This is a genomic window from Coprothermobacter sp. (assembly GCA_013824685.1).
Lineage (GTDB): Bacteria > Caldisericota > Caldisericia > Cryosericales > Cryosericaceae > Cryosericum.
This window is the reverse complement of sequence record PNOG01000006.1, coordinates 1-57,671: the sequence shown is the minus strand read 5'-3', so window position 1 is coordinate 57,671 and position 57,671 is coordinate 1. Positions and strand designations below refer to the sequence as shown.

The window sequence follows — 57,671 nt, the reverse complement described above, 5'->3', positions numbered from 1 at the left end:
TGGGGCGAAAGGTTAAGGTTCTGCTGCAAGATGTGGACCTGGTGCGCTGGAAGCAGGACCTGGTGGAGGACCGGAACCGGCTGAAGACGCTGTATGCAGCCGCTCGACAGGTGAGACCGGATCGTGATGCGAAGCTGGCAGCTCTGCGGGATAGCATTGCCCTCAAGTGTCAGGAACCGATCAACAGCGGCAACCGAAAGGTCATCGTCTTCACGGCGTTTGCCGACACGGCCGAGTATCTCTACGCGCAGCTCGCTCCGTGGGCAAAGCGCGAGCTCGGGATCGAGTCCGCCGTCGTGACAGGAGCAGGACGCAACCAAGCGACCCTGCCCCACCTGCGCAGGGAGTTCTCGTCGATCCTTTCGGCATTTGCCCCTCTCGCCAAGGAACGACCCGAGGACCTTGCAAGCGAGGGGAACCTGGACCTGCTGATTACCACCGACTGCCTCTCAGAAGGTCAGAACCTGCAGGACTGTGATTGGGTGGTGAACTACGACATTCACTGGAATCCGGTACGTATCATCCAGCGGTTCGGACGCATCGACCGTATCGGTTCCCCCAACGACCGCATCCAGCTGGTCAATTTCTGGCCGAACATGGAGCTGGATGAGTACATCAAGCTTGAGCAGCGCGTAAGTGGCCGCATGGTCCTACTGGACGTCTCTGCGACGGGGGAGGAGAACCTCATCGAGCAGCAATCGGGCAACCAGATGAACGATCTGGAGTATCGCCGCAAGCAGCTTCTCAAGCTACAGGATGCTGTCATCGACCTCGAGGACTTGTCCACGGGGGTCTCTATCACGGACCTTACGCTCACCGATTTCCGCATTGACCTGTCCGACTACACCAAGGACCATGGCGGCGCGGTCCCGGAGCTGCCGGTTGGAGCGTATGCTGTGACCGAGGCCGATGGTGAGGTTGAGCCTGGCATCGTCTTCTGCCTGCGTGCCGAGGGAGAGGCAGCTGGAAGCGCCGTCGATGCCGGATACCCTCTAGCGCCATACTACCTGGTGCATGTGAGTGATCAGGGCGCGGTGCTCCTGCAATGCACACAAGCGCGGCAGATCCTGGACCGACTCAAACGGACGTGTCTCGGACGTGACCTGCCGGATGCGCGCGCCTGCAATCGTTTCGAGAAGGCGACACACGGCGGCGAGGATATGCATGTGCCTCAAGGCCTGCTGGCGACTGCTGTAGCGTCGGTGGTCGGCAAAGGACAGGAACGGGCCGTCGCCAGCCTGTTCTCTCCTGGTGGTACCCATGCACTTAAGGGAGAGTACGCAGGAATCAACGACTTCGAGGTTGTCGCGTTTCTCGTGATACTGCCGAGGGCGACGTCTTGACACGATCTGACCTGATTGCTGCTCTTGGCTTACCGACCGGGGCAGACGTAAACCAGCGGGTCCCCAAGAAGATACTCACGGAGTCGGGTGCTCCGACTCCGGGTGACCGGCGTCTCATCGAGAATGGCGTTGAGGAGCTCGAGTGGCTGGCCGCGCTGAAACCTACGACCATCGGTGTTGCTCCATATCGTGACGCCGCGCGCGAGTATCTCGAGATAGCAGTGCTCGCTCTGAAACTGCGAGCTAAGGCAAAACCAGACCGAGTCGAGGAGCTAGTGCACCGAGCGGTTCCGTATCCCGTCGTTCTGATAACCGAGCAGCCTCCGCTCGTGTCCATGTCTCTTGCCCACAAACGGTGGTCGCAAAGCGAGACCGGGGCTACCGTACTTGACGGTGACGTTGTTCAGGTGCGTCTCGATGACGTGGAGAGTCAGGAACTCGCCGTCACGTTCATGCGTGGGTTGCTGCTGGCTCGTCAGCCGCAGAGTACGTTGTACGCGCTGTATCAGGGATGGATGGACGCTATACTGGCACTGGAGGCGGCGCAGGTGACCGGACGGTACGTCATATTGACATCGCCCGAGCGCGCTGTACGGCGTCGTGAGGCTTTGCAGACATGTATTCGCCTGCAGGACAGGATGACGAAGCTGCGATCAGCTGCGAGGAAGGAGAAGCAACTGCCTCGCCTGGCAGCGTTGAATATCGAATTGAAGCGCTTGCAGGAAGAATATGCTGCTGCGCGCGACCAACTGTAGGAACGGAGGAGAAATGGACAGGATTGGAGCTAACGATGCACGAGCTGTATCTGCCGACGTGATTGCAGAGAACATCAGGCAACTCAAGACACTGTTCCCAGAGCTGGTGACAGAAGGCGCTGATGGTGCTGCTGTCAACGAGGACGTGCTGAAGCAGCTGGTGGGCCAGACCGTGGTGGACGAGGAAGAGAAGTACGGACTCAACTGGCATGGCAAGCGTGCTGCTCGCCGGCTGGCACTCACCCCCTCGACAGGTACCCTGCGTCCATGCCCCCAGGAATCAGTTGACTGGGATACCACGCAGAACCTGATGATCGAGGGCGACAATCTTGAAGTCCTCAAGCTCCTGCAGAAGAGCTACGCTGGCAAGGTGAAGCTCATCTACATGGATCCGCCCTACAACACGGGCAACGACTTCGTGTACCCGGATGACTACCGAGACAGCATTCAGAACTACATGGAACTCACCGGGCAATTGGAAAGTGGCAGGAGGCTGAGCAGTAACACTGAGTCCAGTGGACGCTTCCATACTGACTGGCTCAACATGATGTACCCCCGGCTGAAGCTGGCCAGAACGCTTCTCAGGGACGATGGCGTGTTACTTGTGTCGCTCAACGACATTGAGGCTCCCGCTCTTCGCTTCATGTTGAGCGATGTCTTTGGCGAGGAGAACTTCCTCTGCCAGTTTGTCTGGAACAACGAAGGAAACGTAGACCAGCAGAGTAAGATTAAGGGCGTGCACGAGTACATCATCGGCTATGTTCGGCGCTTGGAGGCACTTGCTTCTCCGAATGTGATCGATCCGAACATTGAGGAAACAAGCAAGCTCTACAACGATGAGATCGAGAACTCGATTACGAAGAATGGCCCCGCCAATCCACCGTCGACAGTCGTGCTCCCAGCCGGATTTCCTGCAGCATTTCAGGAGGGCGTGATCAATGTCCGCGCAGATCAATGGCCCCACATCTTGGACCGCATCGTCGTGTCTGGGGGGACGCTGTCGCAGCAGGCTCGTGTGACGAGTGGATGGAGTTCGCGGAATCTCCTAGAGCTGTTCATCAACAACGGGTGCGTCCCAATCCGCGATAGTAGTGGCAAAGAGACTTGGTTCGCTGTGACTGCGACCGGCGCAATCTACGGCTACAAGAAGCGTTCCGAAGCCCAAGGACACGTGCTCTCAGTGATCCGCAATGTGGGCACAACTAAGCAGAATAGCAGCATGCTCGCTGCATGGGGGCTGGAGTTCTCCTATCCGAAGCCCGTGTTCCTCCTTCAGTATCTGGTGGACATATTCACGCGAGCCGACCAGCGGGATGTAGTTCTAGACCTATTCGCCGGTTCCGGTACGACCGGGCACGCTGTCTATGCCCTTAACGCAACTGACAACGGGAACCGGAGGGCTGTATTGATTCAACTTCCGGAGCCAGTCGAAGACGAAGATCCTGGGACAATGCACACCATCGCCGATCTGTGCAAAGAACGCCTCCGCCGAGCTGCGAAGAAGATCAAAGAAGAGAACCCGTTGTTCGCGGGAGATCTCGGTTTCCGTGTCTTCAAGCTGGCTTCCACCAACATTCGTGAGTGGGATCCCAATCCCGACAACGTGACCGATTCATTACTGGATTCGGTGGAACACCTCAAGACTGATCGTACTGAGAATGACATCCTGTATGAGCTGCTTCTCAAGCGCGGCCTGGACCTGTGCGTTCCGATGGAGACCCGGGTCATTGCCGGCAAGACAGTACACTCCGTGGGTGCAGGGACGCTGATCGTGTGTCTAGCTCCTGGCATATCGCGTGATGAGGCAGAGCCCCTTGCCCAGGGTATCGTTGCATGGCACAAGGAGCTTGCGCCTGCTGGCGACACAACGTGTGTGTTCCGTGACAGCGGCTTCGTGGACGATGTGGCCAAGACCAACCTCGCTGCCATCCTGCAGCAGGCAGGGCTTGAGCACGTCGAGAGTCTGTGATGAGCGACAAGATCGTGCCTTCTGGGCAAAGCAGCCGTGTCATCCTCTACACGACCGCCGATGGCAAGGTGACCGTGGATGTGTTCTTTGAGGCCGACAATTTCTGGCTCACACAGCGTTCCATCGCCGACCTTTTTGGCGTGCGGATACCGGCAATCAACAAGCACCTGAAGAATATCTATGCCAGTGGGGAATTGGTGCGTGAGGCAACTGTTTCCAAAATGGAAATAGTTCAAGCTGAAGGAGATCGCCAAATTACCCGCGAGGTTGAGTTCTACAACCTGGATGCGGTCATCGCCGCTGGCTATCGTGTCAATTCCGTCAAGGCGACGCATTTCCGCATCTGGGCTACGCAAACGTTGCGGGAATTCATGGTCAAGGGCTTCGTTCTCAACGATGACATGCTGAAAAACGGACGTAACTTCGGCAAGGACTACTTTGACGAGTTGCTGGAGCGGATCCGCGAGATTCGCGCCAGTGAGCGGCGAGCCTACCAGAAGATCGCGGATGTGTTCGAGCAATGCAGCAGCGACTACCAGAGGAACAGCGAGGAAACACAGCTGTTCTTCCAGATTGTGCAGAACCAGTTGCACTTTGCAACGAGCGGCCAGACTGCCGCGGAGATCATCTACACGCGGGTCGACGCAGATAAGCCGTTCATGGGGCTGACGACCTGGAAGAACGGACCGCAAGGCAAGATTCTGAGTAGCGATGTCGCTGTCGCCAAGAACTACCTGAGTGAGAACGAGGTGTCCAAGCTCAATCGGCTGGTCAGCATGTTCATCGACTTCGCAGAACTGCGTGCCCTGAATCAGCAGGTGATGACGATGAAGGACTGGCTGAAGCACGTGGAGAAGTTCTTGAACTTCACGGACCAGCAAATCCTTCGTCATGCAGGGAAAATCTCTCACGACATGGCGGTGGCCAAGGCCCATAAAGAGTTCACACAGTTTCGGGTGAAGCAGGATCTGGCCTTCACCTCGGATTTCGATCTGACGTTGGCGAAGTACCTCAAGGGCGAGGACAAGGCATGAAGTTCCGTTTCGAGCCGAACCTGGATTATCAGCTTCAGGCCATTGATGCCGTCTGCGACCTTTTCCGTGGTGAAGAGATCTGTCGGACCGAATTCACTGTCACCAAGAGTGCTTTGAACGGAGAGTACCTGCCAGGCCTCGAGAGTGATCTAGGCATCGGCAACAGGATGACGCTCCTCGATGATGAGATACTCAAGAACCTGAAGGATGTTCAACTCCGCAACGGACTGGCCCCATCGGAGCAACTTGGCTCATATAACTTCACGGTCGAGATGGAGACCGGGACGGGCAAGACGTATGTCTATCTGCGCACTGCCTTCGAGCTTCACCAGCGATTCGGCTTCAGCAAATTCGTCATCGTGGTCCCCTCTATTGCCATCAAGGAGGGCGTCTACAAAACGCTCCAGATGACCGAGCAGCACTTCCGGCAGCTATACGCCGGTGTCCCGTTCGAGTACTTCATCTACGATTCGTCCAAATTGGGGCAGGTCCGCAATTTCGCTACGAGCCCCAACATCCAGTTCATGGTGATGACGGTGGGCGCAATCAACAAGAAAGACGTCAACAACCTTTACAAGGACAGCGAGAAGACGGGCGGCGAGAAACCAATTGACCTCGTCCGGGCGACGAATGCCATTGTCATTGTCGATGAACCACAGAGTGTCGACGGAGGCTTGGAAGGGCAAGGCAAGAAAGCTCTGGACGATATGCAGGCATTGTGCACTCTGCGCTACTCGGCCACGCACGTTAATAAATACAACATGGTCTATCGTCTCGATGCTGTCGATGCCTACGAGCGCAAGCTGGTCAAGCAGATTGAGGTTGCATCTGCAACGGTCGTAGGCGCTCACAATAGACCCTATGTCCGTCTGCTTACTGCCAGCAACAAGCGGGGCATGATCAGTGCCATCGTCGAGTTGGATGTGAAGGCAGGGGCGGGCGTGCAGCGAAGTCATGCCGTCGTTCAAGATGGAGATGATCTCGAGATGACGACGGGACGCGCGGTCTATAGGGACTGCCGCGTGGGCGAGATCCGCGTCGGACGGGGAAAGGAATCGCTTGAATTACACGTGCCCGGAGATGACATCACGCTGCAGGTTGACGAGTCCTACGGCGACGTCGACGCGTTGGCTGTCCAGCGGGAGATGATCCGGCGGACGATCAAGGAACACTTGGACAAGGAGAAACGACTGAGGCCGCAGGGGATCAAGGTGCTCAGCCTGTTCTTCGTCGATACGGTAAGCAAGTACCGGCAGTATGACCAGGATGGCAACCCGGTGAAGGGCGACTACGCTCGCATCTTCGAGGAGGAGTACCGGCGCTTCGCCAGTGACCCCGAGTATGCAACGCTGTTTGGCGAGGCCGATCTGGCTCACGAAGCCGAGGAAGTCCACGGCGGGTATTTCTCCATCGATAGGCACAAAGTTGGTGGCAAGACAGTCGAGGAGCTCGCCGATACCGGGGGTGACACGAAAGCTGATGACGACACCTATAGCCTTATTATGAGGGACAAGGAGCGCCTGCTGAGCCTGGGTACGCCTCTCAAGTTCATCTTTTCTCACTCGGCTCTGCGAGAGGGGTGGGACAACCCGAACATCTTCCAGATCTGTGCTCTGCGCGACATCCAGACTGAACGGGAACGTCGTCAGACCATCGGCAGGGGACTGCGTCTATGTGTCAATCAGAACGGTGATCGACAACGCGGGTTTGATGTGAACACGCTGACCGTCGTCGCGATGGAGAGCTACGAGCAGTTTGCAGCGAACCTGCAGCGGGAAATCGAGACTGACACTGGAATTCGCTTTGGGATCCTCGAGTCCCACCAATTTGCACAAGTAGGTGTGCAAGAGTCCGACGGGACGTCGCATCCGTTGGGTTTGGACCAGTCCAAGGAGTTGTTCGCATATCTGCAGGGACAAGGCTACATCGGCGCCAATGGCAAGGTCGAGGATGCACTGAAACAAGCACTGAAGGACAAGACGTTCGCTGTTCCACCGCAGTTTGCGGCCCAGATGGGGCAGATCACGGAGATTCTCCGCAAGGTTTCCGGCCGGCTCGAAATAAAGAATGCCGACGAAGGAACGCCAATCCGTGTCCACGAAACGACACTGCACAGTGCAGAATTCAAGGCGCTGTGGGATCGCATTAAGTACAAGACCACATATCGAGTGCATTTCGACAATGAGCAGCTCATCGAGAGCTGCACCCGTGGGTTGCAGGAAGCTCCTCCAATCGCGCGGGCGCGACTCCTGTGGCACAAGGCTGACATCGCGATCGGCGAGGCCGGCGTCGAGGCGACAGAGAAGGACGGTGCTGCAGTCACGACGCTGGATGAACGCAATATCGAGTTGCCTGATCTCCTCACGTATCTGCAGAATCAGACGGAGCTCACGCGTCGGAGCCTTGTGCGAATTCTCATTGACAGCAGACGTCTGAACGATTTCAAACGAAATCCTCAGCAATTTGCCGAGATTGCGGCTGAGGTCATCAACCGGGCGAAACGGCTCCTGCTCGTTGATGGCATCAAGTACCAGCGTATCGGTGATCAGGACTACTACGCGCAAGAGTTGTTCGAGACAGAGGAATTGAGAGGGTACCTCAGGAATTCGCTCGCTACGAGCAACAAATCGGTCTATGAACGAGTTGTATACGGTTCGGACACGGAGGCCGAGTTCGTGGACCAGCTGGAGAAGAACAGCTCCGTCAAGGTCTATGCCAAACTGCCCGGCTGGTTCACTGTGCCCACGCCACTGGGCAGCTACAACCCCGACTGGGCTGTCGTTGCCAACACCGATGACAGCGAGCGACTCTATCTGGTCGTTGAGACCAAGAGCAGTCTGCTCTTCGACGAACTTCGAGATCGGGAACGGGCCAAGATCACGTGCGGCAAAGCCCACTTCAAGGATCTCGCAATAGGCGAGAACCCAGCGCGGTTCGTGACCGCTGTCACTCTCGAGGATGCGTTGGCGAGCAGCGACGATACGCCGGTGGTCCGGTAGCCTGACGCGTAGCAGATTGTCAGGGAGCAACATCACACGGAAGCTGGGAGGAGACTATGAGAGTCGCGCGCGTTGATTCGTGGAAGGTTGCGGACGTTGTCGTGAAGAACGGAGTCTGGGGTTCGAACCGCTCACGGTTTAGCAAGTGGGATCAGGGTGAGACCATGGTCCTGCTGGTCGGCAAGGAGGGAGTCCTCGTTGCGACGGTAAGCGGTAAGGCGTTCACGTCTGACCAGATGATCTGGGAAGACGACCTGTACGAGTATCGCATTCCCGTTCATATCGAGAAGATTCTTCGCAACGATGCTGGTGCAGCTGCCAACCAGTCAGTTCGCAAGGCTCTTGCTACAGGTCTGAGTGGCATCTACGGCGCCTACATCATGAGCCAGAGCAAACTACCCAAGGAAGTGCAGGAGTTGGTGAAGACGGCACTTTAGCAGATGTCTGGTTATAGAGCAACGTTGATGCAGCTTCTTGGAAACTGGATGGGCGTGGCGCGATTTGTCTGTCGAGAAACGGAAGAGGGAGGAGGGAATGAAAGCGACTGAAGCATCTCTACTGAAGCTGATGGCCAGCACGGACCAGCAGTTTGTTGTTTCCATCTATCAGTGCGAATACAGCTGGAAGAAGGAACAGTGCTTGTGGCTGTGGCATCGCCTAGGGCTCAGTTCTCCTAACAGGTCGGGCTGCCGAAGGCAGTGATACCACTGGTTCGTGACTAGCTCGGGGCTCTCCAACCGGGCAAGACTGCGACAGGTATGACACACGACAAGACTCAAGTACAGGAAGAACTGCTGGTGTTCAACAGATTTGTGCCAGTATCGAGATTGAGTATCCTGCCCCATACCACCTGCCATGGCGACGAGAAGACGGACGAACCCGACATCATTTGTCAGGATGCCGGGGGTGCGATCTTTATGTTTGAACTGTCAGAATTGGCTAGCGAACAGATGAAGCGCAACTGGTCCCACATTCAACACAGTTATGACGACTCCGGGGTTCTCTCGCCAACAGAAGTCGAGACTTTCAGGTGCAGGTTTTCTGGATTGCACTTCCTTGTCGAGTTGCCACATGATCGAACACGGCAGGCATTGAGGGAAATATGCAGGTATCTCATCTCGCAGAAGCCAGAAGAGCTGCTGCCAAACAGACATGCCTCACGAGTACTTCGGTATGACTGCGTCTCCGAACTCAGGGGGCTCAAGGGTCAGATCACTATCAGTCGCTTATCTACAGGCCTTACTGGGCCACTATGGAAGGTTTCCAATGTCACATCTTTTGGGGATGGTATCAAGGAAGCTCTGCAGCGGAAAGCCAACAACCGATATCGATATCGGTGCGGCGCTGTAAGTCCCCAATTGCTACTCTACTACGAATGGGATCCGAGCTATAAACCTGGATTCGGCTGGGAATGTCAGCCTGAGCGTTGGCGTAGCCTCTGGGAATCGCACTTCACAGATGTCTGGATATTCGACGACCCCTCAGAACACATCCTCAGCCACTACGTTTCAAAGTCTATGCAGCGATCCAGCGAAACATGAATGAGGGGGGGATTTGGAACAGATTGCAGGAAGCTGACGTATTGCTCGAAGAGCTTCAACGTCTACGTGACTCCTACGATTCTCTAGGAGGGATAGCCCACATCTATGATGTCGGTCACGAAAAGGACTTGGCGAGGGTCAGGAGCTATGTCGATGGTTTTCTCTTTGTTCTAGTAAGCACAAAGGACATGCTGCTCCAGGAAGTCAACAGACAGTATCACCTTGGACTATTGGCACATGAAGTATGCGAGAAGCGTCTTGTTCGGGCAATCGGACAGCAAAACAGTAGTTTGGTCGCGCCCCTTAACAACCTACAGATGTTACAGGATAGGAACGCTTCCACCAGTGATCCCAAGTTTGGATGGTACGTCCGGCTGACGCGGTATCGCAATGCCGCGACCCACCGGGGTGTGCTCTATCAATGGCCGGCGTACAGCTACGCCTCTGGAGCTGCACCTCAGTCTGCCGTCTACTTGATGGAGGACCCGGATGATCTGGCAAAAGGGCCGTACCAGGATTACGATCTCATAGGCTTTTTCGTCAGCGTTAGGGCAAATATGGAAACGGCGCTGGCACGCTGGGCGGTCGACCTTGGTTTGAAAACTGCATTAGCACCATAGGAGGCGGGCACGATGAATAGTGGCAGAGTAGCAAGGACGTTTCTGGAACAACAGATAGGCGACTTGCAGGATTCAATGGGCCGAGTGAACCGGGCACGCTGGATATCGCTGCTTGGAGGTATCGTGGTCGTGCTTCTTCTGTTCATTTCGCTGCCCGTGCTGCTACCACTCTTGGCTTCAAGCCAACGGGTCATGCGTGCCGTCATCGGGGTCGATCTCGCATTCTTCGTCTCGCTTGCCTTCTTGCTGCTAGCTTTCGTCCCCCTAACGCTTCGTAAGGTCGTGCTCGACTTTAACAGAAAAGTTGCCGAGGACAGGAGAGCTCAGAAGGCCGAGCAGGAGGTCCGAAACGTCTTGGCGAACCTCGACGAGCGACAGTATGTTGTCTTTCATGGACTCTACCGAGGATATGGAGACATCGATCACGTAGTTATCGGTCTGACCGGAGCATTTGTTATTGAGACCAAGTCAAACCATGGCGATGTCTCGATTGACGAATTGGGTCGACTGGCGATAAATCACGGCGATCAGCCTCGCAAGAACTACCAGCGACAGGCAATGCAGGAGGCATATCAAGTCAAGGACTATCTAGCCGAGCACGGCATTCAGGAACAGCTTTTCGTGCAGTCAATCCTGGCTTTCCCGTTTGCCAACGTACCCGATGATTTGCATTTGGGGAACACAAATACTGGTAGCTACATTCCAATTCTGGGCACCAAGGCCATTCTGCAGTACATCTACCAGCACAAGCCCAGTGCTTCGTTCACCCCTGATCTTGTTGAGCGCTGCCGCATGGCACTCCAGCGGTGGGCAGACGGCACTGACCAGGGCACTGAGGAGGGGACGGAAGATGGATAAACAACTCGGGCAAGCTACTCAAATCGTCTGAAGAAGCAACATGCAAGGAGAACAGCATCGAGTTCTGGTTAGCACAGGATCTGCAGGTCCCGCTCGGGTACGAGGAATGGCGCAACTCGCGTCAGGGTTATCGGGCAGGCGCAGACGACCTGATCACCGACTCGCTGAGCGGAGTTCGACCATCTTGTTGACGCCAACAAAATGGTTGGTCTTCTACGATGATAACTGATAGAGCGTTTCAAGATGCAGTTCTGAGATTCGATGCAGAGGAGGAGCAATGAATACTGAATCATCAGTAAGGCACACTGTGTCTGCGAGCGACTGGGACGATTTTGTGGCCGTGTGCTACTTCGGGCGCAAGGGCGATTGGCTTGACCGGTGCATGTGGCGTGCCTACTTGGACATGAACCGCACAATGCATGGCATGGGCAGGTTTGGAGAGGGTCACGCGGACTGGAAGAGTACAATGCTACGGTCTCTGAGGGATCGTCTGGCGATGCTCTCTGGCGAGCACCCTTGGACTCAGGCGTCGTTTGATGCGTGGCACCACGAGTCGGTAGACGCTCTGAGAGGAGTCTCCTCAGAGCGCGGCTTCCCGTTGTCGGTCGGGCAATCACAGAAGTGGGTCAACATGAGTATCAAATATGCGATCGCCCTTGGCGAGCGTCGTCTTCCTGGATTCCACTGCGTGTACGACGTGGCGCATGTGGCGCTGGACAGCATTGTGCTGAAACGCCTGGAGGAGCAGGAGATGCCAGCTCTTGGCTGCGCCTGGAGCAGGCTCGACGATTACAGTCAGTACATGGAGTGCCAGCAGTGGGTGCGTGACAACCGTGGGGGCATTCCCCTCGAGGTCGAGTACCGGTTGTGGCAGGAAGCCCCGCCGAATGCTGGAGAGAACGGAAAGCAGGAGGAGGTCAACGATGGGTAATGCTCAGGTGGTGGGCAATGCAGGATTGTACTACTGCTGTTACAAGCTTTCTCTCCTAGGTTGGAATGTCATGCCAACAGCGCGCAATGCACGTGGCATAGACATCATCGCCTATAGTCCTGATGCAAAGAGCTTCTGCGGCATACAGGTCAAGACGGTGAGCAAGCGCGACGCCATTCCGCTCGGTGACTCACTGGAGAGGATGATGGGCGACTACTGGGTTGTAGTCAACCAGATGGCCTCTGGCTCACCCTCTGCCTATGTTCTCATGCCGGACGAGGTCAAGGAGCTGGCTCACCGTAATGAGCGCGATGGCAGAGTCTCCTACTGGCTTGAGCGGGGTGGATACGAAAATGCCACGTTCCTCGAGGCGTGGGGCCGCATGGGGAAGGGTGACAGGGCAGTGTAACAAGGGACAGACGTAATTCTTGTAACACGCGATGCACTACCTTTCACACGAATTGTTACGCGCGATGTGTACAACAGGAACAGGACTGGATACTCTCCTGCCCAGGCATAACGAGCCGGAGTGTTGCTCTCGGAAACAGCAGTCGCAAAGCAGCTAGCAGGACTTCTCCTTCATGTTATTCACGATGTGAATAGATGCTATTCATGTCATGAATAAACTGAGACCTCGGCCCGTACCATGAGGGAGGCAGCCAGGTTCCGGTATTTGGCCGCAAGGGACTGACTGGATGCCCGCCTGCGCGGGCATGACGGACCAGGGACAGTCTCTCATGACAGGCAGGCCATTGATGTTGCGTACAAGACAGGCAGCAATGAGGAGGAACAACGATGACGCTCTACACAATCGGATTCACGGGTAAGTCCGCAGAACAGTTCTTCACGCTACTTACCGAGAATGCAGTCAAACGCGTGCTCGACGTGCGTCTGAACAACACGAATCAGCTGGCAGGCTTCACCAAACGCGATGACCTTCGATTCTTCCTGTCGAGGGTTGCTGGAATCGACTACTTGCATCTGCCACAGTTCGCACCCTCAGAGGAGCTCTTGAAAGGCTACAGAGGCCATTCCCTCGACTGGGGGAAGTATGAGCGTGGTTACCTCACACTCCTTTCAGACAGGAATGCGCTGGCCTTTGTTGACCCGTCTATCTTCGACGGTGGCTGTCTGCTCTGCAGCGAGGCCACCCCTGAGCACTGTCACCGCCGGCTGCTTGCGGAATTCGTGGCGAACTGCGTTCCTGACGTGCATATCATGCACCTTCAATGAGGATGCAGCAGTGTACGTCGACCTGCTGTGTCTGGCGAATCCCAGGAAGCTCAAAGCAAAATGCACAGCGGGCAAGGAGTGGTCCACTGGTATGGGGTCAGCTGGAAAGTAGTGGCCAACGTGGTAAGGAAGGACTGGACCCCCTGCGCGGGGATGACGAATCAGTGTCGGTCAGCCGAGGGCGTCGTCCAGGAGCTGGACAAGCGTGTCGCGGCGTGCCAGGAAGGTCCCCTCGGGGACAAAGTGCACAGCGGTTGTGCCGACGGTACGCTGTGCGACGAAGTCACGCGTCACGACGACTGCGTGACGAGGATGGGTGTCTTCGACCAGCCGCGCGAGGCCGCCCGGGAGGCTGGGCTCGCTGAAATGAGTGTCCTTGACCTCGATGGGCAGGATGCGGTCACCGCGCGTCACAACGAAGTCGACCTCGTCCGCGGTCCCCTTGGTACGCCAGTAATGCAGTTCATCCGTCACAGACAGGACCTTGAGGAGCTCCTGGAAGACGACCTGCTCAACGACCTGACCGCGGTCGGTTCGGCTATCGAGGGCGGCAAGGCTGGGCACCGCGCTGTTCCTCATGCCGCAGTCCACGAAGTACGCCTTGGGCGTCTTGCGTAGTCCGGTCAGCTTGTTGCTTGAGAACGGCATGGCCAGCTCGCAGACATACGTCCCCTGCAGCATAGCGACGTAGTGACGAACAGTCTCAGACGACGACCGCACCTCGTTGGCCAGTCCCTCCCAGGTCATTTGACTCCCGACCTGCAGTGCAAGTGTCCTGACGAGCCGGTTGTACACATCGGGACGACCGACGCGCAGGAACTGGGACACGTCGCGGGTGACGTACGTGTCGTAGATCTGGCGCAGTTGTTCGGCGCGCTCGGCTGCGGATGGAGCTGTGACAACAGCAGGGTAGCCACCCCAGACAGCAAAGTCGACAAACAGGGGCACAAGTGACTCGCCGTACAGTCGGTGAAATGCATCAAAATCGCCGTCATTTCTGCTGGCTGCCGGAATGTTCTGCCGGACGATGTCGCTGAACGACAGCGGATACAGGATAAGCTCGCGTGACCGCCCAACCAGGTGCTCGCGCGTGGTGCTGCGGATCTCCAGCGACGATGAACCGGACACGACGATCTTGATGCCGGCGCCCAGATCATACAGAACCTTCAGGGCCAGACCGGGGTTCGGGAGGCGCTGGACTTCGTCGATGAGGATGTAGGCGCGCGGACCACTTTTGGCATCCCGCAGGAATCGCAGGAGGTCTCCCGGATTGCTGAAGAGCTCGGCCGCCCCAAGGTCGTCCACACTGAAGTAGAAGATGTCGGCTGGAGGCACGCCAGTCGCAAGCAGCCGCTGGACGAGCATGGACAGCAGGGTCGTCTTGCCGGCCTGCCGCGCCCCGGTGACGACGACAACGTACGGGTTGTCCATCCAGCCGGCAAGCGTTTCCAGCTCACGGCGTGGAAGCCAGGAATGCTCAAATGGACGGCCGGTACGCCACGGATTGCGCATGTTGAAGATCTCAATGTCTATCGCGGATACCTCCTCTATCTGGTGCAAGCATACCATGGTCGGCCCAAATGACAAGGGACCTCGTCATTTGGTCAACTGAGCGCCGATGAGCACTTTGGAAGCGGGTGTTGGCATTCGCTGATATGGGGTCAGCTGGTAAAGAGCCCCCGAGCATGTTCTTCCAATGCGAGGGGTGCACCTAGCCAACGTGGTAAGTACGCCGGATCAAGACTGGATTCCCGCATGCGCGGGAATGACGTCGCAAGATGAATTCCGCCTGCGCGAGGATGACGCTACACGAGGTGGTCTTCCCTCCGTTGTTCGCACGAGGGCGGGAACCTCTCGGTGCGTTCTGGACGTGTCCACAAGCATGACTACCACTACGTACTTGACACTGCTGTGAGTAATTGGTATATTAAGTACCAGTAACCAACATAGATGTCAAGTAAGAGGTCGAGATGCGAGTTCGAGAGTTCATTGATACCCACAAAGTGTTCACGTACCGTGAGTTTGCGGTAGCTCATGATGGCGACGTGCCATCAGCAACACTGACACGTGACACATTGCTGAAGCAGTACGTTCAGGCTGGTCGCCTCGTCAGAGTTCGTCGTGAGCTCTTCGTTACGGTGCCGGCGGGGGTTGGCCCTGCTGGAGCAGTCACCGACCCCATGGCCGTCGCTGCCAAGATGGCCACTGATGCTGTTCTGGCCTACCATACGGCACTGGAGTACCATGGAGTTGCATACAGCGTCCACAGTCGGATGACATATCTGACTGGTGTTGGCCAGCGCCCGTTGGTATTCTGGGGCATCACGTATGCTCCAGTGCCATTCCCCCGCGTGCTGGTGAACGGCCATCGAGAGAACATGATGGCCGATGAGGGGTTCAGGGGTACCACGTTGGTCCATGTCACGTCGCGCGAGCGGACGCTCGTCGATGTCCTCGATCGGGTCGGCCTGTCCGGCGGCTGGGAGGAAGTATGGCGATCTCTGGAAGTGATGTCCTCCCTGGACCTGGAGTCTGTGGTCACATACGCGCTGGCATTGGGGAATGCGACGACAATCGCCAAGGTTGGGTTCTTTCTGGAACAGCACGCAGAGCAGTTTGCGGTGGACAGCGGCGTTCTGGAGCGCTTGCGGACGGGCGTTCCGCGCGGTCTCCACTATGTTGATCGAGGCCGGGCCTCCGCTGGACGTCTGGTGGAACAATGGCATCTGATCATGCCGGTCACCGTTCTCGACCGAGCTTGGGAGGAAGACAGGTGAGACTGAGCCACGACATTCTGATGGCAGATGCCGGCGCGAGCGGCTTCCGCCCTGAGATCCTGGAGAAGTGTGAGCTGCTGCTTAGCCTCCTGCAGGGCCTGACGGATCACCCCTTTCTCGGTCCTCGACTGGCGCTGAAAGGCGGCACCGCGCTCAACCTGTTCGTGTTCGACGTTCCTCGGCTTTCGCTGGACGCTGACATGAACTACATCGGAGCTGCTGATGTTGGGACAATGGAGACCGAACGACCGCTGGTTGAAGCTGCCATCCGCAGCGTCTGTCAGCGCGAGGGCTTCAGGATAGGCCGGACTCCAGACAAGCACGCGGGAGGAAAGTGGCACCTGGCCTACGCATCTGCATTGGGTGGCAATGCAGAGCTCCAACTGGATGTCAATTTCATGCTGAGGGTTCCGCTATGGCCCGTCGTTGCTCGGGATTCCAGGGAGCTTGGACACGCAGGCGCTCACCACGTGTCCGTCCTCGATGTCAATGAGTTGGCTGCAGGTAAGCTGGCAGCTCTGCTGAGCCGTCACGCCGGTCGCGATCTTTTCGACGCGCATCAGCTGCTCGCGAGTGGCCTGCTGGATCCAGAACGGCTGCGTATCGCCTTCGTCGTGTACGGGGCAGCGAACCGACTGGACTGGCGCTCTGTGGCCATACGTGACGTCTTCTTCGAGGGGCGCGAACTACGTGACCAGCTCATTCCCGTCCTCCAGCGGTCTGGGGGAATCGAGCACGTCAGCGACTCATTCGCGGAGCGCCTCCTGGATGAGACGAGGGCGATGCTCGCGGCCGTCCTGCCGCTGCGCGAACGCGAGCTGGCATTTCTGGAGTCACTCCTGGGTGACGGAATCGTGGACGCTTCGCTCCTGACGGACGAGCCGGTCCTCAGAGAACGCATCCAAGCACAGCCAGCGCTGCACTGGAAAGCGCTCAACGTGCGCAAAATGCTGGGACTCTGATATGGGGTCAGCTGCTAATTAGACGCCCGGTGGTAACCTCGTTGATTCAGCTTGGGCTGACATTCAACAGCTCACAGGCAAGGACAAGACTGGATTCCCGCCTACGCGGGAATGACAGACCAACTATCTCTACTCTGCATTGACGATGTCTTCCGTGGCAACATTCATGTAAAGGCGCGTAGAGCGTGACAGGATCTTGTGCGGAGCAGTCGGATCGAACCATGCGTATCCCGCGGTCGAAGCGACCGAGATATGTGTAGCCAGCCAGGATGGATGCCAGTCGAGCAGCTGGGCAAGGACAAGCAGCCGGCGCCGCACAACGTCACTGTCGTAGCGACCGGCTGCGCGTGCCATGGCGGCTGGTGACAGGACATGTGTGCCCGCCTTGATCGCCTTGGCGACCTCGACGATGCCGCCGCACAGGTCGAGACGGTCGAGGCAGTCGAGAATGGTCTTCTCGGGAGTCGTCACCAGTATCGTACCGTCTTCGGCAGCGAGAGACGTGATGTCCCAGAAGCGCGACGGCTGTACGTGGACAATGCGTACTTGAAGTTCCCGGATGGACGTGGTTATCGTTCTTCCTGGCGTCGGCGTCTGGATGATCACCGTGGGGGGAAGCTGCTCGGTGAGGTGGTGGTAGCCGAGGGCCGTCCAATACGCAAGCGCGGACGGTTGAACCACGTGCAGCGCTTCCACGAGGTCCAAAGGGTAGGAACGGCCCATGACGTGTAACGAGTAGACGCCGCGTCGCAGGCGGGTTGCCCAGCCGCGCTGAACCCACCGGCGGGTTTCCACCCAGACGCGTGAGTCCTCCCACTGGCTGACTCGCCGTACATCATCCACAGTGAACATGGATGGGAGCCTTGCCAGCACCTCGCGTGTCGTCATGTTCGTCCCACTGGATGCATTTGACATGCTGATACTATACACAAATGTATAGTTACAGCAAGTGAAATGCAGAAATCGATATGGGGTCAGCTGGTAAATAGCGGCCAAAGTGGTAAGTACACATCGTCAGGACTGGATTCCCGCCTACGCGGGAATGACGGACCAAGGGACTCGCATACGCGGGAATGACGGACCAAGGGACTCGCATACGCGGGAATGACTGAGGCAAGATGGATTCCCGCATACGCGGGAATGACGGAGGCGCTATACTGTAGATGACATCCCTGCAGTGGAGGCAACAATGGAACAGCATGGTCTGGTGATGGTGTACACGGGCAACGGCAAGGGGAAGACGACCGCGGCGCTGGGTCTCGGCCTCAGAGCCATCGGAGCCGGACAGCGCGTCCTGCTGGTCCAGTTCATGAAAGGGGACCCAAGCTACTCCGAGCTGAAAGGGATCGCCTGTCTGCCGGGATTCGAAGTTGTCCAGACGGGTCTCCACCACTGGGTCACCAAAGAACAGGTCAGTCTGCTGGACAGGGCGGAGGCACAACGGGGGATGAACATCGCCCGCAACGCGTTCCTGGAAGAACGGCATGAGCTGGTGATCCTGGACGAGCTCAACTGCGCCATCGACTATGGCCTCATCCCTGAGGCTGATGTTCTCGAACTGCTGACACACAGGCCTCCGTTCATGTCGGTCTGCATCACGGGCCGCGGAGCTCCTTCATGCCTGCTGGACGCTGCCGACATGGTCAGTGAAGTCATCGAGGTCAAGCACCACTTCCGCCAAGGCATCGCCGCCCAGAAGGGCATTGAGCTCTAGCCCGCCGGACCGAGTCCAGTGAATCCATCGAGGCGCAACGCCTGGGGGCTGTTCAACCTTGGCGCTGCGGCCACCATCTGGGGAAGCACCTTTGTGGTCAGTCGCTATGCCCTGGCAAGCGTATCCTTTCTCGACCTTGTCATCTTGCGGTTCGCATGCTCGACCGCCCTGTTCGCCGTCCTCTTCCTCGTCCAGCGGCCAAGAATGCCGCACGGCCGTGAATGGTGGCTCTATCTCGGCAGTGCCGTGTCGGGCTATGTTCTCTCCATCCCGTTCCAGTTCCTCGGCACATCGCTGACCAGCGCACACATCGGCTCGATCGTCACCTGTGCCACACCGCTCGCGATGGTCGTCCTCGCCGGAATCTTCCTGCATGAACGCATTCGCCTCCGGGACATCCTGGCCATCGGTGTTGCTCTCGCCGGTGTCGCACTGATATCGCTGGAGGGACTCCGCCGTGGCGTGGGGGCGAGCCCACTGCAGTGGCTGGAGGGCATTGCCGCTCTGGTTGCCGCGGCTGTCACGTGGGGTCTCTACTCCCTGTTTCTCCGCCTCATCACGCGGAAGCAGTCGTCGCTCACTGCAACAGGTATCAGCAATGCGCTCGGGTTTATTATCCTCCTGCCTCTGTTCATCCCTCGGGGTGGCGAGGTGATCGTCACAGTCGCCGCCCGCCCGGTGCTCGGAGCAGCTATCGTGTACCTCGCCGTCGTCTCGACCTTCCTGGGGTTCACCCTCTGGACGCTGGGTCTCCAGCAGGTCACCAGCGTCTCTGCCTCCTCGCTCATGTTCTTCTGCCAACCCCTGGCAGGGACACTCCTCGGCATGCTGGTTCTCCATGAGCGCGTCACCGCGCAGACGATCATTGGCAGTGGGCTCATCCTGACCGGGCTTCTGGTCAGCATGGTCCGGTCGCGGGTGAACACACTGTGAAGAATGAATGGAACGTTCGCCCCGACACCCGCGTACTAGAGGTGGCGAAACAGACTTCACGCCAGCCTCCTTCCTGAACATGAAAAGGCCTCCGTAGCAGCCGGAGGCCTTTTTCGTTGTTATCAACTCGTTACACCACCAACAAGCGCTTCTGGCTCCAGATGCCTTTCTCGGCCACACCCCGCATAGCGGCGGGAACACTACTCGAAGAGTGTGTTCGGTCATCCGCACAGTTCATGGGAAAGACCTGCCAATGAAAACACGAATGGGTTGTTGCGTCAGTTCTTTCCGAAGGACACGAGCTTCTTACGGCGACGCAGGAACATGTTCCGTTTTCAGAAAGATTCGGGCGTTTTCAATCATCGTCAGGATACTGGACTGTGCCGTGGATCCATAGGATTTCTTCGCTTCCATGCAGGATTTCAGCTGCACGGCGTCCAATACGTCCGTTTCAAACAGAGGGCTGAAGACTCTGAATTCCTCCAGGCTCTGCTCTTCGATGAGAATGCCTCTCAGCATACAGGACCGGACCATCTGCCCGGATACCTCATGGGCGCTGCGGAACGGAAGCCCTTTGTGCACAAGGTAGTCCGCCACATCGGTGGCATTTGTATACCCTAGAGACGCGGCTTTGAGCATGTTGTCCTGTTTTACGGTCATGGTTTCTATCATTTCTATGAAAATCTTCAGGCAGGGTTTCAGGGTGTCAACCGTATCGAAGAGTGGCGGCTTGTCCTCCTGCATGTCCTTGTCATAAGCCAACGGCAGGGATTTCATGACGGTCAGAATGTTGATCAGGTTCCCGTAGGTCCGTCCGGTTTTCCCCCGGATCAGCTCTGCCACATCAGGATTCTTCTTCTGAGGCATGATGCTGCTCCCGGTACTGAAGGCGTCATCCATTTCGATGAAACTGAAGGGCGACGAGTTCCAGAGAATCAGTTCTTCACAGAAGCGGCTCAGGTGCATCATCAGGATGGAGGCATCGGCGATGAACTCAATCACATGGTCCCTGTCACTGACAGAGTCCATGGCATTCTCCGTGACGCCTGCAAAACCCAGTTCCAGAGCAGTATAGCTGCGGTCGGAGGCATAGGTCACTCCGGCCAGGGCACCGCTGCCCAAGGGGCACAAATCCATACGCTGGATGCAGTCCAGCAGGCGGCTGTAATCCCTTTTGAACATCTGAAAATATGCCATCAGATGATAACCGAAGGTCACGGGCTGGGCATTCTGCAGATGGGTCATCCCCGGCAGCACCGTATCCTTATGCGTGTCGGCCATGGAAACCAGAGTCTCCAACAGCTCCAGCAGAAGGCCCGCGATTTCCGCCAGTTCATCCTTCATATACAGCTTCAGATCCACGGCCACCTGGTCGTTCCGGCTTCTGCCGGTATGCAGTTTCTTGCCCACTGCCCCGATCCGTTCAGTGAGGACCCGTTCCACCCACATATGGATGTCTTCGTCTGCTTTGGTGTAGGGAACCGCTCCGGCTTCCATATCCCTGAGGATCCCTTCGAGCCCCTCCATCAGCTCCAGCACTTCCTGGGTGGTCAGGATCCCGATTTTTCCCAACATCCTGGCGTGGGCCTTGCTGCCTCGGATGTCCTGTCGAAAGAGACGCTTGTCGAATTCGATACTGGCATTGAATTCGTCCAGTAATTCGGAGGCCGGTTTCGAGAACCGGCCTCCCCATAGCTTCATGTGATGTCCTTTTCCCTTTCGCTGTTTCTTAAATTCATCATGGCACGAATTTTCAGCGGCAGTGAGAACAGATTGATAAATCCTTCAGCGTCATGTTGACTGTAAACATCGTCTTCACCGAAGGTGACGAACTCCTCACTGTACATGGAGAACGGTGATTTGGAACCGGCATAGTATATCTGGCCTTTGTACAGTTTCAGCTTCACATCCCCTGTGACCACCTGCTGCGTGGACTCCACGAAAGCATCCAGGGCGACTTTCAACGGTGTGAACCAGAGTCCGTCGTAAACCAGCTCAGAGTATTTCTTGGCGATGCCGGATTTAAAGCTCATAGTAGAACGGTCATGGACCAGTTTTTCCAGAATCGCATGGGATTTGTGAAGCAGGGTGCCGCCCGGTGTCTCATAGACGCCACGGGATTTCATCCCAACCAGTCGGTTCTCGACGATATCGGCGACGCCGATGCCGTTGGCACCGCCCAGTTTGTTCAGCTTTGTCAGCAATTCCAGGGGACTCATTTTCACGCCGTCTACAGCAACCGGCATGCCTTTTTCGTAGCTGATGGTCACGTAGACCGGGGCATCCGGAGCATCTTCAGGCTTCACAGTCATCTGATAGATGCTGCGGTCATGCTCATTCCAGGGATCTTCCAGATTGCCGCCTTCGTGGCTGAGGTGCCACACGTTCCCGTCACGGCTGTAAATGTCTTTCTTGGTTACGGGGATCGGAATACCGTGTTTGTTGGCAAAATCGATGCAGTCCTCGCGGGATTTGAGATTCCAGATACGCCAGGGTGCAATGACTTTCAGGCGGGGATTCATGGCCTTGATGGTACATTCGAAACGCACCTGGTCGTTCCCTTTGCCGGTGCAGCCATGGGCAATAGCCACGGCCCCTTCCTTCTCAGCCACTTCCACGAGTTTCTTGGCGATCAGCGGTCGTGCGAAGGATGTCCCCAGCAGGTAATCGTCTTCGTATACGGCCCCGGACTTCAGGGTGGTGAATGCATAGTCTCTTACGAATTCTTCTTTCACATCGATGACGTAAGCTTTGACAGCTCCGGTCTCCAATGCCTTCTTCTTGACGGCTACGAAATCATCTTTCTGGCCTACATCGACACAGACTGCGATGACATCGTAGCTGTATTCGATTTCCAACCACTTAAGAATGACAGAGGTGTCAAGACCCCCGGAATAAGCCAGTACCACCTTTTCTTTGCTCATAAGTATTCCATCCTTCACATATATGATCTATAATAAATGTTTATAGCGGGCCGCTGGGAAAATGCAAGCATACCTATCGTGTTTTGTTCATAGTGTTTCTTCTTGTTCTTGTGGCCAAGTTTCAGCAAATTCACGGCTTACTTGATCAAAGCGTTGGGGATACTTCAACACCCGTGCTTCCTATTTCATGCTATCCAGATCAACCTGTCTTTGTGTTTCTTGTCGATTTCTGGATATCCTTCTGATAGACCAATGATAGTTGCCATTTCATCATTGAAAGGCGTGTCCTCATGAAGAGACAGTATCTCGGCTTGGATATCCTGCGGGGTTTGGGCGTATTCATGGTGGTCTGGCTGCACTCGGCGTTCTACTATTTCGACGGTCTCTATGATCTGGATCTGAACAATCCTCCCCTGATTGTCACCCTCATCGGCCTCTTGCTGATGTTCGCAGGTCTTTTTGCCATGATCAGCGGCGCAGCTCATACCCTGCAGCTTCACAGAAAGACAGATAACGGTTACGAACCGAAGAAAGCCCTGATGTTCAACAGCATCGGTGGCTTGCTGATCTTGGCCATTGGGTACGCCTACTTCATCTTCACCGGGGCAGGACTCGTCCATTTCGAAAGCAGAAGCATGAACAACAGCATGCTGGTGGATCTGATTCGGTATGGCAGAATATCAACGCAGTTGTCTGAAAGGGTTCTTTACATCGACAGTCTGGTCATGATCGGCATGAATATCCTCATTATGGGACTGATGTTCACCCTGGCCCATCGATGGGTAAGGGACAAGAAGATCCAGAGCTGGTCATTCTTCTACCTGCTGTCTACTTTCGGCGTATTTCTTCTTTCCCTGGTCCGCATTCCTTTGTATGACGTCTATCTGAAAGCCGTGGCTGACAAACAGCTGGGCATGGTCCTTCTCCTGAACGGATTCGTCAACAAGAACAATCCCCTGCTGCCCTATCTGGCCTTTGGACTCATGGGTGCATGGCTGGCTTCCATGCTGAAAGAGCGAGGCTGGCGTTCCCTCGTGCGCACAGCGCTTCCGCTCAGCCTTGCACTCCTGACAACGGGCATCCTGCTGTACACGAACCTTCCGGACACCATGCTTCAGAGGAGCATCGACCTGAAGTGGTATGCGATCATGATCGCACAATCAGGACTTTTCCTAGGCATGATACTGGTTGCTCTCTGGCAGTACGATTTCAGATGCAAGGCAAGCGTCCAGCACATGTCATTTGCCAACGCCTTCATCTACCGCTTCGGCGTTGCTGGTCTGACGGTGTTCTTTCTGGAGAGTGTGGTCAGCGCCTGCATTTACCGGGTTCTGTCACTCATGATCCCCGGCCTGCACTTTGGTCTGTTCGCCTCGCTCGTCTATGGGTTTACACTTGCCCTCTGCTGGGGCTTCCTCCTGATACTCTGGGAGAAAGTCCAGTTCCGATACGGCCTGGAGTATTTCTACTGCAGCATACTGGACCGCTTCGGCGAGAGCGAGAAAAAGCACAAGCTGAACAGGTTCAGAAATGGCGGTGATGGGCAGTGAATATCCTCCAGGGCATCCGTGATTATCGGCTTCTGAACAGGCATCTTTATCGATTCTCCAACGAGCAGATTCGCGCATACCAGCTGTCTGAACTCCAAAAGCTGGTTGCTTTCTCCATGAACCACGCACGCTTCTACAGCGACCTGTACAAAGGCCTGCTCGTCAAGAGTCTGGAGGATTTTCGGCAGCTGCCGTCCATCAACAAGCAAATCATGATGGACCATTTTGACGATATCAACACTTGCGGCCTGAAGCTCGAAGCGGTTCGAGATTATGCCGTCCAGAAGGAACTTCACAGGGAATACCTGGGCTATTATCAGGACCAGTATGTGATTGGCCTTTCCAGTGGCACCAGCGGCAACAAGGGGATATATATCACACCGAAGTCCATGACCGAACGGCTTCCCTTTGTCTTTCTGGCCAGAAGCGGCTTATCCAGCAAGGATCTTCCCTTCCGCATTCTGTTTCTGCTCAGGGTGTTCAGCCAGGGCTTTGAGGATATCAATGCCCCTCTCATTCACCTGAACTACCTCAGCACCATGACACCGGTCCACGAAATCATTGGTCAGATCAATGATGACCACATCAACATCCTGATGGCGCCACCCAGCCTGGTCAGACAACTGCTGCCCTGGGCCAGTACGATCAAGAGGCCACTTCAGATGATTGTCTCCTATGCAGAAGTGCTGGAAAAAGAGGAGAAGGAACGTTTTCAACTAACCTTTGGAACCCGGGTCATTGAGATATATCAGGCCAGTGAAGGACAGATTGGAGGCACCTGCCGGTGTGGCAACCTGCATATCAACGAGGATCTGGTCTTCATCGAGCTCTACGACAAAAACGGGCAGCCGGTGGATCGCCCAGGACCTGTGGGAACAAAGATGCTCCTTACGAATCTCATCAATACCTCACAGCCCCTGATACGGTACGAGATGAATGACCTCATCCAACTAGGTGAACGTTGCCCCTGCGGCAGCTCTTTCAGAGTCATCGACAAGGTGCTGGGAAGGAATGACGATGTGCTCTACCTCACCAACAAGAACCGCATCTTGCAGCCTGTTTACCCTGACTTAATGAGCCGGTGGATTATCACAACCAGTGACAGCATCCGAGAATTCCGGGTCAGTCAGATTTCGCACTCCAAACTGGAAATCACCATTGATGTGCTTGACTCAACGGGTGAGGCAAGAGCTGCTGTGGCTGAACAACTGAGGACCCGTCTGACAAGCGAATTGTCCAGCTACGGGATCGATGCCGATTTGGATATCCGGATAGAGGCCATACGGCTTCCGGAAACCATGGCCAAGTATAAGCGCTTCATAGGTCTCAAGCCGGAAGTTGCGGATCATTCCTAGTCTGGCCGACCCGGACGCGTTGCACGTGAATTCACTGTGAAGAATGCATCGAACGTTCACCCGGGCAAGCACGTACTAGAGGTGGCGAAACAGACTCCATACCAACCTCCTTCCCAGAGATGAAGAAGAGCGCCGTGCTGGCGTAGCGATCGCCACGGTCGGGGAAGATGACCACGATCACGCCGCTTGCCAGCGTGCGGGCCAGTTCCATGGCTCCCCAGAGGGCCGCTCCGCAGGAAATGCCCCAACTGCAAAACTTCTTATCAGGTCTTGGCAATAGAATCGTTGCACTTGGTTTGGCAAACCGCCAGTAGAAGAATATCCTAGGATTGCTTCGCTTCCAGGTAATCCAGTGCTTCATCGAGGTAAGCGCCAAAATCGGATGGAAAACCGTGGCCGAGTCCCTTCACCACAGTGAACTTGTGTGGAAGCCCTGCCTTTTCCATCTCGGAGCAAAGGTCTTCAGTGTTTTTGGTAAAGCGGTCTTTCTCGCCTGCAAGAATGTACCCTTTTACTCCCTTTCTTACCCCGTTCTTAAGCAATGGGATGAAAAATGAAACATCATCTATCGGAGGAATTACAGCAATGAATCTCTTGAGATTCAGAGGGGTGTCTTCAAGTACGAGATCAACCATGCCAAGACTTGCCCCTTGAGAAGCCCCTGCAACAACAATGCTGTCTTCAATTAAGTTGTGCTTTTCTTTTATCTCTATGATATGGTCGATTACTTCCTTCTTTGCTTTTTCCCAATCACTCCAGCAATACGCATCAGGCCCATAAAGTTGTGATGACTGAGGAACAAGGAGAATATAGCCTCTCTTCAGAACATGTTTCCAGTACCTGCAAAATTCCTCCGCATTATCTCCTCCTCGGTGCAACGCAACAAGAAGAGGGTGTTTCTCCTCCGGATCGAATTTGTCAGGGTAGAATACGAGCCTTTCGGGTCTTGACTCTCTTTGCTTCCTCTCGAATATTTCCCGACATCTTTCCATGATCCTTTTGAATTCTTCGCGGTTCCTCAACGGGTCTAAGTCATTTTCTCCCTCAAGTATCTTGGGCGACCACCAAGCACCATCGTCTAATGAATTCGTCAGGATCTCGATAGCCTTATCTTCTTCATGAAGGACCGAGTTAAGGCACGCAAGCCAGTAAGAAGTTTCTGAAATCTTGTCTTTAAACAGTGCATAGGCTTTCTCGGCAATTTCTAACGCTTCGCTGTACTTTCCCTGCAAATAGAGTTCGTATACCTTCTTGCGATATTCAGCAAGATCCTCATGCTCCACTTTCCTCGCCTCCTTTCTAATCAGGAAACCATGGCCAAGTATAAGCGTTTTTGTCGGTCTTAAGCCGGAAGTTACAAGTAGTTCTTAGTCTGGCCAACCAAGGCGCGTCGCGGGTGAATTCACTGTGAAGAATGGGGTGAACGTTCACGCCGGCATCCGCGTACTAGAGGTGGTGAAACGGACTCCACACCAACTTCCTTCCCAGAGATGGAAAAGGCCTCCGTAGCAGTCGGAGGCCTTTTTCGTTCATCATCGACTCAGTGTGTCACTACTACTCGAAGAGCGCCGTGCTGGCGTAGCGATCGCCACGGTCGGGGAAGATCACCACGATCACGCCGCTCTCCAGCGTGCGGGCCAGTTCCATGGCTCCCCAGAGGGCCGCTCCGCACGAGATGCCAACATTGATGCCCTCCTTGCGGTAGATCTCGCGCGCGATGCCGAAAGCGGGGGCATCCTCGGTCATCCGCAGTGTTACGTCCAGGTTGTCGAAGCTGAAGATCCCGGGTGTGTAGGCCGCCATGTTGCGCAGTCCCTGGATCTTGCTGCCGGCAATCGGTTCGACCCCGACAACCTTCACCTGTGGCGCCTGCCTGTGCATGAAGGCAGACAGTCCAGTCAATGTGCCACCCGTCCCCATGCCTGCGACCACATGCGTCACGTCAGGAACGTCCCGCAGGATCTCAGGGCCAGTCGTCTCCTCGTGCGAACGAGGGTTGGCGCTGTTCTCGAACTGGTTCAGGTTGACCCATGACGGGTCCTCCGCCAGCATCTGCTGTGCAGTCTTGATGGCCAGGTTCGTGCCGCCGGCAGCGTCGGTGAGCACGATATCCGTGCCAAACATCTTCATGACCTTCCGCCGTTCGATGCTCGCGCTCTCGGCCATGACGGCACGGAACCTGTAGCCACGCAGAGCCGCGATCATCGCCATGGCAATCCCGGTGTTCCCGCTGGTGGCCTCCAGCAGCTGAGCGCCGGGCTTCAGCACCCCTCGTTCCTCGGCATCCCGGAACATCATGAGGACGGGGCGGTCTTTGACCGATCCCCCGGGGTTGTTGCCCTCCAGCTTCGCCAGGATGCGAACCCCGGGATTTGTGCTGAAGTGCCGAAGCTCAACGACCGGTGTGTTGCCGATCAGATCAAGGATGGAATTTGTTGTCATGTGATTTCTCCTTTAGTACCGCGAGAGGTACGTTGACGCCATGGGGTCTGTCCGGAAGGACGTGACGCGAGGTCTTGGCAGGCATGAGGTCCCCGGTGAGGCCTGCTCGCATGACCTCTGCCTTCGTGACATGCTCTCCGGCTCTCCAGGCAGCGACTGCTATATGGTCACTGCTGTAGTCGACGAAATAGACGGGCACGTACTTGTATCCCATGCGCTTGAGAGCGTTGTAGCGGTGATGGCCGTCCAGAATCACCATGGTGCGCTGGTCCACGATGATGGGGTCCTTGATCATGCCGTCCCGCACCAGATCGCGCTGGATTCTCATCAGGTTCTCGTTCAGAATCTGCTCGTGTTGCCTCAGCGCATTCACGGGTACCAGTGTTATCACCATTCGTTCTCCTTCTCTGCATGCTCGCAGTAAACAGAAAGCCTCCCGTCTCCGGGAGGCTTCGCATGTTCAGTGTCAAGATATGCGACTAGCGACGCCCCTCGGTATGCTGCGTTTCACAGGTGCAGGTAGTCATCGCTACGATAGTCATACTTTTATTCTGTCCCGACAGGACTCCGCGTCAACCTCTCCTCGTGACGGTATCATGAATCCTTGGCGTCCAGAGCCATCTGGTAGAGATACCAGGTCTTGTAGCGGATGCCGCCTGCTCCTTCAATCTCGCGCCAGCTACGCACATTTTCCTCGCCGAGCAGCGACCCCTCGGCCACGCGGTAGCCGTGCGCACGCCCCCAGGTGAACAGCTTGGAGAACATTGCCGCAGGCACGCCCCTCGACCGATAGTCGGGAACGACGAACATCACCAGCGCACGCCCGGCGTCGATCCGATTGCGATACAGGAGGAACGTCAGCCACCCAAGAGGAAACAGCCGTCCGTTCATGCGTCGGAACACCTGATTGTAGTCTGCGCACGAGGCGACCAGCCCGATCGGGCGTCCCTCATCCATCCTGGCGATTGCAACCATTTCGGGTCGCACGAACTTCTTCATGTCGCGCACCATAATGCGCACGTCCTCGATGGAAGGAGGTGTCAGATCAGCCCACTCCACAGGTATCGCCTCGTCCAGGATGCACTTGATGTCGCGGGCGGTTCCCTCCAGGTTGCCCATGTCCGCGTTGTCGACGTGGTAGTGGTAGCGCGCCATGACCTTCTGCACGAGCTTTTCGCGGTATTCGCTCACCGTGCGCACGTCAAAGCGCCAGGCCCCCAGCCGGATGTCCACAGTGAAGCCGTAGCGCTCCATGAACATGTTGTAGTAGGCGTGATTATAGTTGGTATACATCATCGGGGGGTCGTCGAAGTTCATGGCCAGCATGCCGTGATAGTCATCACCGTTGGTCGGCGAGACCGGCCCCTTCACGACGTGCGTTCCTCGACTCCGCAGCCAGCCCGTGCCGGCATCGAGTAAGGCTTTGGCCTGGTCCCAATCGTCGACCACGTCAAACAGCGTGAAGGCGCCGTAGTGCACACCCTTGGCCGCGCTGAGCTTCGTGTCGACCAGGACCGCTATGCGGCCGGCAACCCGACCCTTCTCGTCGCGTGTGACAAAGAACGCGTGCGGGTTATCCTTCAGGACAAAGCCGGCGCGCCCGGTGACAATCGCCATCATCTCTGAACGGAGGACCGGTACCCAGGCATGGTGCCCACGGTACAGACGGTATGGGAACTCGACGAATTCCCGGAGCCCTCGCCTGGTGACGACTTCTTCCACGACAACCTTCATGCGCCCGTTCCTGGAGGAGCGGCAGCTCTCCGTTCAGCCAGCTGTTGCCCCACCCTTGCTCTGGTAGTCTTCGATCGCCAGGTGCAGTGCCTGAACGGCATACCCGGCACAACGCCACTTGGATTCGGGCAAGCCGTCCAGCAGGCCCGACAGATACGACATGTCGAATGTTAGAGCCTCGTCAATGGTCTTGCCCGGCAGTTCCTTGCTGAGAACAGAAAGCGTGGCGATAAGGGCCGTACACCCTGCTATCCGGTATTTGGCATCCGTGATGCGGCCCGCGTCAATACTGATGAAGAACGTCAGTTCGACGGCGTCCGCGTTGTCGGTGATGTGCCCTGTACCCGAGGGGTTGTCGATGTGTCCGATGTTGCCCGGGCTCATGAACTCCCGGATCGTCGCACGACTGTACTTGTCCACAGACCCTCACGCCATCGAGCGCAGGAACCTGACGAGACCGGGAATGACGTCTGCGGCATAGTCGACGTCCTTCTCCGTCGTTGCATACCCAAACGAGAGGCGTATCGACGACTTCGCTTCCTTCAGGTCACAACCAATAGACGTCAGCACATGCGATGCCAGCGTTTCCTGGGCGTTGCACGCCGAACCGCCCGCTGCGATGATGCCGGCCTCGTTCATGGCAAGGAGCAGTGGCTCGTTGTCGATCCCCTCGATACGGATATTGAGGTTCTGTGGCACACGCTGCTTCATGTCACCGTTCACGACGATTCTGTCGATGCGCGCCGAAAGCTTGTCAAACAGCATGTTCCGCAGCGCCGTCAGACGCTTGAGCTCTCCCGACAGTCGTTCCTTGCCCAACTGCGCCGCCTTGCCGATCCCGACGATACCGGGAACGTTGTGGGTTGACCCGCGCAATCCCCACTCCTGTCCGCCTCCGTCGATGAACGGATACAGTGCAGCCTGGTCACGAACGAACAGGACGCCTGCACCCTTGGGTCCGTTGAACTTGTGTGCAGAGACACTCAGGAAATCGACCCCCAGGGCGTTCACATCGACGGGGATATGCGCAATCGTCTGGACGGCGTCGGTGTGCATGAGAGCTCCGCAATCATGAGCCACGCGCGCGATGTCGGCGATGGGCTGGACCGTTCCAATCTCATTGTTTGCGTGCATGATCGACACCAGCACGGTCGTTGGGCGCATGGCGCGGCGCACGTCGTCGGGGTCCACGATACCGCTGCGTCCGACCTTGACGAAGGTGACCTCATACCCCTGGCGCTGCAGTGCCAGGGCGCTGTGCAGGATGGCGTGGTGCTCGAACTCCGCCGTCACCAGGTGCCCGGGCTTGTGCAACCGCTCGCGTGAAGCCCTCTCCACTGTTCCCTTGAGCACCCAGTTGTCTGACTCCGTTCCGCCACTCGTGAACACGACCTGCTCGGGCTTCGAGCCGATAAGAGACGCGACACGCACGCGCGCTTCCTCGACCGCCACATGGGCAACGTCGCCGGACGACGAGTGCGTGTACGTCATCGGGTTCGCAAAGCGCTCAGTGAAGAACGGCTTCATCTCCTCAAGAACAGCCGGATCGACCGGCGTGGTGGCTGCGTTGTCCAAGTAGACTACTCTTTGCATTGCATTCCTCCAGTGCCTTGAGTGCTTGTTCCCCCTGCGCCGGCTGCGCACAGCAACAGCCGAGATACGGCGGACATCCTGCCTGGCTTCAGGGCTGCAGAACCCCCTCCGTCTGGCCTTCGACAGATAGTATAACTGATGTGATGCCCGATATCCACATGAGTGTTCCCTCGATCTGCTGCCGAATGCCCATGACACGCATGGAACCACCTACACCCTGCTGCAGTCCCTCACTGAAATCGGCCCATGCGACGCCTGAATCGCTGACAGACACGGACCGGAGTGCTGCCCCTTCCGGGATCAGCGATGTCAGCCCCTCCCGCCGCTCTGCCGCCGTCGGACCCTTGAGGAGCTCTCGCAGAACAGCCTCAGCCAGAGGGATCTCGCCCGAGACACGCCGTGACACCGCGACAAGCTCGATGTCTTGCGATGTCGGCCTGACGAAGTACACCTTCGCGTCCACCTGGGGCGGGGGGACCACACGACAACCGGTCACCGCAACTGCGACGAGCAACACGAGACAGCCTGCTGCCAGCAACTTCCTCATCACGAACCTCCTGTGCGACTGATGCCCCACCTGATCGAGCCGGCGCGAACGGTCCATTGACAGCGAACCGTTCTCGCCGGAGAATAGGACGCTGAACGTCCTGGATTATGCCACATCTCTATCCGCATGCATGGAGGATTCCAATGAGCACCAAGAGAAAAGCTGGACACAAGGCACCTCACGAGAAACGCGTTGAACTTGAAGCGACGACACGCGGCAAGTTCCGCCTCGCAGTCGCGCTTGCTGTGACCGGCGGCGTCCTGCTGCTGACAGGGCTGCTGCTCGGAAGAGGTGCTCCCAATGGCAGCTCATTGTTCGCGGCTCGTTTCTTCATGCTGGTCGTCGGTGTGTCACTCCTGCTCGCCGGGGCGGTCGGCCTCATCGCCCATCTCCTGGTCGTCGGAGCAAATAGACAGGTGAACAAGCGACACTAGAGACCTCTGGACTGCTCCAGTCTCGCAACGATCTCGTTGTAGAGCTGCCGATAGGCCGAGGCTGCCTTGCCCTTGGCGTCAAGCCGCGTCACCGGGATGCCCTGGCTGATCGCCTCCCTGACCCGGACAGACTCGGGAATTGTGGTCTTGAACAGCAGATGCCCATAGAGATCGTCGAGCTTCGCCCACGTCTCCTGAGCAAACGACTGACGCTCCTGGATATTGTTCAGGACGATCCCGAGAGGCCTGATGCCGGCGTTGTGGCTGGACCGCAGCTGCTCGATGGACGCGATGAGGTCCGCCAGCCCCTTCAGCGCAAACCAGGACACGTCGGCCGGTATGATGGCGAAATCGCCCGCAAGAAGTGCCCCCCTGGTGAACAACCCCATGGCAGGCGGCGTGTCCATGACGACGACATCATGTGCATCGCCGGCATCAAGCCATGAGCCTATCAACTCGAGGTGGTCGGAGGCGTCGTGGTCTTCATACTTGCTCAGGCTGCCGTCTGTTCCCACCAGGTCCAGATGGTCGCCTACCGTCAGTGGACGCGGGAAGCCTCCCTGGAACAGCAGGGCAACGTTGTTGTCCGGTGGCAGGTCAGACCGCAGGAAGCAGCTGGTCAGGTTGGCCTGTGGGTCAAGGTCGAGCGCCAGAACGCTGTTGCCGTCGGCGGCAAACAGCGTCGCAAGATGAAACGCGAGTGTGGTCTTGCCGACACCGCCCTTCTGATTGGTCATGACAATCCTCATGGTTCCCCCTGAGACTCGCTGGCTTGTGTGATTGTGAGTATATCACAGGTACGTGCCAACCGTATCGATTCTTGCCCTGTCTGCGGGTGCAGCCGCCGCGTCAACTCATACAGACTACATCGTCCGTCATTCCCGCGCAGGCGGGAATCCAGCCCTGTCCCTGTTGCAGCATGTTACAACAACTACGGCTGTCCCCTGTTACACCCTGTTACAAGCAACGCGCCGCGTTGACGGCAGCGGGAAACTCATATACTGGAGATGTGTCCACGCAATGATGACCAGTCATGACCAGTCCTGTATCCGGGCCTGCTTTTCGGGCACTCGAAGTGCGGTCCGCCCTCAGAAGCGGATGCAACCGGTGGCTTCTGCGGGAGACCGTACCCTCACCGCAAGCGGCCGGACAAGAAATTCGCGTTCCCGGAGGAAGTACAATGCTCAGAGAAGACGTTCAGAACGGGCTTGACGTTCTCACCAAACCAGAGAGCAGCTTCTGGCTCCGTGAAGGGATTGCCGCGAACATGGCCATGATGCAGGGCCGCGCGATCCGTGAGCCCCATCATCACCGGGTCTGAGCAATGATCCTCATCACTGGCGGCGAGAGGTCTGGCAAGAGCACGTACGCGATGCGTATCGCGCTCGAGCGCGGCACGCGCCGGGCATTCGTCGCGACCGCCGAACCATTCGACGACGAGATGCGCGCCCGGATCAAGCGACACAGGGAAGAGCGCGGGTCGCTGTTCGAGACCATTGAAGAGCCTGTCGAAGTCCCCACCGTCCTTCGCCGCTGCGCATCCTATGACGTGGTGCTTGTCGACTGTATGACGACATGGCTCGGCAACCTGATGCACTACCAGCGAGACCTTACGGCGATGAAGGATGAGCTGCTGGCCTCCGTATCGGGCAACGAGGTCTTCGTGACCAACGAGGTCGGCATGGGTATCATCCCGATGGACGCATCGACCCGGCTGTACGTGGAAGAGCTCGGGCGACTCAACGCCGCTCTGGCACAACGCGCGGACCAGGTCATCTTCATGGTCGCAGGTCTGCCTCTCGTCCTGAAATGATCGGGTGCACCTCCTGGCTGGTCCCTGGCACGTGGCTGGAAAACGCCCGCCTTGCACAGGGGCTGGTCGACTATGAGGAACTCCTGGTGGCGAGCTGGGACCAGGATACACGGTCTACGCTCGAACGCGAGCTTCCTGAGCTGCTCAAGCTTGACCTCCAGTACGCGGTGCACCTTCCGTTCTCGGACGCCGCACAGGCATGGGATGCGTACCGCTTCTTTGAGAGTCACGGATTCCCAGCTCTGAACTATGTCCTGCACCCGATGGCACACTGGAGTGACTACGCCTGGGGCGAGCGGATCGCTCTCGAGAACCTCAAGGACGTCGTCGAGCCCTACGAGCGCATGGTGTTCGACGTCGGGCACCACCTCCTTGGCAAGCGCTTCCCTGACGAGTGGAAGCCTCGCGTCGTCGAGGTCCATGCGATGGGGGTGCAGGGCGGAAAGGACCATCTTGCGCTTGACCCTGCGACGGCCACGGTCATCCTGCCATGGGTCAATGACCAGACCCTGCTGACCTTTGAGGTGTTCGACCTTGATGCCCTCACGACCAGCCTGCGTACCTGGGAGGCCTGCCGTGCTGGATGAGCCGCGACTTGCCTTCTCGTTTCTCAGCCGTCTGCCGTTCGGCGGCAAGGGAACCGTCAAGCACATCGCCCGCTACTTCACCCTGGTCGGCTATGTCGCCGGACTCTTGTACTGGGCGGGGCGCCGGTTCGTCCCGGGCGATCTGGGCGCCGTACTGGCAATCGTCGTGGGGTTCTACGTGTTCGACCTCTTCCACTTCGACGGGCTGCTCGACACGTTCGACGGCTTCCTCAATCAGGCGGGACGTGAGAAGTGCCTGGAAATCATGTCCAAGGGCGACACCGGTCCCTTCGCCGTTTTCTTCTCGTTCTTCTACTGCCTGGCGTTCTACCTGGCCTTTCGTTCATCGGCGCCGACGTCGCTTCTCTTCATGAGCGTGTGCGGGCGCTTCGCCATGAACGTCCTCCTTGCGGTGACACCGCCTGCCAAGCCGGGCGGCCTGGGGGCGCTCATGTCGCCGTACGAGCACTCGGCCACCGTCGTAAGTGCCGTGCTGGCTGCGCCGCTGGCTTTCCTCGACCCTCTGCGCTGGGCCGTGTCCATGGGCGTGGCCGTCCTGACAGGGTTGTTGATGAGTATCGCCGCGCGCCACAAGATCGGGGGCTATACCGGTGACGTCCTGGGAGCCGCCTGCCTGCTGGGCCAGCTGTTTGTCCTCATCGCAAACCTGCTGCTGGGCTAGGCTCGACCAGGGATGGTCGTCGTGCCGGGTCTTGGCAGAAGTCAGCTCAGTGCTAGAATTGGTAATTGCTATATCCTACGGGAGGTCGCATGAACATCCTTGAGTCGATTCGCAGCAGGGCGGCAAGACTCCACAAGACCGTTGTGTTGCCAGAGGGTGACGAGGAGCGCAATCAGCAGGCAGCGGCCATCATGGTGCGTCTGGACATGGCCCGTGTGGTCCTGGTCGGCAACGGCGCTTCCATTCGGTCTCACGCGGAGTCCAATGGCGTCAGCCTTGCGGGCATCGAGATCGTTGACCCGTCGACGTCCCCCAGACTCCATGACTACGCCGCTCTCATCCTCGAGAAGCGCAAAGCCAAGGGCATGACAGCAGAGCAGGCTGCCCAGCTCGCTGTGGACCCTATCTACCACGCGACCTGCATGCTCGCCACAGGAGCAGTGGATGCACTGGTCACGGGCGCCGTCCACTCGACGGGCGATATGCTGCGTCCTGCCCTGCAGATCGTCGGCACCGCGCCCGGCAACAAGACCGTCTCGTCGATGTTCCTGATGGTCATGCCGGACGGGCGGCTGTTTGGGTTCGGAGACTGCGCCATCGTCCCGGATCCTACCGCTGAACAGCTTGCCGACATCGCCGTTGCGACCGCCTCGACGTTCCAGAAGCTGACAAACATCGAGCCTGCTGTTGCCATGCTGAGCTTCAGCACCAAAGGCTCTGCCTCGCACGAAATGGTGGACAAGGTCGTACAGGCAACCAAGCTGGTACGGGCAAGGAGACCGGATCTTGCCATTGATGGGGAACTGCAGTTCGATGCGTCCCTTGTCCCATCGGTTGCGCGCCAGAAGGCTCCATGGAGCGTTGTTGCAGGGAAGGCAAACTGCTTCATCTTCCCTGAGCTCAATGCCGCGAACATCGGGTACAAGCTTGTCCAGCGGCTTGCTGGAGCTGAGGCTGTCGGTCCGGTTTCCCAGGGACTGGCGAGGTCGGCAAACGATCTCTCACGAGGCTGCAGCGCCGAAGACATCGTCAACGTTTGCGCCATCGCACTGCTGAATACGCAGGAAGATGCAAGGCAGGCCGCGGCTTCATGCGGGACCTGCGCCCCGCACCCAAGCTAACACAGTACGTTCCATCTTTCACCTGGAGCTGCCCTTGAAAGAAACCATCGAGCACTACCTCCTCGACCACGAAAAGGCTATGATGTCCGCGATAGCAGGCGCACTGGCCATCCCGTCGGTCAAGGACGCGGCCACGGTTTCCCCTGATGCTCCCTTCGGCGTTGACATCGCACGAGCCCTCCGCTACGTGCTCGACATCACGAACTGGATGGGCTTCCCCGGTGAGAACGTCGAGGGCGTCGTCGGCAGGGCTCGGTTTGGAAACACATCGGGCACCGAGTATGCCGTGCTCACCCACCTCGACGTTGTCCCCGCAGGCGACGGATGGACTTTGCCCCCATTTGCAGCGACCATCCGGGACGGGCGTCTCTACGGTCGCGGAGCCGTGGACGACAAGGGCCCGGCTGTCGCAACGGTCTTCGCACTCGCTGCAGCGCGCGCCGCACTTGCTGCATCGGGGGTGGAACCGAAGAATGCAATCCTTCTCATGTTCGGCACCGACGAGGAGTGCGCCTGGCAGGACATGGAGATCTACCGCAGTCGGCACTCGCTGCCGTCATCGGGGTTCAGTCCCGACGGCGACTTCCCGATCGTCAACAGTGAGAAAGGCATCCTGGCGGTCCGGCTGTCCAGCAGCCAGGACGCCAACGGTATGCTTCAGTCCGCAACAGGCGGTAACCGGACAAATACGGTGCCGGCACACGCCGAGGCCGTCATATCCACTCCTCCACACGGGACAGATGCCCTGCTCAACGTTCTCCACGGGTGCGACGAGGAGGATGGGTTCACGGTCAGGACGACGGCAGGCAAGGGCCGTATCGACGTATCTGTGGATGGCACGCCGGCCCACGCATCCACACCCGGAAAAGGGCACAACGCCATCGGAAAGCTCCTCATGGTGCTGGACACCGCCGGCATTCTGGAAGGCCTTCCCATGCTGCAGTTCCTTGCGCGCACGGTCGGGACGGGCTGGACAGGTCACGGGTTGGGAGTGGATCTCCACGATGACGTGTCTGGAAGCCTGACTGTCAACCTGGGAGTCCTCACGTGGGAAGGAGGCGTCGGCACGCTGGACATCGACATCCGCTACCCTGTCACCTCGTCGAGGACGTCGGTCTTATCGGTCCTCGGACCGTCCATCACGGCCATGGCGTCCGCCCTGACCATCCTGGATGACACGCCCCCGCATTATGTGGACCCCTCGTCTCCTCTCATCGCAACTCTCGGAAAGGCATACCATGAGCATACACACGCCACACCACGCTGCATCAGCATCGGAGGAGGCACCTATGCTCGTCTGATCCCGGAAGCGGTGTCATTCGGCCCGGAGTTCTCGGGGCATCCCGCGACCGAACACGGACCAGACGAGTACATCGAGCTGGATGACCTGCTTGTCGCCACCCGCATCTATGCGTCGGCTATGGTCGACCTGCTCACCGGCGGGGCCCAGGCAGCCGGACGCTGACATGGTCAGAACCCGCTGGCAATACGAGGACAGTTTCCGAACCAGCGTACCGTGGTATACTTCCCACAGGATTGACACCATCCACTAAGGAGTATCATGAAAACCGAACCTTCGAAGAAACATATTATGACCCCGGCAGAGCGCAAGAGTAGAAGCCGGCGCCTCAACCTCGGCCTTATGGCTATGGCGATAGTCTGGGGGCTGATTATGTTCACTACACACGAAGTCATCTTCATCCGGTGGTTTGCAGCCGCTGTTCTCTTCGTCGTCGGGCTGACGGGCTACTTTGGCATTGGGACGGAACGCACCCGAAAGCCGAAGCAGTAGGAAACAGCAACCAGGAGGGATCATGCCATGAGAGTGCTGATCGTTGGAGGCAATGCGGGCGGGGCAAGCGTCGCGACGCGTCTCCGCCGCCTGCGTCCCGATGTAGAAGTTGTCGTGTTCGAGCGCGGCCAGTACGTCTCCTATGCAAACTGCGGCCTGCTGTACTATCTTGAGGGAACCATCGCGGACCGATCTGCGCTCTTTGTCGAGACAGCCGACTCCCTTCGTTCCAAGCATGGCATCGATGTCCGCCTCCAGAGCGAGGTCGTCGGCATCGATGCCTCTGCGCACACGATCACTGTCCACAACGCTGCTACAGACGCACGGAGTATTGAACACTACGACAAGCTCGTCCTTGCCATGGGCGCAGAGCCTGTCTGGCCCCAGATTCCCGGCATCGATGGAGAGAACGTCATACCAATGTGGTCGATCCCGCATATGGACAGGATCGCAGCACTGGTCCAAGGTGGAGCGCGTTCCGCCGTCATCCTCGGGGGTGGCTATGTCGGCTGTGTGATGGCCGAAGCTCTGCGCAAACGGGGGCTCAACGCCACGATCGTCGAGGAGGCCGCCCAGACGATCTCCTTTGTGGACCCGGACATCGCAGTCTACACTCAGCAAGAGCTGGAGAAACATGGCATCTCCGTTCGCCTGGGACAGCATGTTGAGCGTTTCAGTGCCCGCGCTGGTGGTGGACAGACAGTTGTCCTGGCGGGCGGGGGTAGCATCGATGCGGATTTCGTCGTCGTGGCCGTCGGCGTCCGCCCACTCTCACGTATCGCACGAGACGCCGGTCTCGCGATTGGCGATTCGGGAGGTATTGCGGTTTCACCCAGCCTGCGGACATCAGACCCGGACATCTATGCAGTTGGCGACGCCATCGAAGTCACGCACACCGTCTCAGGAGCGGCAATGGCGATACCGCTCGCCGGTCCCGCTCATCAGCAGGCTCGCATTGCAGCTGCCAACATTGCCGGAGTCGGTGGTGGCTGGAGCGAGCAGTATCCGGGAACACAAGGCAGTTCGGTTCTGAAGGTCTTCGACATTTCCTGCGCCTCGACGGGGGCCAATTCCGCGCAGCTGCAGCGCAGGAACATCCCCTTCAACTCGATCCTGATCCATCCCATGAGCCATGCAGAGTACTATCCCGGCGCCTTCCCCATCCATCTGAAACTCCTGTACGGGTCTGACGGCCGGGTGCTTGGAGCACAGGCTGCAGGACGTGACGGGATCGCCAAGCGCATCGATATCATCGCGACGGCAATCTATTTCGGCGCCCACGTGGGTGATCTGGACAACCTGCAGCTATGCTACTCGCCGCCGTTCAGCTCGGCACGAGATCCAGTCAATGTGGCAGGATCTGTGGCCAAGGCTCACCTGATCTCCAAAGACTCCTGACGCGAGGCAGGCTCCCTCCGAACGAGAAAACCGCCCGACAGCTTCTTGCGCCGTCGGGCGGTTGCTTATCAAGAGAGCTCTGGCGTTTTCCGGGCCTTCAACCTTCGATGACAATCTCCTTGTCACCTACGCTGGAAACCCTGCCGGCAATGGAGGCATGAATGCTGGCTCCCAGCTTCCCTTCCGGAGGAGCGGCGATGAGCTGGCCGATGCTCACCATGTCGCCCTCGACGACGACTGGCTGAGCCGGCACGCCGATGTGCTGCTTGAGGCTGATGGCGACACGGTCGGCGCGGACCTCGGACTCGTCCCATGCGACCGGCCACGTGTGGTAGGTGCCGACGCCGAGGCGGGCGACAAGGCGCTCCGTGGGCACAAGGCGCCCCTCGCGGAAGTCGTCGGGCGACAGATCAGCACGGTGGTGCACCTCGTTCTTCCACCCGGCGGCTGCCAGTTCGCGCTTCATCTTCTGGTAGAACTGCATGGGCGAAAGCTCCAGCGGACATGAGTACGCCTCACACAGTCTGCATTCGCAGCACATGACTGCACCCGTCAGGACGCTGTTCTTAACGTTGATGCCATAGGCCCCTGCGCGCATGATCTCGTGAGGGCTGAAATCATGGCCGAGCAGGTGCCGTGGGCACAGGACCGTGCAGTCACGGCACTGGTCACAGCTGGCCTTCCCTCGTTTGGTCCACAGGTCGAGGGATCGAGACATGAACCGGACGACCTCGTTGTCTGTGGGGAGGACCAGGATGCCTCCCGTCGTCTTGGCAATCGTCTCCGCCTTCAGGTCTTTCACGATATGCCCCGTCATAGGCCCTCCGACCACGACCTTCAGCTCGCTTTCACTGCGCGTATAGCCGCCGGCACATTCGATGACCTTGTCGAACGACATGCCAAGAGGCACGTTGATGGTCCGGGGTGACTTGACCTCACCGTTGACGGTCACGTACCGGTGGGTCACCGGAACACCTTCATCCACGGCCAGCGCAATGTTGGCAAGCGTCCCGACATTCTGCACCACACAGCCGACGTTCAGAGGAAGCCCCGCCTCGGGAATGAGCCTCCCTGTCACCTCGTAGACCAGGCAGAACTCGTCACCTGCCGGATACACACTGCGCTCGATGATGTAGAGGCTCACTGGCCATGCCCGTGCATCGTCGGCGTCCTTCTGGCGGTCCAGCTCTGCCTGCAGGGCCTTCACGGCACTTGCATAGTGCTCCTTGACCGCGATCAACCCACGGCCGGCCCCAACTGCCTGCATCACCAGGCGCATCCCGCGGATGACAAGCTCTGGATGAGCTGCCATGAGCTGCTGGTCACACCGCAGCATTGGCTCGCACTCAGCTCCATTGGCAATGACGGTGTCAATGTTCCTGGCAGCGAGCTTGACGTGCGTCGGAAATCCTGCGCCACCCGCACCTACGACACCGGCCGCCCGGACGCGCTGTATGATTTCCTCGGAAGTCATACGATCTTTTCCCTCACCTGACCGGCAAGCTGCGTGATAACAGTCTTCCGGACAAGCAGACCGTCTTCGGTAGGTCGTAGAGAACCAGCCGCGACCGCAGTTTCGACGTCGGCGACCTCACCCTCCATGAGCAGGAAGCTCTTGCCTCCAAGGCCATTGGCAAGACGCAATTCCAGCAGGTTGACGTCGGCGGCCTTCGCGGCGGCATCCGATGCCACGATGCATGACGCAGCAGTCACCGTCTCGATGATGCCCAGGGCTGCCCCGTTCGTGGTCTCCGAACTGAGATCCAGGGCGGTGAATATCGCCGGATGGGCGTTTGGCAGGAACAGGGTGTCGACGACGGTAGCGCCTGCGGTCTTGATGCCTGAGCGGAGGGCGTTGCTGACCTGGCTGGTGTCGCCACGGAACAGGACCATGAACTTCCCGGGACAGATCGAACGCGCCTCAAGGAGCTCGACTGAAGCCGTCTTGACTGCCGCGTCGGCTGCCTCGATCCCAGCCGCGACGCTGTCCGTCTCAATGAAGCCAATCGCTTTCTCAACCATTGTCCCTACCTCCCACTGAGCTCACGTCATACCATTCATTCGGAGACAAATCAACAGCCTTGGGCTCTCCCTATCTCAACGGTGCCATTTCTCCCGCGACGTTGTTCATCGCGATGCCGATCGGTGTCACAAACAACGGCTCGCCCGGGATGACCGTCTCGATCCCCGTGACGTCCTCGATGACCTGGGCCATCCCAGGGAAACGGGCCGAACCACCGCATAGATAGATGCGTTTCGGACCGTATGATGTGACATGCCTTGCAACGATGGTGGCAACCTTCTCCATGACCGCCTTCACCGCGGGGAACAGCGTCGCCTGCTCTGCTGCATTGGTTTTCAGTGCCTCCGCATCCATGAAGGGGATGTGCATCGCACCGGCGACGACCAGCGTGAAGTGCGTTCCTCCCGTCGGCTCGTCTGCAGTATACACGACCTTGCCGTCCTCGATGACGGCCAGCTTGGTCGTCCCGCCGCCTACATCGACAACCACACCACTGTCGATCTGCAGGACCGTGCTTGCGGCGGTCGCTTCGTCGACCAGGCGCGAGCACTCGATTCCTGCGCCCCGCAGGACGTTCCCGGTCGCCCTCACCTCTGCCAGGGGAACTCCCGGCGGATATGCGGTCGCCGCAGACTCTATCTTCCTGCCAAGCCTCTCCTCGACCTGTATCTTCAGCTTCTTGACGATGCTGATTGCACCAATATAGTCGAAGACGACGCCTTCCCGGACCACCTGCGCAAACTGATATGCGCCGGCGATGGGCGTCATGCTCTCGTCGAGGACCACCAGGACGGTATACGCGGTTCCGAGGTCTACACCGACATGCATCTCTCCCTTGTACGAGACGTGAGACGCCGCTGTTCCCTCGTAGAGGATCACACGGTCTGCCTCGTCCAGCACCTCTTGCAGCCTCGGGTTGATCTTCCCGGCCTCCGTGGCAAGCGTGGGGACGACCAGCCTCCGCTCCTTGACTTTTGAGAGCGTGCTCATACGCCACCCACCGTTTCCGCCTCTTCGAACCGCGCCAGTGCGAACAGAACGTCCGACACCCTGTTGAGGTATGCGGCCACGTTCTGATTCTGCAGATCGCCGGTTTCCATGAGGCTGACGACGCGTCGTTCCGCCCGGCGTACAATCGCCCTGGCCACGTCGATGGCAGCCGCGCCCGTGGTGGCTCCCGGAATGATGAACTTGTTCGGCATCGTGACCTTGTGCTCAATGTCCTCGATATACCCTTCCAGCTTCTTCACCATCTCGTCTGACACGATCCAGCCGTGCTTGCCGAGCTCCGCATGGCGCTCTGGTTCGGTCGCAATCTCGGCTGCGACAATGCCCAGATCCTTCTGGATGTCGTCGATGATCCCCCTGGAATACTCCTGCCGGCACAGAGACTTCGCCAGGCCAAGAGTTGAGTTCAGCTCGTCGACGGTTCCATATGCTTCAGGCTGGGGGCTTGCCTTGGAGACGCGCCGCCCAAACAGCAGGGCTGTCGTCCCTTTGTCCCCGGCACCAATATTCGGTTTCATAGGATTACCTCCTCTTTTCTGCTCGACAGGCGGGCTCACTCACAAGCGAAGTGACTCCCGCCTGTCGATGCATCGTGTTGTCGTAGTCTCCTGCCTATGTAAACGAGGCAGGTGGGCGAGGAGGGACACATGCAACGTTCTCTCCAGCCGACTCTTCGAAACGGATCTCCATGCGCCACTGCTTGATGAAATCTGTGGCAGACGGAGAGAAGCGGGTGCCGACCGGGAAGCTCAGGATGATGCCTACCTCCGGCCTGCGTATCTTGCTTCGTAGTTCTGCTTCGGTGACAATTCGCATACAGCGTCTCCTCGCCGGGGCCACGGCCCACGGGAACCTGGGGGCGAACTGCACTCGCCCGCAGCATAGTGTGCCTGGTTCTACAGTTTCAGTGCGACGCCGCTGACCTTCTGGTCCAGCATGCGCTTGGCAATGTCAACGATGGCTGCTGCTGCTTCCATGGGGTTGAGACCCAGGCGATAGATGTTGGAGATGCAGTTCCTCTCGCCATCGGTATCCGTCATCTTGGCCTTGTAGGCCATATAGGCGCTGAGGCTTGTCTGCGTCACCAGGCCAGGCCGCTCACCAATGAGCATGATCGCCACTTCAGGCTGCAGGACGCGGCAAACGTCGTTCAGCAGGCGAACGCGGCCGTTTTCCACGTAGAATGGCGTCCCGAACGTCAGTCCGACAGTCTCGAACCCGTGCTTCAGTGCCGGCAGAAGGTCGGGCAGGTTCTCCATGACGGCAGACGACGATAGTCCTTCGCTGATGAACACCTGAATCTGTGCCCCCTTGGTGCAGTGGGTAAGGATGGCTTCCTCTGCTTCCTTGGTAAGGATGCCTCCCTTCTCCGGGTGGCCAAGGTAGTCGTGCTTGTCGGTGCAGATCGTCGACGTGCGGAGTCCGACACCGTGCTCAGTCAGGAACTCGTCCGAGATCCTAGACCAGATGGCATCCTTCGCCGAAGCTTCGTCCAGACGGAATGAAAGCCACGCCTCGACAGGCGGCCTGGAACCCACGCGACCAGTGGCAATGCGCGCAGGAGTAGCCTCCATCATGGCTTCCAGTGCTTCACGGTTGTACGGGTTCTTGACGCCTAGTTCGCGATGTCCAAATTCTTTGAGTTCACCCATTGTAGCCTCCTGTGCCTACCAGAGGAAAATGTCAGACGGCTCGGCCGAGAAGATGGACGCGTCGCCAGCTCTGTCAGTGAGCTTGCCATTCTTCAGCAGGCCCATCCGTTCCATCCAGCGCTCAAACTCAGGAGCCGGGCGTCGGTCGAAGATCTCGCGCATCGAGACGTCATCATGGTTGGTCGTATCCTGGTAGCTCAGCATGACGTCATCGCCCATGGGAACACCCATGTAGTAGACAGCGCCGGCTGCTGCGGCCAGCAAGTTGGCCATTTCCTGACCGTTGTGGTTCATGTCGACGTGGTTGACATAGCAGGGAGCCATGCCCATTGGGAATCCATGCATCTTGCCGGCGAACAGATCTTCAAGGGTGCCATAGGCGATCTGGAACGTGTCCAGATGGGTCTCCGGTCCGATGAACCCTGTGACGTTGTTGACGCAGAACGGGCGGAAGTGACGGCCATACCCGTACGTTCGGGACTCCAGCGTCTGCTCGTCGCAGCCGAAGTCAAGGCCGACGGACATCTCGGAGCCCTGACCGGTCTCGAAGTACATGACGTTGGGGCCGGCGCAGAAGGAGTACTCACGGGCCAGCGCCCACGCCTCTTCCATCATCTTGAGGTCGATGCCGAAGCCCTTGTTGGCTGGTTCGCACCCTGCGATACTCTGGAAGAACAGGCCGATGTGCGCGCCACGCTTGGCAGCTTCCATCTGGCCAGTAATGTGTCCCAGTGCCGAGTTCTGGGTGGGGATCTGCCACTTCTCGATGAGCTCATACGTCATCTCGAGGATGCGAACGAGCGTGTCGGGTGTGGGGTCGACAGGGTTGATGCCGATGACTACGTCTCCGGCACCATATGACAGACCGTCGAGAATCGAGGCACGGATGCCGTCGATATCGTCCGTCGGATGGTTTGGCTGGTTGCGGTAGGACAGAGTCCCGGGCAAACCGATGGTCGTGTTGGCTGTCGTCACGTTGTAGATCTTCTTGGACGCCACGACGAGGTCCATGACGGACATGAGACGGATGACCGCCGAGATCATCTCGGAAGTCAGACCGACACGAACGCGCTGGATGTCCTCGTTGGTGGTCTTCTGGTCAAGCAGGTAGCCGCGCAGATCGGCGACGGTCCATCCCTTGATCTTGTTGTACACAGCCTTGTTCGTGTCGTTGATGATAACGCGCGTGACCTCGTCCGTCTCATACGGCAGAACGGGGTTCTCGAAAATGTCCTTCAGCGTCAGATTCGCGACCACCCACTTGGCGGCGATACGCTCGCGCTCCGACTGAGCGGCAACGCCGATCAGCTCATCGCCCGAACGCTTCTCTGCAGACTTGGCAAGGACATCCTTCACGGACTTGAAGCTGTACATCTGCCCTTGCAGTGTTGTCGTGAGATTCATGTATTCCTCCTGAGACTCTATGTCGACAGTCGTTTACCGTAGCCCTCACCGTTCGAGGTCGCCACGCAGGTGCTGCTTCTGCCCTTCTCTGTACGTTTCCTACGGTACGACCGGACTTGGAGCGGTCTTGCCAAGTTTGATGGTCTCCTGGAACGGACGCCACAACCCGGTGTTCTCGTTGCGACCCTGCAGAAGCACAACGCGGCCAGGCTTCGCCATGCCGGGAAGAGCCTCCTTGTACAGCGTTCCGATGTCGCCACCCTTCAGGCGATTGACAAGGTAGATGAGCTTGGTCTCTGGAAACTGTGTCATCATCTCGAAGTCGCCGTCACTGTCCCCAGCGACGAACAGAGGCGCCTTCTTGATGAAGTTGCGGATGACCGTGGCCTTGCCCATGCGCTGTGTCAGTTCGTAGCCGGGCTCTTCGCTCAGCTTCGCGAGGTACTTTCCGGAGGCGTCAGTCTGGAGGCGTACGCCGATGACCCGGTCTTCGGGGAAGCCGTATCCGTTGATGGCTGCAACTGCCTGGATGACAGGCTCGAACGACGCCGTGACAACCCACAGCTCCCAGCCGGTAGCCCGCTGCTTCGATATCATATCGATGATGCCCTGTGCAAGGCGGATGCCTGCCTTGTATGTATATGAAGCGACGCTGGCCTTCCGCGTCAGATCCATCGGGGCTTTCAGTGTGATCTTCTCGCTCTTGCGAACGAGCGCATCATTCAATGCAATGACAGCTAGTTTCTGTACTTCGGACTTGGTCATGCCTTCACAGAGGAAGCACACCCAGGGGTAAGAATACTCGGCGGCGATCTCAGGAGTGTCAGTCAGCCCGTCATACATGAACGGCAGCTTGACGACGAAGTCCTTGTACTCGGACGTGGCCTTGATCTCATCCAGCGTCATCTTCTTCGCGCCGATGTAGTTGTCGTACAGGAAGGCATAGTCGGCTTCGAGGTCGGCAGCAAGATCGGCGAGGACAACGTTGCCGTAGTCGGCAGACAGTTTGAGGACGTTGGTGTCCTTGAGCGTTTTGCCCGCAGCCTCGGGGATGATGGCGTTGAAGGCTTCCTTGTCCATCGCGTACTGCAGGTTGAACATCTGGAAGCGGAACATCGTTTCCATGATGTCATTGTAGATGCACGTGTTGTCCCAGTCATAGACGGCTACTGGGTGCGTGGGGCCGTACTTCTTGATGAACCAGTCTGAGTAGATCCAGTTGTACGGTGTGTAGCCGGTATACGTTCCAGACGGAACGCCAGCTGCCATGGCAACACCGGCAAACGACGAGACGAGCAGTGCGACAAGCAGTACGACGGAGATGATCCTGGCGACTTGCTTCATGCTGTTCCCCTTTCGCTTCGATTGGTTGTGACAGTGTCGTTCAACATAGCGAGGATTGGCTCACCTTCTCCGAACCAGCCCTCGCCTCCCTGCACGTTATGCCTCGCTGCTATGAGACGGCCGTGGCGCGGGGCGCCTTTGGGGCGCCCTCCTCGGCCGTCTCATGTCACGCGGCAAACCGTACCCCGCTGCCTAGATGCTGATCTGATCCGCCCAGTTGGACGGGAACGTAACGTAGTAGACTTTGACCCAGGTCGGCGTATTCCAGTGAACCGAGGAACCCTTGGGAATGAATACCGTGTCACCAGGATCTGCATAGATGGTCTTTGCTTCGCAGGTAATCTCCATGCGGCCTTCGACAACATAGTCAATCTCGTCGTAGTTCAGGGTCCAGCTGAAGCCCGGGCCCTTGTGCCACGACATGAAGCCACCCGAGATACTGGCGGCATCGTCAAGGGTGATCACGTCCACAAGCCGGAAGTCGATCTCTGGAGGATTCCGCAGGACTCCAGCAGCGTCGCGAAGCTCGAGCGTGGGCATGTCGCAGTCCTTGGGCAGTTTCGCAAACTTCAGCTGTCCAGGGCGTGAGCCATAAGCCTTCGGCGTTGCGCACGGAGCGCACACCTGAGGCTGGGCGCCAGTCCCCATACGCTCGAGGACAGCCTTGACAATCGCCTCGAGCTTGTCGTCGCTGGGCGCCGCCACAGGGACAGGTGCGCTGGCGTGAACGATGGGCTCGCGGGAGTCCTGGATCTTGATGCCGAGCTCCATTGCGGTGTCGCGCGCCAATGGAGTCAGGGTGTCTCCCGGCTCAAGCCGAAGGACCGTCTGTCCACTGGACTTGAGGTTTTCAATGTCGAACTTGGAAATGATGCGCTTCTCCATATCGAGTTCTACCTCCCTAATGTATCGGCCGCAGTGCCAAGCTCATTCCCATCACGCGTGATGGTCTGAGGCCTGACGACCCGGCTGAGGTTGGACACCAGCTACTCAGCATCGGCCGGTCGTTTCGGCAGCAACATCTCCGTGTCACTGGCCGGTCGAGGGATGACGTGAACCGAAACGAGCTCCCCGACCCGCTGCGCGGCGGCTGCGCCAGCGTCAGTAGCAGCCTTGACGGCTCCGACGTCACCACGCACCATTACCGTAACAAGCCCGGAGCCAACTCGCTCCTGACCGATCAGCTTGACGTTTGCCGCCTTGACCATAGCATCGGCGGCTTCGATGGCTCCGACCAGTCCTTTGGTTTCAATCATGCCAAGTGCAATCATGCCTGGATCTGCCATAGATGACTCTCCTCTAAGAGAAAATTAAGAAACTCCTGGTTCTTGCCGCATCCGCACGTGCACGTGCGGATGCGGCGGACACGTTCCTATAAGGTCTTAGGCCGCTTCTGGTTCGCGATAGTCTGCTTTGGGAGCAACCAGCGTAGCGATGACGATACCGAGGATACCGGCGAACACCTTGCCGATGATCATCGGTCCAATAAACTGCGGCGCGTTGGCGGCCGTGAATCCAAGGTGGTCAGCAAGAGCGAATGCAGCAGCAACCTGGAATGCAGCATTGATGACTTTGCCACGAGGGGTCATATCCTTGAACATGCCCCACATGGGAATGTTGTTGGCCAGCGTCGCCACGAGACCGGCTGCGCCGATGCTGTCCATGCCGAGCATCTTGCCAAGGGCACCAAGTGGCTTACCAAGAACCGTGGTCAGGAACTTGACGAGCGGATAAGCACCAGCAAGAGCAAGCGCGATGGCGCCGATGATTTCGAGACCTTCCATAACCATTGCGCCGGCTGCAGGATCCCAGTGAGAGAACGTGGGGGCCATGCCAGGGAGAATCGTGACGCCGGTCTGGGTCTGGAAGATGACGAGGCCGAGGCCGACGAGGATGAAGCTGCTGATGAACTTGCCAAAAATGATGAATCCCTTGACCATTGCCTCACGCGCAAACAAAAGACCGGCGGCGATCAGAGCGGCAACGATGAAGACCGGGACAAGGTACGTAAGAGACGGTCCGAAAGGGTTGCCGGCCAGAACGCTCTGCAGCAGGGCACCAAAGGGCGCCATGATGATACCGGCAAGGATGCCGAGTCCCATGTACTTGCGGTCCTTGGCCTTAATGATGCCAAGGCCGACGGGAATGTTGAAGACGATGTTGACGCCGAAGACGGAACCAAGCAGCAGACCGCCGAAGTAGCCGACCCACTCAGGGTCGCCGGCGGCCTTCGCAAGCTGAAGTCCAAGAGGCGTAGCGCCCATGTCGATGGCCAGCAGCGTGCCGGCAAACATGGCAGTCTTGGAGCCAAGAGCCGTGAAGACCGGACCGACAACCGGCATCAGCCAGCCGGCAAGAACGGGGGTCAGTGCGATGATTCCGACCATGGCCAGTGCCAGAGGGCCCATTGCGTTGAAACCGTTCTCCATCTCTGCGCCGAATCCGTCAATGAGGGGAATCTTGGCATCGGGAGCCCAGTACTTGATGATCCTGTCGATGACACCGAGAACTGCGAAGATACTCATGATCCAAAGTACAGTTTTGCTAATTGCAGCCATTTGTTACACCCCTTCCTTAGAATTAGAGTATGGTGCTGTGGTGAACCTGCATACAATCACTCTTCCACAACGTCTAACACAAAGACCATGTCGTGCCCTTCCGAACCACTGCCTCCTCTCTAACTGTAGTGTGGTGAACACGGCGGTCATTACAAGGTTGTGTCGTCTGAAGCTGGCTTGGGCACCAGCATCTCGGTGTCGCCGGCAGGACGCGGAATCACATGGACCGAGACAAGCGTCCCGACCCGCTGCGCTGCCGCAGCTCCTGCGTCTGTCGCAGCCTTGACGGCCCCGACGTCGCCACGTACCATGACGGTAACGTAGCCCCCACCGATCTCCTTGTACTCTGCGCCGACAAGTTTCACGTTCGCCGCCTTGACCATGACGTCAGCCGCCTCGATAGCGCCGACCAGTCCTTTGGTTTCGACCAGTCCCAGAGCAATCATCTTCTCTGCCATGTTGACCTCCGCCGTTCATTTTGCCAGGGTTGAGGCACGGCCATTACCCTTTATGAGACAGTTCTTCGCGGACGACCTTGCGCACCAGGTTCTCAATGTCCGACGGCGACTGCTTGTCAGCCGGAGCCGACGCAGGAGCTGCCGGCACCGTCACCGGTTTACGGTCATACACAATTGGGGGATTGAACGGACGCACCTCATACGCGACGCGCTTCACGTTCATCAGGTGATGGACCGTGATATTGTCGCTGCTGATGCCGCCACCCATGCCACCGGTCGCCAGTGTGAGCGATGGTGGCAAGTTCGTTGTGGCTCCGATCGCTCCCATGGTCGTGGAGCCATTGACAATGATGCGAAACGCGGGCTTCTGCAGCCCGAACTGCATGATGATGTCCTCCTCGGTGCAGTGGAGCCCCATGGTGTGTCCTTTTCCGCCAAACTCAAGCATCTCCATGCAAGCCTCACAACCAGAGTGCCACCCGTCTTCGACATAGAAGACGACCACAGGGGCCAGCTTCTCGCGTGACAGCGGAACCTTGGGACCGACTTCCTTGAGCCGGGCGACCAGAATGCGGGCCTCGTCAGGGACCTCGAAGCCGGACTGCCTGGCCAGTACCTGCGGGGAGCGTCCGACGAAGTCGGACTGCATGAGTCCGTTTGGGCGGAACATGGCCTTGCCCAGCTTGTCGGCTTGTTCATCAGTGAGAAAATACGCCCCGTTGCGTTCCATGGCCTTCGCCAACTGATCGGCAATCGGAGTGTCGGCAATGACTGCTCCCTCATGGGCGCAGATGACCGCGTAGTCGAAGTTGACGCTGTTGACGATGTCGCGAGCCGCCTTTTCGACGTCTGCACTACGGTCGACATAGACCGGGACGTTCCCGGGACCGACGCCAAGAGCCGGCTTGCCCACACTGTGAGCATACTCGACCATGGCTTCGCCACCGGTTGCAATAATCAATCGGACAGCTTTCTGCTTGAGCAGTTCCTGTGTCCCTTCCATACTGACGTACGTCATACAGCTGATAAGACCCTTGGGAGCTCCAGCTGCCTCGGCAGCCTCAGCCAGAACGCGCGCAGTCTCAGCCGAGCACTTCGGGGCGCCGGGATGGGGAGCAAACACGATTGCATTGCGCGCCTTGACGGCGATCAGGGACTTGAAAATGACGGTAGATGTCGGGTTCGTCGTTGGGACCAAGCCTGCTATGACACCAAAGGGCCAGGCAATCTCGATGATCTTGTTGGCTTCATCGCGTCTGATGACACCTTCGGTCCGGACGTCCTTGATGGACATCCAGAGGTCGCGCGAGGCGAACTGGTTCTTGATGGTCTTGTGTTCAGCAACACCCATGTGCGTCTCTTCGACTGCCATGCGGCCGAGCCGTTCAGCCTGCTCGTACGCAGCCTCGGCCATCGATGCACAGACGACGTCCACCTGGTACTGGTTGAAGTGAACAAATGCTTCCTGTGCGACCTGAGCCTGCTTGACCAGATTCCTGGCTTCTTGAATAGACAGCAGGTCGCGGTCGAGTTCTTCGGGCATGTTCTGCCTCCTCTTACAGTTCTCCGCCCCGATCCAGCATCAGACCGGAGCGCCTATCAGGGAATACGTCGTGCGAGTCGCAGAACACTCTACTGGAAAGCCAGCGGATCCCGTGCCACAGACAGAACTGCTTCGTCGAACGCACGGCAAGCCGCGCGGCAGGCGCTCTGAGTGCCATACAGGAGTGCACCGTGGTAGTTGGTCTCACTGAGCCTGGTGAATGAGCCAACTGCTACGTCGGCTGCCTTCAGGGACCGCTCCATCGCATAGTGGCCCTCAAGGGGCGGTGCAGTGATGTATGCGATAGGAGTCCCGGGGGCAACTCCAGCTTCCTTGGACAGGTATGTCCCAGACCGCGAGATCGTGTAGGCCAGCCAGACCATCAACGGCGCAACCTGGACAGGAAGCGTGACCGTCGAATACCGCAGCGCGTCGACAAACTCAAGGACAGCGTTGATTCCCGCAGTCGCCTCGGCAGGGTTCGGAGCGGCCAGCAGAAGCATGGCTTCGCCCGACAGAGGTCCTGACGGATACGAACCGCCGGCAAAGTGCGAACGACAGTACGCCACACGCACATCTGCCTTCTTGGTGGCTTCGTCTCCGCCGATATACAGCGGATCATCGATGTTGCAGGTGAACAGTGCCAGACTCTTCTCCCCAGGGAGAAGTTCCAGAGACTTCGCCATGTCGGGGTGCACATTGGCAATGAGCCGCACCGACAGGATTTCTGGCTTCAGGGTCCGTTCCATCTCTAGAGCCATGTCATTCTACTCCTTTTTGATACCTCGTTCTCCGGTTTCCCGGGACAGTCCGATGGCTGGCCACGGGCCCGTCAACGGATTCCACCAACCGGCCTCCAGGTCTTGCTCCAGGATCGTGACGTCGCTCCCGGAGGCCGGCGATTGCTACTGTACTTAGCCTCTCTTCGCAGTGGCGAGTTCGACGCCGCTGGTCTTGTACTGCAGATAGTCCTTGATGAGAGCGACCGCTTCGGCGGCTGCTTCAATGGGGTTCTTGCCCTTCTTCGAGATCATGCAGATGTTGTCGCGGTTGCCATCAGTCGTGAGCGGCTCCCAGCGAGGCTTGTAGCCCATGTAGATGGACAAAGCGTCAGAGATGATGAGACCAGGACGCTCGCCGATCAGGACGACGACCACATCGGCATTCAACAGAGTGCCAAAATCGTTCATGATGCCGACGCGGGCGCGGTTCACGTAGATCGAGGTGCCAACTGCGATACCGGCAGCCTTGAGGCCGTCGGTCATGCTCTTGAGAACGTCACCGGCATAGCGCTCGATGGCATAGCCACTGAGGCCGTTGCTGACGACGAACTGGACGGTCGGGTTCTTGACGCACTTCTCGAGCACGACGGCCTTCGCCTCGTCGCTGAGCTTGCGGCCGAGCGGCGGCAGGCGAAGATAGGTCTCGAGCAGGCCATTGGTAGCGGTCTCCCCGACGTGCAGGAGACCCAGCGCCTTGATGACCTCATCTGGAACACTGTACTTCAGAGAGTCCTGTGTGGCACCGTGGTCGGCTCTCATCTGGAAGTAAGTGTTCAGCTTCGGACGGGGGCCGTTGCGGCCAACGCAGACGCGTTGATCGGTCGCATGCATGAGAGCCTTGCAGCCCTCGAGATCCACAGGATGATCGACGCCGACAGTATGGCGCTTCTCAACAGTGGTAACGTCTTCCACTTCGACTCCGAACTTGGCGCCTTCGGCGCGCCGTGCCTCGATATCTGCCTGCTTCTGTGTACCCTTATACAGCTCGTATGCAGCCATTTCTACTCTCCTCTCCTACCGCTTCAGGAAGAACGACGGATCGCCGGCCTTATCGGTCAGCTTGCCATTCTTGAGCAGTCCAAGTTCCTCGGCCCACTTCTCCCATTCGGGAGCCGGGCGAGTGCCCATTGCGCTCCAGAGAGAAGCTGTATCGTGGTAGCTCGCGCACTGATAGCTCAGCATGACATCGTCTCCCATGGAAACGCCCATGTGGTAATTGCACCCTGCAACAGCATCGAGGACCATCAGGAACTCGTTGGTGTTCTGGTCGGCACGGACGTGGTTGGTGTAGCAGTTGTCCAGCCCGAGCGGGATGCCCAGCAGCTTGCCGCAGAAGTGGTCTTCAATGCCTGCGCGCATAATCTCGTCAGAGTTGTACAGGTATTCTGGTCCGATGAAGCCGACGACGGAGTTGACGCCGATGGGGCTGTAGCGGCGGGCAAGCGCATGCTTGCGGGCCTCGAGCGTCAGCTGGTCTGCATCGTTGTTGGCGTAGGCGGACAGCTCGGTGCCCTCGCCTGTCTCGAAGTACATATAGTTGGGGCCTTCGGAGTAGCAGAACTTCTTTGCCAGCTCATTGGCCTCATCGAGCATACCCACCTCGACACCAAAGGACTCGAGGGCTGCCTGGGTCCCTGCGATGCTCTGGAACACCTGACCGACCTTGGCGCCCTTCTTCAGGCACTCCATCTGGGTGGTCACGTGGCCGAGAATGCAGTTGGATGCGGGGATGTTCCACTTCTGCTTGATGTCCCACATCATGTCGTACATCTTCATAAGGTTCTCGACCTGGTCGATGGCTGGGTTGATGCCGATGACCTGGTCGCCGATGGCGAATGCAAGACCATCATAGATTTCGGCCCGGATGGCGTCGAGATCGTCCGTTGGATGGTTGGGCTGAAGGCGCGCGCCCATGCGGCCAGGAAGACCCATGGTGCACACGTTGTGCACGACACACGGCATCTTCTTGCCACCGACAATCAGGTCGAGGCTGGAGCAAAGCTTGGCAACAGCCGCAGCCATTTCGCCGGTGAGGCCCTTGCTGATGGCGGCGATGTCCTCGGACGTCGTGTTCTCGTCGAGGATCCAGGCCCGCATTTCACCTGCGGTTTTGTTCTTGATCTTCTCGTAGGCAACGAGATCGAGACCATCGTCGATGGCACGCGTAATTTCGTCGTCTTCGTAAGGAACAACCGGCTCGGCGCGCAGCACCCACATCGGGATCTCGGCCAGAACAGTCTTGGCCGCGATACGTTCCGCTACACTCTTGGCAGCAACACCCGCTGCTTCATCGCCGGACTTCTGTTCGTTCGCCTTCGCCAGGACTTCCTTGACGTCCTTGAAGTCGTACGTGATGCCGAACAGTTTGGTACGGAATGCCATGTTTCCTCCTTGTCACATTGAGAAGATAAGTGTCTTCACCGAAAGAGAAACAAGACGATCTCCCAGCATCGATTGACCAATGTCGATATAGTCCCCTTCTGTCAACGTGACCTCATCGATCGAGAGCACCTTGAACTGGGGTAACCCGGCGCTTACGACCTGTCCCAATGCCTTGCCCAGGTCGCGCTCTGTCACCAGAATCAGTGGAATACTCGGCGAAATGTGCTTGCTGGCAAACGCCTCGATGCCGCGCCCCAGCTTCTTCAGGTCGTCATAGCAGTCCACTCCGGATAGGTCGACGGCGAGAGCGACTCGATCCTTTGCAGGGTCGAGGTCCCAGCGACTGTACCCGTCCAAAATCGCCCTGGTCAGCGCCTGCTCGTCGGGAATGCCGTCGAACATCGGCCGGACGACCGGGACATTACGCATGGGCAGCTCCTTGGGGGCAACCCATATGGTCATGCCACTCAACGTGATCGTCTCGTGGCTTGCACCCATAACGGTGGCGCGCTCGGTGTGGAGAGGCTTGAGGACAGTCCACTCCTTCACGCGCGGATGATTCCGCAGTTCCTCGCCCATCAGGGGTCCGATGTCGCCGTATACTGCAACATCCTGGATCGTCCTGATCGGCTTCGTGTCATAGAAGAAGTCTGCCACACCGCCGGAGAAGAAGATCGTCGTGTCGATGACCGGACGCGACAAAGGAGCCGTCTCCATAAGGTCACGCGCCATCTGTGACACCTGTCCGGACAGCACCTCGACAATGAGGTCGGTCATCAGGCGTGCTACCTTCCGCAGCACTTCCATGGAAGCAACATCACCCACCTTCAGGCCGATGTCGAGATGGTTCAGCATCTTCTGGCCGCTCCTGGTGATATGCTTGACGACACCAGACGCCTGATCGACCTGGATATGGCGCCCACCAATGGAAAGCACCACCGTGTCCATCAGGTCTCCCTGGTGAAAGACCGCGATGTTGGTCGTGCCACCGCCGATGTCGACGTTCGTGCCCCACGCAAAATGCTCGGACGTCCATGCGGCAGCGCCTGACCCTCGCCCTGCAAGGTGAGCTTCAAGGCTGGGACCCGCGACAGTCGATACGAAGTCGCCTGCCAGCGGCGCCACGATGTTCAGGACCCTCTCTGCGTTCCGACTCTTGGCTGCCTCCCCAGTGATAATGACGGCGCCGGTGTCGATCTGGTCCGGCGTGAACCCTGCTTCCTTGTAGTCTGCCCACAAGATCTTCTCGAGCTCATCAACGTCCACGAGCCCGTCGTGGTTGATGGGAGTGAAGTGGACAGCACTCTGATACAAGACGTCCTTCTTGGCCACTTGCGCTCTCGGCTTGCGGGCCGGGCCATACCTTGCCTGCGGCATCCTGCTGAGTGTCGCTGTCTCGGCGACCAGCAACTTCGAGATGACAATCTGCGTGGTCGTGGTCCCGATATCTATTCCCACGCTGATGAGTTCGACTGATGCCATTACTCTGCCTCCGCTACTTTTCCGACTTCCGGCTGTTCTTTCTGGGAGCGTTCTTCTTGTCGACGTACAGGTGGTCTTTGAGCGAGGTCACAAGAGTTCTTTTCGCCCCCTGGACCTTCTTGAGTTCCTCGACCGAGTTGAATAGCCCCTGCTGTGTACGGAACTCGACGATGCGTTCGGCCAGTGCAGGGCCAACGCCCGGCAACGTGTCCAGCTGCTCGGCGCTCGCCGTGTTCAGATTCAGGCGTCGCACCGGCGTCTCGCGTGTCACCCCAGGAGGCACGCCTGGAAGCCCGACAGGAATGAGGGGTCTTACGATGGGTATTTCTGGAACCCGGATGACAGGAGTTGCGAGTCGTACCTCAGCAAGTCCAATCGCAGCGTCAGAAGCGGTGTCCGAAAACACAGGAGCCACCGGTACGTTCGATTCCAACAGCCGGGCTGCTTTTGCCTCACGTGCCACGGGCACAGAAACCTCACCCGGCGCGGGAGACGCTCCCTCGCCGGCCGGCAGGCCAAGATTCCTGCTCATGTTGCCGATGATCATGTCGGTGTCTCTGTCGGGGCGCGCAATCACGTGGATGGATACGATCTCGCCCACGCGTCGGGCTGCTGCTGCTCCTGCGTCGGTGGCAGCCTTCACGGCGCCCACATCACCACGCACGACGACAGTAACCAGACCATCTCCAGAGTATCCTTTGCCGATGAGGCGTACATTGGCTGACTTGACCATGACGTCAGCTGCTTCAATGGCGCCGACAAGCCCCCTGGTTTCGATCATGCCGAGTGCTGTCAGCTTCTCGTTCTCAGGCATGGACTCGACTCCCTGCTACACAGGTGGCCCTAAGACCTATCACGATTTGTGGAAGGTGTCGCGACCGTCGACCTCGAGAGAATCGAGGATCCCCACGATCGTCGCATCTGCAGGAGCTCCATCAGTGAGTGCCGTGAACCGGCCTCCACTGCCAACGGCGACGAGGACAAGCTCACCCTCACCCGCGCCTACTGCGTCCACGGCGACAAACGGAGTGCGGTCCATCAGTTCATCGTGCACTGTCGCTTCTTGAACGACAAGGAGCTTTCGGGCAGACAGTTTGTCTGCTTTGACTGTCGCAACGGCCGAACCAACAACGCGCGCTATTATCATGGTTCCAGTCCTCCTAGCACTTCATTGTACGTTGCACCAGACTACGCTGAACTACCTGCCGGCAGATAACACAATCCCGCCCTTGAGTTGTCACGTTGCTCACGTGGCTTCCCAGCGCATCTCGTCCTCTGCCCCGCGCGGACCATTTTCGCATCGGCAGCTGAAGTCTCATCGATACTCGACTTCCGACCCAGATACCGGTTCTTCAAATGCAGTTTAGGACGAATCTATCACGTGTCAAATCGTC

The 57,671-nt window shown here is 58.0% G+C and carries 56 protein-coding genes and 2 pseudogenes (1 of these 58 running past the window's edge); 26 read left to right on the top strand and 32 right to left on the bottom strand.

The window, feature by feature from the left end:
• The 12 genes from C0398_01815 to C0398_01760 form a co-directional block, all read left to right on the top strand.
• A protein-coding gene (locus tag C0398_01815) for a helicase (GenBank protein MBA4364728.1) crosses the window boundary here: on the top strand, positions 1 to 1,343 show its 3' portion. It extends 1,855 nt beyond the left edge of the window; 1,343 of the gene's 3,198 nt are visible here — the last part of the coding sequence; its start codon lies beyond the left edge, outside the window; it ends in the stop codon at positions 1,341 to 1,343.
• Positions 1,340 to 2,098: a DUF4391 domain-containing protein gene (locus C0398_01810; protein ID MBA4364727.1), complete on the top strand. Its 759-nt coding sequence runs from the start codon at positions 1,340 to 1,342 to the stop codon at positions 2,096 to 2,098. Before C0398_01815 ends, C0398_01810 begins: the two co-directional genes overlap by 4 nt.
• 13 nt (positions 2,099 to 2,111) lie before the next feature.
• Positions 2,112 to 4,067, top strand: coding sequence for a site-specific DNA-methyltransferase (locus tag C0398_01805; protein ID MBA4364726.1), 1,956 nt, complete (start codon positions 2,112 to 2,114; stop codon positions 4,065 to 4,067).
• Positions 4,067 to 5,101: a cell filamentation protein Fic gene (locus C0398_01800; GenBank protein MBA4364725.1), complete on the top strand. Its 1,035-nt coding sequence runs from the start codon at positions 4,067 to 4,069 to the stop codon at positions 5,099 to 5,101. Before C0398_01805 ends, C0398_01800 begins: the two co-directional genes overlap by 1 nt.
• Positions 5,098 to 8,100, top strand: a complete 3,003-nt coding sequence (locus tag C0398_01795; GenBank protein ID MBA4364724.1) for a restriction endonuclease subunit R — start codon at positions 5,098 to 5,100, stop codon at positions 8,098 to 8,100. The genes C0398_01800 and C0398_01795 overlap by 4 nt, the downstream gene beginning before the upstream one ends.
• 56 nt (positions 8,101 to 8,156) lie before the next feature.
• On the top strand, positions 8,157 to 8,537 hold the full coding sequence (locus C0398_01790) for a hypothetical protein (protein ID MBA4364723.1): 381 nt from the start codon (positions 8,157 to 8,159) through the stop codon (positions 8,535 to 8,537).
• A gap of 321 nt (positions 8,538 to 8,858) precedes the next feature.
• On the top strand, positions 8,859 to 9,641 hold the full coding sequence (locus tag C0398_01785) for a hypothetical protein (protein MBA4364722.1): 783 nt from the start codon (positions 8,859 to 8,861) through the stop codon (positions 9,639 to 9,641).
• The gene (locus C0398_01780) at positions 9,638 to 10,261 is read left to right on the top strand and encodes a hypothetical protein (GenBank protein ID MBA4364721.1); all 624 of its coding nucleotides are present in this window, start codon (positions 9,638 to 9,640) and stop codon (positions 10,259 to 10,261) included. The genes C0398_01785 and C0398_01780 overlap by 4 nt, the downstream gene beginning before the upstream one ends.
• Positions 10,262 to 10,273: 12 nt before the next feature.
• Positions 10,274 to 11,119, top strand: coding sequence for a hypothetical protein (locus C0398_01775; protein ID MBA4364720.1), 846 nt, complete (start codon positions 10,274 to 10,276; stop codon positions 11,117 to 11,119).
• A 277-nt stretch (positions 11,120 to 11,396) separates the two neighbouring features.
• Positions 11,397 to 12,050, top strand: coding sequence for a hypothetical protein (locus tag C0398_01770; protein ID MBA4364719.1), 654 nt, complete (start codon positions 11,397 to 11,399; stop codon positions 12,048 to 12,050).
• On the top strand, positions 12,043 to 12,459 hold the full coding sequence (locus tag C0398_01765; GenBank protein ID MBA4364718.1) for a hypothetical protein: 417 nt from the start codon (positions 12,043 to 12,045) through the stop codon (positions 12,457 to 12,459). Before C0398_01770 ends, C0398_01765 begins: the two co-directional genes overlap by 8 nt.
• A 386-nt stretch (positions 12,460 to 12,845) precedes the next feature.
• Positions 12,846 to 13,283: a hypothetical protein gene (locus tag C0398_01760; GenBank protein ID MBA4364717.1), complete on the top strand. Its 438-nt coding sequence runs from the start codon at positions 12,846 to 12,848 to the stop codon at positions 13,281 to 13,283.
• Between the two features lie 171 nt (positions 13,284 to 13,454).
• On the opposite strand, the gene C0398_01755 is transcribed toward C0398_01760, so the two are convergent.
• Positions 13,455 to 14,852: a hypothetical protein gene (locus C0398_01755; GenBank protein MBA4364716.1), complete on the bottom strand. Its 1,398-nt coding sequence runs from the start codon at positions 14,850 to 14,852 to the stop codon at positions 13,455 to 13,457.
• 401 nt (positions 14,853 to 15,253) lie between these two features.
• Between C0398_01755 and C0398_01750 the strand changes: the two genes are divergently transcribed.
• Positions 15,254 to 16,060, top strand: a complete 807-nt coding sequence (locus C0398_01750) for a transcriptional regulator (protein MBA4364715.1) — start codon at positions 15,254 to 15,256, stop codon at positions 16,058 to 16,060.
• Positions 16,003 to 17,022, top strand: coding sequence for a nucleotidyl transferase AbiEii/AbiGii toxin family protein (locus C0398_01745; GenBank protein ID MBA4364714.1), 1,020 nt, complete (start codon positions 16,003 to 16,005; stop codon positions 17,020 to 17,022). Before C0398_01750 ends, C0398_01745 begins: the two co-directional genes overlap by 58 nt.
• Positions 17,023 to 17,151: 129 nt before the next feature.
• Here the strand turns inward: C0398_01745 and C0398_01740 are convergent, their stop codons facing one another.
• Entirely contained in the window at positions 17,152 to 17,937 is a 786-nt protein-coding gene (locus C0398_01740) for a hypothetical protein (protein ID MBA4364713.1), read from the bottom strand.
• Between the two features lie 274 nt (positions 17,938 to 18,211).
• On the opposite strand from C0398_01740, the gene C0398_01735 reads away from it, so the two are divergent.
• Positions 18,212 to 18,736 (top strand): cob(I)yrinic acid a,c-diamide adenosyltransferase, encoded by a 525-nt coding sequence (locus C0398_01735; protein ID MBA4364712.1) that lies wholly within the window; start codon positions 18,212 to 18,214, stop codon positions 18,734 to 18,736.
• 18 nt (positions 18,737 to 18,754) lie between these two features.
• Positions 18,755 to 19,669: a hypothetical protein gene (locus tag C0398_01730; GenBank protein ID MBA4364711.1), complete on the top strand. Its 915-nt coding sequence runs from the start codon at positions 18,755 to 18,757 to the stop codon at positions 19,667 to 19,669.
• 306 nt (positions 19,670 to 19,975) lie between these two features.
• Here C0398_01730 and argH read toward each other — a convergent pair whose 3' ends face one another.
• Together argH and C0398_01720 are read right to left on the bottom strand one after the other, a co-directional pair.
• On the bottom strand, positions 19,976 to 21,370 hold the full coding sequence (gene argH, locus C0398_01725) for an argininosuccinate lyase (GenBank protein MBA4364710.1): 1,395 nt from the start codon (positions 21,368 to 21,370) through the stop codon (positions 19,976 to 19,978).
• Complete coding sequence (locus C0398_01720; GenBank protein ID MBA4364709.1) at positions 21,367 to 22,593, bottom strand: argininosuccinate synthase; 1,227 nt, start codon at positions 22,591 to 22,593, stop codon at positions 21,367 to 21,369. The genes argH and C0398_01720 overlap by 4 nt, the downstream gene beginning before the upstream one ends.
• A 290-nt stretch (positions 22,594 to 22,883) precedes the next feature.
• Here C0398_01720 and C0398_01715 point away from each other — a divergent pair, with 290 nt between their 5' ends.
• Entirely contained in the window at positions 22,884 to 24,143 is a 1,260-nt protein-coding gene (locus C0398_01715) for a hypothetical protein (GenBank protein ID MBA4364708.1), read from the top strand.
• Positions 24,140 to 25,498, top strand: coding sequence for a hypothetical protein (locus C0398_01710; GenBank protein MBA4364707.1), 1,359 nt, complete (start codon positions 24,140 to 24,142; stop codon positions 25,496 to 25,498). The genes C0398_01715 and C0398_01710 overlap by 4 nt, the downstream gene beginning before the upstream one ends.
• 124 nt (positions 25,499 to 25,622) lie before the next feature.
• Here C0398_01710 and cysM (C0398_01705) read toward each other — a convergent pair.
• From cysM (C0398_01705) to C0398_01670, 8 genes and pseudogenes are all read right to left on the bottom strand, one after another.
• Positions 25,623 to 25,754 (bottom strand): annotated as a pseudogene (cysM, locus tag C0398_01705) (cysteine synthase B).
• 67 nt (positions 25,755 to 25,821) lie between these two features.
• Positions 25,822 to 26,781, bottom strand: a complete 960-nt coding sequence (locus tag C0398_01700) for a hypothetical protein (GenBank protein MBA4364706.1) — start codon at positions 26,779 to 26,781, stop codon at positions 25,822 to 25,824.
• 271 nt (positions 26,782 to 27,052) lie between these two features.
• Entirely contained in the window at positions 27,053 to 27,940 is an 888-nt protein-coding gene (cysM, locus tag C0398_01695) for a cysteine synthase B (GenBank protein MBA4364705.1), read from the bottom strand.
• Complete coding sequence (locus C0398_01690) at positions 27,918 to 28,334, bottom strand: hypothetical protein (protein ID MBA4364704.1); 417 nt, start codon at positions 28,332 to 28,334, stop codon at positions 27,918 to 27,920. Before C0398_01690 ends, cysM (C0398_01695) begins: the two co-directional genes overlap by 23 nt.
• Before the next feature lie 200 nt (positions 28,335 to 28,534).
• Positions 28,535 to 29,674, bottom strand: coding sequence for an N-acetyltransferase (locus C0398_01685; GenBank protein ID MBA4364703.1), 1,140 nt, complete (start codon positions 29,672 to 29,674; stop codon positions 28,535 to 28,537).
• Positions 29,675 to 29,707: 33 nt separating this feature from the next.
• Positions 29,708 to 30,094, bottom strand: a complete 387-nt coding sequence (locus C0398_01680) for an iron-sulfur cluster assembly scaffold protein (GenBank protein MBA4364702.1) — start codon at positions 30,092 to 30,094, stop codon at positions 29,708 to 29,710.
• A gap of 6 nt (positions 30,095 to 30,100) precedes the next feature.
• Positions 30,101 to 31,267 carry a cysteine desulfurase NifS gene (locus tag C0398_01675; protein MBA4364701.1) on the bottom strand — a complete coding sequence of 389 codons (1,167 nt, stop codon included), beginning with the start codon at positions 31,265 to 31,267 and terminating at the stop codon, positions 30,101 to 30,103.
• A gap of 88 nt (positions 31,268 to 31,355) precedes the next feature.
• Positions 31,356 to 31,871: a hypothetical protein gene (locus C0398_01670; GenBank protein ID MBA4364700.1), complete on the bottom strand. Its 516-nt coding sequence runs from the start codon at positions 31,869 to 31,871 to the stop codon at positions 31,356 to 31,358.
• Between the two features lie 86 nt (positions 31,872 to 31,957).
• On the opposite strand from C0398_01670, the gene C0398_01665 reads away from it, so the two are divergent.
• Positions 31,958 to 32,248, top strand: a complete 291-nt coding sequence (locus C0398_01665) for a hypothetical protein (protein MBA4364699.1) — start codon at positions 31,958 to 31,960, stop codon at positions 32,246 to 32,248.
• Here the strand turns inward: C0398_01665 and C0398_01660 are convergent.
• Positions 32,245 to 32,997 (bottom strand): hypothetical protein, encoded by a 753-nt coding sequence (locus tag C0398_01660; protein MBA4364698.1) that lies wholly within the window; start codon positions 32,995 to 32,997, stop codon positions 32,245 to 32,247. The two genes, C0398_01665 and C0398_01660, sit on opposite strands and share 4 nt — an antisense overlap.
• A 575-nt stretch (positions 32,998 to 33,572) precedes the next feature.
• On the opposite strand from C0398_01660, the gene C0398_01655 reads away from it, so the two are divergent.
• The 7 genes from C0398_01655 (at position 33,573) to C0398_01625 (ending at position 39,641) form a co-directional block, all read left to right on the top strand.
• A complete protein-coding gene (locus C0398_01655; protein MBA4364697.1) occupies positions 33,573 to 34,061 on the top strand; it encodes a bifunctional adenosylcobinamide kinase/adenosylcobinamide-phosphate guanylyltransferase in 489 nt (162 codons plus the stop codon).
• The gene (locus C0398_01650) at positions 34,058 to 34,648 is read left to right on the top strand and encodes a xylose isomerase (GenBank protein ID MBA4364696.1); all 591 of its coding nucleotides are present in this window, start codon (positions 34,058 to 34,060) and stop codon (positions 34,646 to 34,648) included. The genes C0398_01655 and C0398_01650 overlap by 4 nt, the downstream gene beginning before the upstream one ends.
• Positions 34,599 to 35,330 carry an adenosylcobinamide-GDP ribazoletransferase gene (locus tag C0398_01645; GenBank protein MBA4364695.1) on the top strand — a complete coding sequence of 244 codons (732 nt, stop codon included), beginning with the start codon at positions 34,599 to 34,601 and terminating at the stop codon, positions 35,328 to 35,330. Before C0398_01650 ends, C0398_01645 begins: the two co-directional genes overlap by 50 nt.
• 89 nt (positions 35,331 to 35,419) lie before the next feature.
• Positions 35,420 to 36,451, top strand: a complete 1,032-nt coding sequence (pta, locus tag C0398_01640; GenBank protein ID MBA4364694.1) for a phosphate acetyltransferase — start codon at positions 35,420 to 35,422, stop codon at positions 36,449 to 36,451.
• Positions 36,399 to 37,916, top strand: a complete 1,518-nt coding sequence (locus C0398_01635) for a dipeptidase PepV (GenBank protein ID MBA4364693.1) — start codon at positions 36,399 to 36,401, stop codon at positions 37,914 to 37,916. Before pta ends, C0398_01635 begins: the two co-directional genes overlap by 53 nt.
• A 96-nt stretch (positions 37,917 to 38,012) precedes the next feature.
• Positions 38,013 to 38,243 (top strand): hypothetical protein, encoded by a 231-nt coding sequence (locus C0398_01630; protein ID MBA4364692.1) that lies wholly within the window; start codon positions 38,013 to 38,015, stop codon positions 38,241 to 38,243.
• A gap of 27 nt (positions 38,244 to 38,270) precedes the next feature.
• Positions 38,271 to 39,641, top strand: coding sequence for a CoA-disulfide reductase (locus C0398_01625; GenBank protein ID MBA4364691.1), 1,371 nt, complete (start codon positions 38,271 to 38,273; stop codon positions 39,639 to 39,641).
• Positions 39,642 to 39,738: 97 nt separating this feature from the next.
• Here C0398_01625 and C0398_01620 read toward each other — a convergent pair whose 3' ends face one another.
• The 19 genes and pseudogenes from C0398_01620 to C0398_01530 all read right to left on the bottom strand — a co-directional run bounded on the left by C0398_01620 (position 39,739) and on the right by C0398_01530 (position 57,424).
• Entirely contained in the window at positions 39,739 to 41,115 is a 1,377-nt protein-coding gene (locus C0398_01620) for an electron transport complex protein RnfC (protein ID MBA4364690.1), read from the bottom strand.
• Positions 41,112 to 41,663, bottom strand: a complete 552-nt coding sequence (locus C0398_01615; GenBank protein ID MBA4364689.1) for a propanediol utilization protein — start codon at positions 41,661 to 41,663, stop codon at positions 41,112 to 41,114. Before C0398_01615 ends, C0398_01620 begins: the two co-directional genes overlap by 4 nt.
• A 70-nt stretch (positions 41,664 to 41,733) precedes the next feature.
• Entirely contained in the window at positions 41,734 to 42,585 is an 852-nt protein-coding gene (locus C0398_01610; protein MBA4364688.1) for an ethanolamine utilization protein EutJ, read from the bottom strand.
• A gap of 65 nt (positions 42,586 to 42,650) precedes the next feature.
• On the bottom strand, positions 42,651 to 43,190 hold the full coding sequence (locus C0398_01605) for an ATP:cob(I)alamin adenosyltransferase (GenBank protein MBA4364687.1): 540 nt from the start codon (positions 43,188 to 43,190) through the stop codon (positions 42,651 to 42,653).
• Between the two features lie 94 nt (positions 43,191 to 43,284).
• Positions 43,285 to 43,488, bottom strand: a complete 204-nt coding sequence (locus C0398_01600) for a hypothetical protein (GenBank protein MBA4364686.1) — start codon at positions 43,486 to 43,488, stop codon at positions 43,285 to 43,287.
• Positions 43,489 to 43,568: 80 nt separating this feature from the next.
• Positions 43,569 to 44,324, bottom strand: a complete 756-nt coding sequence (locus C0398_01595; GenBank protein ID MBA4364685.1) for an ethanolamine ammonia-lyase — start codon at positions 44,322 to 44,324, stop codon at positions 43,569 to 43,571.
• A gap of 15 nt (positions 44,325 to 44,339) precedes the next feature.
• Positions 44,340 to 45,728: an ethanolamine ammonia lyase large subunit gene (locus tag C0398_01590; GenBank protein MBA4364684.1), complete on the bottom strand. Its 1,389-nt coding sequence runs from the start codon at positions 45,726 to 45,728 to the stop codon at positions 44,340 to 44,342.
• 99 nt (positions 45,729 to 45,827) lie between these two features.
• Positions 45,828 to 47,072 carry a hypothetical protein gene (locus C0398_01585; protein ID MBA4364683.1) on the bottom strand — a complete coding sequence of 415 codons (1,245 nt, stop codon included), beginning with the start codon at positions 47,070 to 47,072 and terminating at the stop codon, positions 45,828 to 45,830.
• A gap of 192 nt (positions 47,073 to 47,264) precedes the next feature.
• Entirely contained in the window at positions 47,265 to 47,957 is a 693-nt protein-coding gene (locus C0398_01580) for a hypothetical protein (GenBank protein ID MBA4364682.1), read from the bottom strand.
• Positions 47,958 to 48,058: 101 nt separating this feature from the next.
• On the bottom strand, positions 48,059 to 48,343 hold the full coding sequence (locus tag C0398_01575; GenBank protein MBA4364681.1) for an ethanolamine utilization protein EutM: 285 nt from the start codon (positions 48,341 to 48,343) through the stop codon (positions 48,059 to 48,061).
• A 111-nt stretch (positions 48,344 to 48,454) separates the two neighbouring features.
• Positions 48,455 to 49,630: an ethanolamine utilization protein EutH gene (locus tag C0398_01570; GenBank protein MBA4364680.1), complete on the bottom strand. Its 1,176-nt coding sequence runs from the start codon at positions 49,628 to 49,630 to the stop codon at positions 48,455 to 48,457.
• 149 nt (positions 49,631 to 49,779) lie between these two features.
• Positions 49,780 to 50,088, bottom strand: a complete 309-nt coding sequence (locus C0398_01565) for an ethanolamine utilization protein EutM (GenBank protein ID MBA4364679.1) — start codon at positions 50,086 to 50,088, stop codon at positions 49,780 to 49,782.
• Between the two features lie 43 nt (positions 50,089 to 50,131).
• The gene (locus C0398_01560; GenBank protein ID MBA4364678.1) at positions 50,132 to 51,631 is read right to left on the bottom strand and encodes an acetaldehyde dehydrogenase; all 1,500 of its coding nucleotides are present in this window, start codon (positions 51,629 to 51,631) and stop codon (positions 50,132 to 50,134) included.
• 89 nt (positions 51,632 to 51,720) lie between these two features.
• On the bottom strand, positions 51,721 to 52,380 hold the full coding sequence (locus tag C0398_01555; GenBank protein MBA4364677.1) for an ethanolamine utilization microcompartment protein EutL: 660 nt from the start codon (positions 52,378 to 52,380) through the stop codon (positions 51,721 to 51,723).
• Positions 52,381 to 52,545: 165 nt separating this feature from the next.
• Positions 52,546 to 53,412, bottom strand: coding sequence for an ethanolamine ammonia-lyase (locus C0398_01550; protein ID MBA4364676.1), 867 nt, complete (start codon positions 53,410 to 53,412; stop codon positions 52,546 to 52,548).
• Positions 53,413 to 53,427: 15 nt separating this feature from the next.
• Positions 53,428 to 54,795 (bottom strand): ethanolamine ammonia lyase large subunit, encoded by a 1,368-nt coding sequence (locus C0398_01545; GenBank protein ID MBA4364675.1) that lies wholly within the window; start codon positions 54,793 to 54,795, stop codon positions 53,428 to 53,430.
• Positions 54,796 to 54,807: 12 nt separating this feature from the next.
• On the bottom strand, positions 54,808 to 56,277 hold the full coding sequence (locus C0398_01540) for an ethanolamine utilization protein EutA (protein ID MBA4364674.1): 1,470 nt from the start codon (positions 56,275 to 56,277) through the stop codon (positions 54,808 to 54,810).
• 538 nt (positions 56,278 to 56,815) lie between these two features.
• Positions 56,816 to 57,091 (bottom strand): annotated as a pseudogene (locus C0398_01535) (hypothetical protein).
• A gap of 39 nt (positions 57,092 to 57,130) precedes the next feature.
• Positions 57,131 to 57,424 carry an ethanolamine utilization protein EutN gene (locus C0398_01530; protein MBA4364673.1) on the bottom strand — a complete coding sequence of 98 codons (294 nt, stop codon included), beginning with the start codon at positions 57,422 to 57,424 and terminating at the stop codon, positions 57,131 to 57,133.
• Positions 57,425 to 57,671: the final 247 nt, after the last annotated feature.

Coding starts and splice junctions, on each gene's coding strand:
- C0398_01560 (MBA4364678.1), bottom strand. CDS start 51,631: ATGCCCGAAGAACTCGACCGCGACCTGCTGTCTATTCAAGAAGCCAGG.
- C0398_01615 (MBA4364689.1), bottom strand. CDS start 41,663: ATGGTTGAGAAAGCGATTGGCTTCATTGAGACGGACAGCGTCGCGGCT.
- C0398_01595 (MBA4364685.1), bottom strand. CDS start 44,324: ATGGGTGAACTCAAAGAATTTGGACATCGCGAACTAGGCGTCAAGAAC.
- C0398_01760 (MBA4364717.1), top strand. CDS start 12,846: ATGACGCTCTACACAATCGGATTCACGGGTAAGTCCGCAGAACAGTTC.
- C0398_01675 (MBA4364701.1), bottom strand. CDS start 31,267: ATGCAAAGAGTAGTCTACTTGGACAACGCAGCCACCACGCCGGTCGAT.
- C0398_01635 (MBA4364693.1), top strand. CDS start 36,399: ATGCAAGGCAGGCCGCGGCTTCATGCGGGACCTGCGCCCCGCACCCAA.
- C0398_01720 (MBA4364709.1), bottom strand. CDS start 22,593: ATGAGCAAAGAAAAGGTGGTACTGGCTTATTCCGGGGGTCTTGACACC.
- C0398_01715 (MBA4364708.1), top strand. CDS start 22,884: ATGAAGAGACAGTATCTCGGCTTGGATATCCTGCGGGGTTTGGGCGTA.
- C0398_01780 (MBA4364721.1), top strand. CDS start 9,638: ATGAATGAGGGGGGGATTTGGAACAGATTGCAGGAAGCTGACGTATTG.
- C0398_01590 (MBA4364684.1), bottom strand. CDS start 45,728: ATGAATCTCACGACAACACTGCAAGGGCAGATGTACAGCTTCAAGTCC.
- C0398_01585 (MBA4364683.1), bottom strand. CDS start 47,072: ATGAAGCAAGTCGCCAGGATCATCTCCGTCGTACTGCTTGTCGCACTG.
- C0398_01685 (MBA4364703.1), bottom strand. CDS start 29,674: ATGAAGGTTGTCGTGGAAGAAGTCGTCACCAGGCGAGGGCTCCGGGAA.
- C0398_01740 (MBA4364713.1), bottom strand. CDS start 17,937: ATGTCAAATGCATCCAGTGGGACGAACATGACGACACGCGAGGTGCTG.
- C0398_01805 (MBA4364726.1), top strand. CDS start 2,112: ATGGACAGGATTGGAGCTAACGATGCACGAGCTGTATCTGCCGACGTG.
- C0398_01665 (MBA4364699.1), top strand. CDS start 31,958: ATGAGCACCAAGAGAAAAGCTGGACACAAGGCACCTCACGAGAAACGC.
- C0398_01690 (MBA4364704.1), bottom strand. CDS start 28,334: ATGGTGATAACACTGGTACCCGTGAATGCGCTGAGGCAACACGAGCAG.
- C0398_01650 (MBA4364696.1), top strand. CDS start 34,058: ATGATCGGGTGCACCTCCTGGCTGGTCCCTGGCACGTGGCTGGAAAAC.
- C0398_01565 (MBA4364679.1), bottom strand. CDS start 50,088: ATGGCAGAGAAGATGATTGCTCTGGGACTGGTCGAAACCAAAGGACTG.
- C0398_01555 (MBA4364677.1), bottom strand. CDS start 52,380: ATGGAACGGACCCTGAAGCCAGAAATCCTGTCGGTGCGGCTCATTGCC.
- C0398_01575 (MBA4364681.1), bottom strand. CDS start 48,343: ATGATTGCACTTGGCATGATTGAAACCAAAGGACTGGTCGGAGCCATC.
- C0398_01790 (MBA4364723.1), top strand. CDS start 8,157: ATGAGAGTCGCGCGCGTTGATTCGTGGAAGGTTGCGGACGTTGTCGTG.
- C0398_01540 (MBA4364674.1), bottom strand. CDS start 56,277: ATGGCATCAGTCGAACTCATCAGCGTGGGAATAGATATCGGGACCACG.
- C0398_01770 (MBA4364719.1), top strand. CDS start 11,397: ATGAATACTGAATCATCAGTAAGGCACACTGTGTCTGCGAGCGACTGG.
- C0398_01795 (MBA4364724.1), top strand. CDS start 5,098: ATGAAGTTCCGTTTCGAGCCGAACCTGGATTATCAGCTTCAGGCCATT.
- C0398_01625 (MBA4364691.1), top strand. CDS start 38,271: ATGAGAGTGCTGATCGTTGGAGGCAATGCGGGCGGGGCAAGCGTCGCG.
- C0398_01775 (MBA4364720.1), top strand. CDS start 10,274: ATGAATAGTGGCAGAGTAGCAAGGACGTTTCTGGAACAACAGATAGGC.
- C0398_01570 (MBA4364680.1), bottom strand. CDS start 49,630: ATGGCTGCAATTAGCAAAACTGTACTTTGGATCATGAGTATCTTCGCA.
- C0398_01530 (MBA4364673.1), bottom strand. CDS start 57,424: ATGATAATAGCGCGCGTTGTTGGTTCGGCCGTTGCGACAGTCAAAGCA.
- C0398_01745 (MBA4364714.1), top strand. CDS start 16,003: ATGGCATCTGATCATGCCGGTCACCGTTCTCGACCGAGCTTGGGAGGA.
- C0398_01655 (MBA4364697.1), top strand. CDS start 33,573: ATGATCCTCATCACTGGCGGCGAGAGGTCTGGCAAGAGCACGTACGCG.
- C0398_01765 (MBA4364718.1), top strand. CDS start 12,043: ATGGGTAATGCTCAGGTGGTGGGCAATGCAGGATTGTACTACTGCTGT.
- C0398_01630 (MBA4364692.1), top strand. CDS start 38,013: ATGAAAACCGAACCTTCGAAGAAACATATTATGACCCCGGCAGAGCGC.
- C0398_01600 (MBA4364686.1), bottom strand. CDS start 43,488: ATGCGAATTGTCACCGAAGCAGAACTACGAAGCAAGATACGCAGGCCG.
- C0398_01735 (MBA4364712.1), top strand. CDS start 18,212: ATGGAACAGCATGGTCTGGTGATGGTGTACACGGGCAACGGCAAGGGG.
- C0398_01580 (MBA4364682.1), bottom strand. CDS start 47,957: ATGGAGAAGCGCATCATTTCCAAGTTCGACATTGAAAACCTCAAGTCC.
- C0398_01750 (MBA4364715.1), top strand. CDS start 15,254: ATGCGAGTTCGAGAGTTCATTGATACCCACAAAGTGTTCACGTACCGT.
- C0398_01660 (MBA4364698.1), bottom strand. CDS start 32,997: ATGAGGATTGTCATGACCAATCAGAAGGGCGGTGTCGGCAAGACCACA.
- C0398_01620 (MBA4364690.1), bottom strand. CDS start 41,115: ATGACTTCCGAGGAAATCATACAGCGCGTCCGGGCGGCCGGTGTCGTA.
- C0398_01605 (MBA4364687.1), bottom strand. CDS start 43,190: ATGAAACCGAATATTGGTGCCGGGGACAAAGGGACGACAGCCCTGCTG.
- C0398_01755 (MBA4364716.1), bottom strand. CDS start 14,852: ATGGTATGCTTGCACCAGATAGAGGAGGTATCCGCGATAGACATTGAG.
- C0398_01785 (MBA4364722.1), top strand. CDS start 8,859: ATGACACACGACAAGACTCAAGTACAGGAAGAACTGCTGGTGTTCAAC.
- pta (MBA4364694.1), top strand. CDS start 35,420: ATGAACATCCTTGAGTCGATTCGCAGCAGGGCGGCAAGACTCCACAAG.
- cysM (MBA4364705.1), bottom strand. CDS start 27,940: ATGACAACAAATTCCATCCTTGATCTGATCGGCAACACACCGGTCGTT.
- C0398_01800 (MBA4364725.1), top strand. CDS start 4,067: ATGAGCGACAAGATCGTGCCTTCTGGGCAAAGCAGCCGTGTCATCCTC.
- C0398_01670 (MBA4364700.1), bottom strand. CDS start 31,871: ATGGACCGTTCGCGCCGGCTCGATCAGGTGGGGCATCAGTCGCACAGG.
- C0398_01550 (MBA4364676.1), bottom strand. CDS start 53,412: ATGGCTGCATACGAGCTGTATAAGGGTACACAGAAGCAGGCAGATATC.
- C0398_01545 (MBA4364675.1), bottom strand. CDS start 54,795: ATGGCATTCCGTACCAAACTGTTCGGCATCACGTACGACTTCAAGGAC.
- C0398_01645 (MBA4364695.1), top strand. CDS start 34,599: ATGCCCTCACGACCAGCCTGCGTACCTGGGAGGCCTGCCGTGCTGGAT.
- argH (MBA4364710.1), bottom strand. CDS start 21,370: ATGAAGCTATGGGGAGGCCGGTTCTCGAAACCGGCCTCCGAATTACTG.